Annotated in this window: 51 protein-coding genes (1 of these 51 running past the window's edge); 21 read left to right on the forward strand and 30 right to left on the reverse strand. The window is 73.0% G+C overall.

Annotated elements, in window-relative coordinates; genetic code table 11:
• The coding region (locus M8J74_RS21325) for a WD40/YVTN/BNR-like repeat-containing protein (protein ID WP_249837967.1) at positions 1-827 on the reverse strand (827 nt) is incomplete at its 3' end.
• Between the two features lie 267 nt (positions 828-1,094).
• On the opposite strand from M8J74_RS21325, the gene ssgD reads away from it, so the two are divergent.
• The gene (ssgD, locus tag M8J74_RS21330; protein WP_249837968.1) at positions 1,095-1,511 is read left to right on the forward strand and encodes a spore wall synthesis regulator SsgD; all 417 of its coding nucleotides are present in this window, start codon (positions 1,095-1,097) and stop codon (positions 1,509-1,511) included.
• Positions 1,512-1,586: 75 nt separating this feature from the next.
• Here the strand turns inward: ssgD and M8J74_RS21335 are convergent, their stop codons facing one another.
• Positions 1,587-2,420: an isocitrate lyase/PEP mutase family protein gene (locus M8J74_RS21335; protein ID WP_249837969.1), complete on the reverse strand. Its 834-nt coding sequence runs from the start codon at positions 2,418-2,420 to the stop codon at positions 1,587-1,589.
• A 52-nt stretch (positions 2,421-2,472) separates the two neighbouring features.
• Positions 2,473-3,099, reverse strand: coding sequence for a GOLPH3/VPS74 family protein (locus M8J74_RS21340; protein WP_249837970.1), 627 nt, complete (start codon positions 3,097-3,099; stop codon positions 2,473-2,475).
• A 307-nt stretch (positions 3,100-3,406) separates the two neighbouring features.
• Between M8J74_RS21340 and M8J74_RS21345 the strand changes: the two genes are divergently transcribed.
• From M8J74_RS21345 to M8J74_RS21355, 3 genes are all read left to right on the forward strand, one after another.
• Positions 3,407-5,020: an ABC-F family ATP-binding cassette domain-containing protein gene (locus M8J74_RS21345; protein ID WP_249837971.1), complete on the forward strand. Its 1,614-nt coding sequence runs from the start codon at positions 3,407-3,409 to the stop codon at positions 5,018-5,020.
• Between the two features lie 133 nt (positions 5,021-5,153).
• Positions 5,154-5,930, forward strand: coding sequence for a dimethylargininase (gene ddaH, locus M8J74_RS21350; RefSeq protein ID WP_249837972.1), 777 nt, complete (start codon positions 5,154-5,156; stop codon positions 5,928-5,930).
• A gap of 217 nt (positions 5,931-6,147) precedes the next feature.
• Complete coding sequence (locus M8J74_RS21355) at positions 6,148-7,122, forward strand: acyl-ACP desaturase (RefSeq protein WP_249837973.1); 975 nt, start codon at positions 6,148-6,150, stop codon at positions 7,120-7,122.
• 196 nt (positions 7,123-7,318) lie between these two features.
• Here M8J74_RS21355 and M8J74_RS21360 read toward each other — a convergent pair whose 3' ends face one another.
• On the reverse strand, positions 7,319-10,669 hold the full coding sequence (locus M8J74_RS21360; RefSeq protein WP_249837974.1) for a hypothetical protein: 3,351 nt from the start codon (positions 10,667-10,669) through the stop codon (positions 7,319-7,321).
• Positions 10,670-10,715: 46 nt separating this feature from the next.
• A complete protein-coding gene (locus M8J74_RS21365; protein ID WP_058921881.1) occupies positions 10,716-10,961 on the reverse strand; it encodes a WhiB family transcriptional regulator in 246 nt (81 codons plus the stop codon).
• Between the two features lie 213 nt (positions 10,962-11,174).
• Between M8J74_RS21365 and M8J74_RS21370 the strand changes: the two genes are divergently transcribed.
• Entirely contained in the window at positions 11,175-11,960 is a 786-nt protein-coding gene (locus M8J74_RS21370; protein WP_249837975.1) for a VOC family protein, read from the forward strand.
• Positions 11,961-11,975: 15 nt separating this feature from the next.
• Here M8J74_RS21370 and M8J74_RS21375 read toward each other — a convergent pair whose 3' ends face one another.
• The 3 genes from M8J74_RS21375 to ligD form a co-directional block, all read right to left on the reverse strand.
• On the reverse strand, positions 11,976-13,010 hold the full coding sequence (locus M8J74_RS21375) for a LacI family DNA-binding transcriptional regulator (protein WP_249837976.1): 1,035 nt from the start codon (positions 13,008-13,010) through the stop codon (positions 11,976-11,978).
• A gap of 130 nt (positions 13,011-13,140) precedes the next feature.
• Positions 13,141-14,115: an ornithine cyclodeaminase family protein gene (locus tag M8J74_RS21380; protein WP_249837977.1), complete on the reverse strand. Its 975-nt coding sequence runs from the start codon at positions 14,113-14,115 to the stop codon at positions 13,141-13,143.
• A gap of 52 nt (positions 14,116-14,167) precedes the next feature.
• A complete protein-coding gene (ligD, locus tag M8J74_RS21385; protein WP_249837978.1) occupies positions 14,168-15,184 on the reverse strand; it encodes a non-homologous end-joining DNA ligase in 1,017 nt (338 codons plus the stop codon).
• A gap of 73 nt (positions 15,185-15,257) precedes the next feature.
• On the opposite strand from ligD, the gene M8J74_RS21390 reads away from it, so the two are divergent.
• Positions 15,258-16,319: an ATP-dependent DNA ligase gene (locus M8J74_RS21390; RefSeq protein ID WP_249837979.1), complete on the forward strand. Its 1,062-nt coding sequence runs from the start codon at positions 15,258-15,260 to the stop codon at positions 16,317-16,319.
• A gap of 143 nt (positions 16,320-16,462) precedes the next feature.
• On the opposite strand, the gene M8J74_RS21395 is transcribed toward M8J74_RS21390, so the two are convergent.
• Positions 16,463-17,653 carry a zinc-dependent alcohol dehydrogenase gene (locus tag M8J74_RS21395; RefSeq protein WP_249837980.1) on the reverse strand — a complete coding sequence of 397 codons (1,191 nt, stop codon included), beginning with the start codon at positions 17,651-17,653 and terminating at the stop codon, positions 16,463-16,465.
• Positions 17,654-17,866: 213 nt separating this feature from the next.
• Here M8J74_RS21395 and M8J74_RS21400 point away from each other — a divergent pair, with 213 nt between their 5' ends.
• A complete protein-coding gene (locus tag M8J74_RS21400) occupies positions 17,867-18,844 on the forward strand; it encodes a DUF3048 domain-containing protein (RefSeq protein ID WP_249838043.1) in 978 nt (325 codons plus the stop codon).
• Between the two features lie 13 nt (positions 18,845-18,857).
• Here M8J74_RS21400 and M8J74_RS21405 read toward each other — a convergent pair whose 3' ends face one another.
• Positions 18,858-19,322, reverse strand: a complete 465-nt coding sequence (locus M8J74_RS21405) for a MarR family winged helix-turn-helix transcriptional regulator (RefSeq protein ID WP_249837981.1) — start codon at positions 19,320-19,322, stop codon at positions 18,858-18,860.
• Positions 19,323-19,550: 228 nt separating this feature from the next.
• On the opposite strand from M8J74_RS21405, the gene M8J74_RS21410 reads away from it, so the two are divergent.
• From M8J74_RS21410 to M8J74_RS21445, 8 genes are all read left to right on the forward strand, one after another.
• Positions 19,551-20,306: a CoA transferase subunit A gene (locus M8J74_RS21410; RefSeq protein WP_249837982.1), complete on the forward strand. Its 756-nt coding sequence runs from the start codon at positions 19,551-19,553 to the stop codon at positions 20,304-20,306.
• A complete protein-coding gene (locus tag M8J74_RS21415; RefSeq protein WP_249837983.1) occupies positions 20,306-20,950 on the forward strand; it encodes a CoA transferase subunit B in 645 nt (214 codons plus the stop codon). Before M8J74_RS21410 ends, M8J74_RS21415 begins: the two co-directional genes overlap by 1 nt.
• On the forward strand, positions 20,947-22,152 hold the full coding sequence (locus M8J74_RS21420) for a thiolase family protein (protein ID WP_249837984.1): 1,206 nt from the start codon (positions 20,947-20,949) through the stop codon (positions 22,150-22,152). The genes M8J74_RS21415 and M8J74_RS21420 overlap by 4 nt, the downstream gene beginning before the upstream one ends.
• A 15-nt stretch (positions 22,153-22,167) precedes the next feature.
• The gene (gene pcaH, locus M8J74_RS21425) at positions 22,168-22,941 is read left to right on the forward strand and encodes a protocatechuate 3,4-dioxygenase subunit beta (protein ID WP_249837985.1); all 774 of its coding nucleotides are present in this window, start codon (positions 22,168-22,170) and stop codon (positions 22,939-22,941) included.
• A gap of 6 nt (positions 22,942-22,947) precedes the next feature.
• Complete coding sequence (gene pcaG, locus M8J74_RS21430; RefSeq protein WP_249837986.1) at positions 22,948-23,553, forward strand: protocatechuate 3,4-dioxygenase subunit alpha; 606 nt, start codon at positions 22,948-22,950, stop codon at positions 23,551-23,553.
• Positions 23,550-24,884 carry a 3-carboxy-cis,cis-muconate cycloisomerase gene (gene pcaB, locus M8J74_RS21435; protein ID WP_249837987.1) on the forward strand — a complete coding sequence of 445 codons (1,335 nt, stop codon included), beginning with the start codon at positions 23,550-23,552 and terminating at the stop codon, positions 24,882-24,884. The genes pcaG and pcaB overlap by 4 nt, the downstream gene beginning before the upstream one ends.
• The gene (gene pcaDC / locus M8J74_RS21440) at positions 24,881-26,008 is read left to right on the forward strand and encodes a bifunctional 3-oxoadipate enol-lactonase/4-carboxymuconolactone decarboxylase PcaDC (protein WP_249837988.1); all 1,128 of its coding nucleotides are present in this window, start codon (positions 24,881-24,883) and stop codon (positions 26,006-26,008) included. The genes pcaB and pcaDC overlap by 4 nt, the downstream gene beginning before the upstream one ends.
• A 64-nt stretch (positions 26,009-26,072) precedes the next feature.
• Entirely contained in the window at positions 26,073-26,864 is a 792-nt protein-coding gene (locus M8J74_RS21445) for an SDR family NAD(P)-dependent oxidoreductase (RefSeq protein WP_058921897.1), read from the forward strand.
• Positions 26,865-26,869: 5 nt separating this feature from the next.
• On the opposite strand, the gene M8J74_RS21450 is transcribed toward M8J74_RS21445, so the two are convergent.
• Complete coding sequence (locus M8J74_RS21450) at positions 26,870-29,551, reverse strand: ATP-binding protein (protein WP_249837989.1); 2,682 nt, start codon at positions 29,549-29,551, stop codon at positions 26,870-26,872.
• A gap of 764 nt (positions 29,552-30,315) precedes the next feature.
• Here M8J74_RS21450 and M8J74_RS21455 point away from each other — a divergent pair.
• Complete coding sequence (locus M8J74_RS21455) at positions 30,316-31,320, forward strand: DUF2510 domain-containing protein (protein WP_249837990.1); 1,005 nt, start codon at positions 30,316-30,318, stop codon at positions 31,318-31,320.
• Between the two features lie 147 nt (positions 31,321-31,467).
• On the opposite strand, the gene M8J74_RS21460 is transcribed toward M8J74_RS21455, so the two are convergent.
• Positions 31,468-32,079, reverse strand: coding sequence for a TetR/AcrR family transcriptional regulator (locus M8J74_RS21460; protein WP_058921901.1), 612 nt, complete (start codon positions 32,077-32,079; stop codon positions 31,468-31,470).
• Positions 32,080-32,320: 241 nt separating this feature from the next.
• Between M8J74_RS21460 and M8J74_RS21465 the strand changes: the two genes are divergently transcribed.
• Together M8J74_RS21465 and M8J74_RS21470 are read left to right on the forward strand one after the other, a co-directional pair.
• Positions 32,321-33,124 (forward strand): phosphatase PAP2 family protein, encoded by an 804-nt coding sequence (locus M8J74_RS21465; protein WP_249837991.1) that lies wholly within the window; start codon positions 32,321-32,323, stop codon positions 33,122-33,124.
• The gene (locus M8J74_RS21470; protein WP_249837992.1) at positions 33,121-34,065 is read left to right on the forward strand and encodes a DMT family protein; all 945 of its coding nucleotides are present in this window, start codon (positions 33,121-33,123) and stop codon (positions 34,063-34,065) included. The genes M8J74_RS21465 and M8J74_RS21470 overlap by 4 nt, the downstream gene beginning before the upstream one ends.
• 34 nt (positions 34,066-34,099) lie before the next feature.
• On the opposite strand, the gene M8J74_RS21475 is transcribed toward M8J74_RS21470, so the two are convergent.
• Together M8J74_RS21475 and M8J74_RS21480 are read right to left on the reverse strand one after the other, a co-directional pair.
• Entirely contained in the window at positions 34,100-34,954 is an 855-nt protein-coding gene (locus tag M8J74_RS21475) for an LURP-one-related family protein (protein ID WP_249837993.1), read from the reverse strand.
• Positions 34,955-35,048: 94 nt separating this feature from the next.
• The gene (locus M8J74_RS21480; RefSeq protein ID WP_249837994.1) at positions 35,049-37,106 is read right to left on the reverse strand and encodes a phosphocholine-specific phospholipase C; all 2,058 of its coding nucleotides are present in this window, start codon (positions 37,104-37,106) and stop codon (positions 35,049-35,051) included.
• 252 nt (positions 37,107-37,358) lie between these two features.
• Between M8J74_RS21480 and M8J74_RS21485 the strand changes: the two genes are divergently transcribed.
• Genes M8J74_RS21485 through M8J74_RS21495 form a run of 3 tightly spaced genes read left to right on the forward strand, consistent with a single transcriptional unit; the run spans position 37,359 to position 39,537 of the window.
• On the forward strand, positions 37,359-38,432 hold the full coding sequence (locus M8J74_RS21485) for a Rieske 2Fe-2S domain-containing protein (protein WP_249837995.1): 1,074 nt from the start codon (positions 37,359-37,361) through the stop codon (positions 38,430-38,432).
• The gene (locus tag M8J74_RS21490; RefSeq protein ID WP_203237643.1) at positions 38,429-38,605 is read left to right on the forward strand and encodes a hypothetical protein; all 177 of its coding nucleotides are present in this window, start codon (positions 38,429-38,431) and stop codon (positions 38,603-38,605) included. The genes M8J74_RS21485 and M8J74_RS21490 overlap by 4 nt, the downstream gene beginning before the upstream one ends.
• Positions 38,602-39,537, forward strand: coding sequence for a PDR/VanB family oxidoreductase (locus M8J74_RS21495; protein ID WP_249837996.1), 936 nt, complete (start codon positions 38,602-38,604; stop codon positions 39,535-39,537). The genes M8J74_RS21490 and M8J74_RS21495 overlap by 4 nt, the downstream gene beginning before the upstream one ends.
• Positions 39,538-39,586: 49 nt before the next feature.
• Here M8J74_RS21495 and M8J74_RS21500 read toward each other — a convergent pair whose 3' ends face one another.
• The 16 genes from M8J74_RS21500 to M8J74_RS21575 form a co-directional block, all read right to left on the reverse strand.
• Positions 39,587-39,982, reverse strand: coding sequence for a group I truncated hemoglobin (locus M8J74_RS21500; RefSeq protein WP_249837997.1), 396 nt, complete (start codon positions 39,980-39,982; stop codon positions 39,587-39,589).
• A gap of 143 nt (positions 39,983-40,125) precedes the next feature.
• Complete coding sequence (locus M8J74_RS21505; RefSeq protein WP_249837998.1) at positions 40,126-42,267, reverse strand: discoidin domain-containing protein; 2,142 nt, start codon at positions 42,265-42,267, stop codon at positions 40,126-40,128.
• Between the two features lie 70 nt (positions 42,268-42,337).
• A complete protein-coding gene (locus M8J74_RS21510) occupies positions 42,338-43,936 on the reverse strand; it encodes a glycoside hydrolase family 13 protein (RefSeq protein WP_249837999.1) in 1,599 nt (532 codons plus the stop codon).
• Between the two features lie 30 nt (positions 43,937-43,966).
• Positions 43,967-44,827, reverse strand: a complete 861-nt coding sequence (locus M8J74_RS21515) for a carbohydrate ABC transporter permease (protein ID WP_249838000.1) — start codon at positions 44,825-44,827, stop codon at positions 43,967-43,969.
• On the reverse strand, positions 44,824-45,780 hold the full coding sequence (locus tag M8J74_RS21520) for a carbohydrate ABC transporter permease (RefSeq protein WP_249838001.1): 957 nt from the start codon (positions 45,778-45,780) through the stop codon (positions 44,824-44,826). The genes M8J74_RS21515 and M8J74_RS21520 overlap by 4 nt, the downstream gene beginning before the upstream one ends.
• Positions 45,781-45,785: 5 nt before the next feature.
• Positions 45,786-47,135, reverse strand: coding sequence for an ABC transporter substrate-binding protein (locus M8J74_RS21525; protein WP_249838002.1), 1,350 nt, complete (start codon positions 47,133-47,135; stop codon positions 45,786-45,788).
• Between the two features lie 149 nt (positions 47,136-47,284).
• On the reverse strand, positions 47,285-48,280 hold the full coding sequence (locus tag M8J74_RS21530) for a LacI family DNA-binding transcriptional regulator (protein WP_249838003.1): 996 nt from the start codon (positions 48,278-48,280) through the stop codon (positions 47,285-47,287).
• 57 nt (positions 48,281-48,337) lie between these two features.
• Complete coding sequence (locus M8J74_RS21535; RefSeq protein WP_249838004.1) at positions 48,338-49,039, reverse strand: GntR family transcriptional regulator; 702 nt, start codon at positions 49,037-49,039, stop codon at positions 48,338-48,340.
• A 99-nt stretch (positions 49,040-49,138) separates the two neighbouring features.
• Positions 49,139-50,140: a proline racemase family protein gene (locus tag M8J74_RS21540; protein ID WP_249838005.1), complete on the reverse strand. Its 1,002-nt coding sequence runs from the start codon at positions 50,138-50,140 to the stop codon at positions 49,139-49,141.
• A gap of 15 nt (positions 50,141-50,155) precedes the next feature.
• Positions 50,156-51,046, reverse strand: coding sequence for a dihydrodipicolinate synthase family protein (locus tag M8J74_RS21545; protein ID WP_249838006.1), 891 nt, complete (start codon positions 51,044-51,046; stop codon positions 50,156-50,158).
• Positions 51,043-52,452 carry an NAD(P)/FAD-dependent oxidoreductase gene (locus M8J74_RS21550; RefSeq protein WP_249838007.1) on the reverse strand — a complete coding sequence of 470 codons (1,410 nt, stop codon included), beginning with the start codon at positions 52,450-52,452 and terminating at the stop codon, positions 51,043-51,045. Before M8J74_RS21550 ends, M8J74_RS21545 begins: the two co-directional genes overlap by 4 nt.
• Positions 52,445-52,747, reverse strand: coding sequence for a (2Fe-2S)-binding protein (locus M8J74_RS21555; protein ID WP_249838008.1), 303 nt, complete (start codon positions 52,745-52,747; stop codon positions 52,445-52,447). The genes M8J74_RS21550 and M8J74_RS21555 overlap by 8 nt, the downstream gene beginning before the upstream one ends.
• Complete coding sequence (locus M8J74_RS21560; protein WP_249838009.1) at positions 52,744-53,895, reverse strand: NAD(P)/FAD-dependent oxidoreductase; 1,152 nt, start codon at positions 53,893-53,895, stop codon at positions 52,744-52,746. Before M8J74_RS21560 ends, M8J74_RS21555 begins: the two co-directional genes overlap by 4 nt.
• A gap of 79 nt (positions 53,896-53,974) precedes the next feature.
• Positions 53,975-54,790, reverse strand: coding sequence for an ABC transporter permease (locus M8J74_RS21565; RefSeq protein ID WP_249838010.1), 816 nt, complete (start codon positions 54,788-54,790; stop codon positions 53,975-53,977).
• 21 nt (positions 54,791-54,811) lie between these two features.
• The gene (locus tag M8J74_RS21570; protein WP_249838011.1) at positions 54,812-55,675 is read right to left on the reverse strand and encodes an ABC transporter permease; all 864 of its coding nucleotides are present in this window, start codon (positions 55,673-55,675) and stop codon (positions 54,812-54,814) included.
• 3 nt (positions 55,676-55,678) lie between these two features.
• Positions 55,679-56,549 carry the 3' portion of an ABC transporter substrate-binding protein gene (locus M8J74_RS21575; RefSeq protein ID WP_249838012.1) on the reverse strand. 323 nt of this gene lie beyond the right edge of the window, so the window shows 871 of its 1,194 coding nt (coding positions 324-1,194); the start codon falls outside the window, past its right edge — the gene reads right to left on this strand; it ends in the stop codon at positions 55,679-55,681.

Consider the following 56,549-nt stretch of genomic DNA (forward strand, 5'->3'; position numbering starts at 1 on the left):
CTGACCGCGGCGGCCTGGGGGGAGGCCTGGTCGGGGCGGTAGTCGCCGCCGACGGCGAGGCCGTGGGCGCGGTCGCGGAAGGCGAGGGCGAAGACGCCCTTGGCCGGGTCGCCCGCCGGGATCGGCGTGTCGGCGGCCGTCCAGGTCAGCCCGCGGTCCGCGGAGTGCAGCACGCGTGCGCGTGCGCCGCCCCCGGTGGCCAGCCAGACGTCCGCCGGGCCCGAGGCGACCAGGCACTGTCCGCTCGCCGCGAAGCCCGCCTCCCCGTCCAGGGCGGCCGGCATGCCCGCGCTGGGCAGCACCTTCCAGGAGCGGCCGCCGTCACCGGTCGACAGGATGCGGAACCTGCCGTCCACCGGGTCGCTCATCGCGAGGCCGTGGCGGTGGTCGAAGAAGGTCATGCAGTCGTAGAAGGCCTTCGCGTCGGTGTTGCGGAAGGACTCCGTCCAGGTCGCTCCGCCGTCGTCGGTGCGGTACACGCGCGATGCCTCGCCCTCGCCGATCGCCAGCACCACCGCCCGGCGCGCGTCGAAGGCCTCGATGTCGCGGAACTGCAGGTCCGACGCGCCGGGCGGCGAGACGTTCCGCCAGCTCGCCCCGCCGTCGGTGGTCCGCAGCACCGTGCCCCGGGTGCCCGCCACCCACGCGGTGTCCCGGCCGACGGCCGACAGACCGCGGAAGCGCACCTCGGGCGCCTGAGTGTCCTTCAGCGCCCAGTGCGGTGCCGGCCACCCCCGCTCCCCCGCCTGGGCCGGTACGGCGGTCAGGGCGGCCAGCGCCACCGAACACACCGCCCCCGCGGCCACCGTGCGGAACGTGCGTCTCATCCGTCGCGTGATCACCGATCGCCTCATGGCGGGCGAAGCTAGTCCACGGCACCGGCGCCGTCCAGATGCCCACCGCGCCCCGGCGGCCCGGCGGTTCACGCCCGATGGAGCACGTCACTTCTGTGAATGAACGCGGTGACGGAGGTCACTCGAAACTCGTGTGCACGGATTCACCGATTCCGGCGTCTCTAGCAGTGCCCGGCTCAGTAGCCCGCAAGCTCGTCCAGCTCGTCTCCAGCTCGTCCAGCCGTCACAAGGGAGCAGGCGTTGTCCACCGTCATCGAGCAGCCCGTCGAGGCCCGCCTCGTCGCCGCCGCGCCGCGTATGCCGAGCATCCCGGCGACTCTTCACTACGACCGCACCGATCCGTTCGCGGTGCGCATGACCTTCCCCGCTCCCGCCACGCTGGAGGGCGTGGAGGTCTGCTGGACCTTCTCGCGGGAACTGCTCACGGCCGGCCTGGAGGGGCCGGAGGGACACGGGGACGTGCGGGTGCGGCCGTACGGGTACGAGCGGACCGTCCTGGAGTTCCACGCGCCCGAGGGGACGGCCGTGGTGCACGTGCGGTCGGAGGAGGTGCGGGCGTTCCTCGACGCGACGGGGGAGCTGGTGCCGGCCGGGCTGGAGCATCTGCACCTCGATCTGGACCACGACCTGGCCGCGTTGATGCGGGACGCCTGCTGAAGACGCGGTGCGTCGTCGGTCGGCTGCGGCTGAGTGGTGGCTTGTCGCGCGGTTCCCCGCGCCCCCTGGGGTGGGTCAGGACGTCGCCGACTCGTTGAGGGCCGTGTAGTCCAGGCCGCCCGCCAGGGAGTCGTACGTTCCCTTCTCCAGCAGTTCCCTCGCCGCCGCTCGGGCCACGGCGTACGCCGCCTGCGCCACCTCGGAACCGACGCTCACCCGCGCGACGCCCAGGGACGCCAGTTCGGTGACCGGCAGGGCTCCGGGACCCGCGAGGACGTTCAGCGGGGCGTCGATCCCCGTGGCGAGGAGTCCGATCGTGTCCGGGTCGACGGCCCCGGGGACGAAGACTCCGTCGGCGCCCGCGGCGAGGAAGGCGGCGGCCCGCTCCAGCGTGCGGTCCACTCCCCCGCCGTCCCGCAGGAACGTGTCGATCCGGGCGTTGACGAACAGCGGCACGCCTTCCGCGTCGGCGGCCTCCCGGGCGGCGGCGATCCGCTCGGCCTGCTCGGCGACCGGCCGCAGGGGGCCGGCCGCGGGCTCGTACAGCGCGTCCTCGATGTTGACGCCCACCGCGCCGGCCCCGATCACCGCGCGGATGGTGTCGGCGACCCCCGCCGCGTCCTTCGCGTAACCGCTCTCGATGTCGGCGCTGACGGGCACGCCGACCGCGGCGGCCACGCGCGCGACGGCGGCGAGCGCGGCGTCCCGGTCCAGCCGGTCGCCGTCGGCCGCGCCGAGCGCCCAGGCGAGTCCCGCGCTCGTGGTCGCGACGGCCGCGGCGCCCGCGTCGGCGACGACGCGCGCGCTCATGGCGTCCCAGGCGTTCGCCAGGACGAGCGGGTCGCCGGGGACGTGCAGGGCTCGGAAGGCGAGGGCCCGGTCGCGCCGGGGGTGCGGGTTCGTCGTCATGCCCCTCACCCAACCAGCCGCCGCGCGGCGGCGGCCGGCAGGAATCCGACCTCTACGTGAGCGCCCGGCCCGGCGTCGACAGCGCGGCGCACAGCTCGCTGAGCACGCCCCGCACCCCGCTGAGCGTGATCAGCTCCTCGACGCGGGCGTCGTGGTGGGCGCGGTCGCCGTCCGGGAACAGCGCGGGCGGGTTCGCGGCGGCCGCGAGGGCGGCGAACGCGGCCTGCCGGCCGGAGACCTCGGGCAGCCGCTCCCGCAGGATCCGCCGCGCCTCCTCCCGAAGGGCCTCCACGCGGGCCGTGTCGTGCAGTACGTGCTCCACGCTCGGGAAGACGCCGAGGACCCGCTTCTTCTCCGCCCGCAGACACCCCTCGGCGGTCAGCTGCTCGCGGGCCGCTTCGAACGTCACGCGCGCGTGCAGCGTCACCCAGTTCCGCCAGCGGTGCGGCCGGGACTCGCGGACCAGTTCCAGAAGGCCGTCGAGCACGGCGTCCGCGGCGAGGGAGTCCATGTCCACGGGCGTGGCGATGCCGTCGTCGTCGGTGAGCAGGCCGCGCAGGACCAGTTCGGTGAGGGCGCCGGCCCGCACCACGTGCGCGGCGGCCATGGCCTCGCCGCCTGGGGTGTCCCAGGCCAGCAGGCAGAGCTTGGCCGGGAGGGGGAGCGAACCGTGGGGCACGAGGTCTCCTTGGTGCGGCGAGGTCGGGGCTCACGTTAATTCGTTGACAGCCCCGCACCCCGCTCGTACGGTGTATGGCGGTTCTGTTGTCGTCGATCGGAGAAGGACGTTGCTCCTCTGAGGTCCTGAGACACCGCGTCACACCCGAGAGGTGTGTGCGCAGCGTGCGACCTCGGTGTTCGAGCCGTCCCGACGGAGCAGGGCCTTCTTCGTGCCCTCCTTCTCTCCTCGGGTCCCGCCTCCCGGGTCGCCGGTGTCTCGATACGCGTTTGCCCCTGACCGCACCACGCAATCGCGGAGGCCCCGTATGTCCACTTCCCTCACCTGTACCTCCCTGTCCTTCTCCTGGCCGGACGGCACGTCCGTCTTCGAGGGGCTCGACGTCGCGTTCGGCCCGGGCAGGACCGGGCTCGTCGGCGTGAACGGGTCGGGCAAGTCGACCCTGTTGAAACTGATCGCCGGCGAACTCGCCCCGGCCGACGGCGCCGTACGCGTCGCGGGCGAGGTCGGGCACCTCCCGCAGAACGTCACGCTCGACACGCGGCTGCGCGTCGACGAGGCGCTCGGCATCGCCGGGCGGCGGGCCGCGCTGCACGCCATCGAGGCGGGCGACGTGGCCGAGGAGCACTTCGAGACGGTCGGCGACGACTGGGACGTGGAGGAGCGCGCCCTCGCCACCCTCGGCGAGCTCGGGCTCGGCCACATCGGCCTGGACCGCACCATCGGCGAGGTGTCCGGCGGCGAGTCGGTGCTGCTGCGGCTGGCCGCGCTGCTGTTGCGCCGCCCGGACGTGCTGCTCCTGGACGAGCCGACGAACAACCTCGACCTGTACGCGCGCAGACGGCTGTACGCGGCCGTGGAGTCCTGGCCGGGTGTCATGGTCGTGGTCTCCCACGACCGTGAACTGCTCGAACTGGTCGACCAGATCGCGGATCTGCGCGCCGGGGAGGTCACCTGGTTCGGCGGCAACTTCTCCGCGTACGAGGAGGCGCTCGCCGTCGAACAGGAGGCGGCCGAGCGGATGGTGCGCGTCGCCGAGGCCGATCTGCGCAAGCAGAAACGCGAACTGGTCGACGCCCAGGTCAAGTTGGCCCGTCGCAAGCGGTACGGCCAGAAGATGTGGGACCAGAAGCGCGAGCCGAAGATCGTCATGGGGGCGCGCAAGCGCGCGGCCCAGGTGTCCGCGGGCAAGCACCGGCTCCTGCACGAGGAGCGGCTCACCGAGGCGAGGGAACGGCTCGACGACGCGGTGGAGGCCGTGCGGGACGACGACGAGATCCGCGTCGACCTGCCGTACACCGCCGTACCGCCGGGCCGGAGCGTGCTCACCCTGCGGGAGCTGGAGCTCGCCTACGGCGCGCGCGTGGCCGGCGGGCTCGACCTGCACGGTCCCGAGCGGGTGGCGCTCGTCGGGCGCAACGGCGCGGGCAAGACGACGCTGCTGCGGACGATCGCCGGGGAGCTGGCGCCGGTGTCGGGCGAGGCGCTGGCGCACGTGCCGCTGCGGTTCCTGCCGCAGCGCCTCGACGTCCTCGACGACGAGCTCTCCGTCGCCGAGAACGTGGCCCGGTTCGCGCCGGGCGCCACGAACAACGGGATCCGGGCGCGGCTGGCCCGCTTCCTGTTCCGCGGTGCCCGCGCCGACCAGAAGGCGGCGACCCTGTCCGGCGGCGAGCGCTTCCGGGCCGCGCTGGCCGCGCTGATGCTGGCCGAGCCGGCGCCGCAGCTGCTCATGCTCGACGAGCCGACGAACAACCTCGACATGGCGAGCGTGCGACAGCTCACGAGCGCCCTGGAGTCGTACGAAGGGGCGCTGATCGTGGCCAGTCACGACCTGCCGTTCCTGGAGTCGATCGGCATAACGAGGTGGCTGCTGCTCGACGGCGAGCTGCGGGAGACGACGCCGGAGGAGGTGGGGTAGCGCGTTGCGAGAGGGGCACAGCCCGGCAACGAGGGTTTTGTCCTCGCCCGTCCGGGCTGCATGATGGCGGACCGGGCCCCCGCACACCCACGGGTGCCCGGCTCCCCCGCCCCTCCGATGCGAAAGGCCCCTCGTGCCCAGCAAGAAGGCCCTCGTCCGCCGCCCCAGCCCGCGCCTCGCCGAAGGTCTGGTGACGCACATCGAGCGGGAGAAGGTCGACGCCGATCTCGCGGGCGAGCAGTGGGAGGGCTACGTCGAGGCCCTGCGGGCGCACGGCTGGGAGACGATCGAGGTCGACCCGGCCGACGACTGCCCGGACTCGGTGTTCGTCGAGGACACCGTCGTCATGTACAAGAACGTCGCGCTGATCGCGCGCTCCGGCGCCGAGTCGCGCCGGGAGGAGACGGCCGGCGTCGAGGAGGCCGTCGCCCGGCTGGGCTGCTCGGTGAACTGGATCTGGGATCCGGGCACGCTGGACGGCGGCGACGTGCTGAAGGTCGACGACACGATCTACGTCGGCCGGGGCGGGCGCACCAACGCGGCGGGCGTGCAGCAGCTGCGGGCCGCCTTCGAGCCGCTCGGGGCGCGGGTCGTGGCGGTGCCGGTGAGCCGTGTGCTGCACCTGAAGTCGGCGGTCACCGCGCTGCCCGACGGGACCGTCGTCGGGCACATCCCGAAGGTCGACCGGCCCGCGCTGTTCCCGCGCTTCCTGTCGGTGCCGGAGGAGTCCGGCGCGCACGTGGTGCTGCTCGGCGGGGACAAGCTGCTGATGGCGGCGAGCGCGCCGAAGACGGCGGAGCTGCTCGCCGACCTCGGTTTCGAGCCCGTCGTGGTCGACATCAGCGAGTTCGAGAAGCTCGAGGGATGTGTGACGTGCCTCTCGGTCCGGATGCGCGACCTGTACGCCTGACGGGTGAGCCGTTCACCGTTTCGGCCCCGGGACCTGCGGGTCCTGGGGCTTTTTGACATGGCCCCGGACGCCCGCGACAGGGCGCCTGATCAGCGATCTTTACAGCGCCCTTAACCTACGGCTTCGTAACCTACGGATTCGTAGCCTACGATCCCGTAGGTTCCGGCACCGCTCGCCGGTCAGTTCCGCTTCTGTCATGCGTCCCCCTGGAGTTCCCGTGACGATCACTTCCCCTTCCCTCGGCAGCCCCGCCGTCTGGACCGACGCCCGGCTGCTGTACGCCCTGGAGGAAGTGGTCGAGAAGGAACTCAACCGGCACCTGCAGGTCGCCAAGGACTGGATGCCGCACGAGTACGTGCCGTGGTCGGACGCCCGTAACTTCCCCGGCCTCTTCGAGGACGGCGAGGCCTGGGACAAGGAGCAGTCGAACGTCACCGAGATCGGCCGCATCGCGCTCGTGGTCAACCTCCTCACCGAGGACAACCTGCCCAGCTACCACCACGAGATCGCCTCGCTCTTCGGCCGCGACGGCGCCTGGGGCACCTGGGTGCACCGCTGGACCGCCGAGGAGGGCCGGCACGGCATCGTGATGCGCGACTACCTGCTCGCCTCACGCGCGGTGGACCCGGACCAGCTGGAGCGGTTCCGGATGGCCCACATGAGCGAGGGCTTCGAGTCGGACAACCGCCACTCCATGCTGCACTCGGTGGCCTACGTCGCCTTCCAGGAGCTCGCGACCCGCATCTCGCACCGCAACACCGGCCACCAGTCCGGCGACCCGGTCTGCGACCGCATGCTGGCCCGCATCGCGACCGACGAGAACCTGCACATGATCTTCTACCGCAACCTGCTGAAGGCCGCCTTCGAGCTCGCCCCCGACCTGACGATGCAGGCCGTGCGGGACGTCGTCGTCAACTTCCGCATGCCAGGCCACAGCATCCCCGGCTTCGAGCGGGCGGCGGCGCAGATGGCGATCGGCGAGGTCTACAACCTGCGCATCCACCACGACGACGTCATCCAGCCGGTCCTGCGCTTCCTGAAGGTCATGGAGATCGACGGTCTCGGCCCCGAGGGCCGCGCGGCCCAGGAGGAGCTCGGCCTGTTCATGGGCGGGCTGGACGCGGAGGCCCTGAAGTTCGACGAGAAGCTCGCGGCCCGCAAGGCCCGGATGGCGGCGCGCGCGGCCGGCTGAGGCCACCCGCGGCGCCATCCGAGGGCCAACCGGGCACAGAGCGGACGGCCCACACAGGCCGTCGACGCAGGGACGGCGACGCGGCACCCGCAGCCGCACGCGCCGCAGGGCCCGCCCGTCCGGGCGGATGCCCAGCACCCCGACGACGGCCAGGGCGAGCAGGAACCCGGCTGAGGCCACCCGCCGGGCCGGGCGCTCACTCGTGCGCCGTCGTCTCCTCCAGCGCCTCGTCCCGTACGTCGGCGCAGGGGTGGCGGCGCAGCGCCCGCAGCCGCTCGCGCCAGGGCGCGGGCCAGTCGGTGCGGCCGCCGAGCGCCTGGACGACGGCGAGGGCGAGCAGGCCCTCGGTGTGACCGCCGTGTCCGGTCAGCCGTACCGCCTCCGCCAGGAGCGCCTCGGCGTCGACCTGCTTCTCGTGGTGCTGCAGGCGCAGGCGCAGCGTGTGGGCGATCCGCCCGGCGAGCACGGGCCGCCCGGCGCCCACGACGGCGCACAGCCGGTCCAGGCCGGGCGGCACGGCGGTCAGGTCCAGGTGGGCGACGGCGAGCGCGGCGGCCTGCGGGACGTGGGCGTCGTACTCCCCCAGCACCTCGCTCGCGTCGAGCGCGGCGGGGCGCAGGGCCGCCGGCGCGGTCCGGGCGCCGTCGCCGAGGCATGCGGCGAGGTACGCGACGCGTCGGCGGGCGGGCCGGTCGCGGCCCTCCTCGGCGTCGGGTTCGGCGTCGGCCGGGGTCTCGGCCAGGGTCCGCAGCGCCTCGAGGAGCCGGAGGGCGCCCTCGGGGCTCGCCGACGCGGCCGTGACCAGTCCCCGGGCGGCGGCGTGCCAGGTCGTGCGCTCCGACAGGTCCGTCACGGCGCGGGCCAGTACCCCGGGCGCCTCGGGGGACCAGGCGGTCCAGCGGGCCAGGGCCGCGAAGGCGAGGTCCGCGGTCTCCGGGTCGCCGGTGCCGCTGACCTCGCGCACCAGGGCGGCGTACCGCTCCCGCCGGGGCGCGGGCAGGTCGAACGGCGTGACCCGCAGCACGGCGGCGCGCAGCACCGGTTCGGCGTCGGCGGCGTCACGCAGCAGCGCCCAGATCTCCTCGTGGGCCAGCAGCCCCGCGGTGCAGGCGACACAGGCCGCGCGCACGTCGGGGTGGGTGCCGGGGCGCGCGTAGGTCTCGGCGACCAGGCGCGCGGCCTGGGGCACCGGCAGTCGGGCGGCGGCGAGCCGCACGGCCTCCTTGCGGCTGGTCACCTTGGCGTCCGGCGTGGTGAGCACGTCCGTGAGCCGCGCGGCCAGGCGGGACGGCCGCGCGTACCGGCTCGCGCGCGTGGCCGCGTAGACGGCGACCCGGGCCCGGTCCGTGCCGGCGAGGGCCAGCAGTTCGGGCAGTGCGTCTGCGGGGCGGTCGGTGCGGGACAGCGCGGCCAGCGCCGCCTCCGCCAGGACCACGTCGGACGAGCCGGTCCAGCGGCGGACGAGCCCGGCACCGCCGTCCGGGACGTGCGCCGCCCGGGCCACGGCCTGCGCCCGCTCGTACGCGGGCAGCCCGGCGTCCCCGGCCAGGGCGGCCAACTGCCGCAGCAGGGCGGCCTGCTGGCGCGGCACCCAGCGTCGTACGTCCGCGGTCACGGGTACGGACCACGGGGTGCCCTTGGTCAGGAAGCGCCCGTGCGGCGGGGTCTCGGCGAGCAGCCCGTCCAGCAGGTCGGTGCGGCGCCGGACGAGGACGCGCAGCACGGCGGGCAGTACGGCCGCCGACGGCTCGTGGGTGAGGACGCGCGCCACCCGTTCGTCGCGTGCGGCGGGCGGCTCCAGCCACAGGTCGACGGCCGTGCGCACGGTGGAGTCGTCGCCGTACCGGACGGCCTGCCACAGCAGTTCCTGCAGCTCGGTCATGCCCGCCGCGCGGCGGCCCACGGCGCGGGCGAGGGCGAAGGCGAGGCCGTAGTCGGCCTTCTCCGCGCCGGCCTCGATCCACGGCCGCAGTGCCTCGAACACCTGGTGCTCCTGGCCGCGCCGCAGGCTGCGGTCGAGGAGGCCGAGGTCCGCGCCGCCGGTGTGGCCGGAGATCCGCACCAGGGTGCGCAGCGCCCAGTTCACCAGTTCCCTGGAGCCGCCGGCCGCGTGCTCGCGCAGCACGGCCACGGCGAGCGCGCTCAGCCGCCGCCGGGTCTCGGGCGAGGAGTCGCGGGCCTCGACGGCGTCGGCGGCGATCCGGTCCAGGTGGGGCGCGGCGTCCTCGGTGAACAGGGCCGCCCGGGTGTCGGCGAGGGCGCGCAGCGCGGCCGAGCGGACCGGGTCCTGTTCGTTGCGCAGGCGTTCCATGTCCCGCAGGACGGCGGTGACGGCGGCCGGGTCGCCCCAGCGCGCGGCGTTGCGGATCAGCAGCGGCCAGGCCTCGGCCCGGTCCTCGGCGGCCGGACGCCGGGTGGCCGCGAGCAGCCGCTCGCGCACCTCGGCGACGGGCAGGAAGGACTCGGCGAGCAGCACCGCGGTCCACCGGGCCCCGCGCTCACGGGCCCGGCCCGCCGACTCCCTTGCCACGTCGGCCGCGTGACGGCGGGTCAGGACGCCGAGGACGGTGACGTCGACGGTGTCGGAGCCCCCGCGTCCTTCGTCGACGGCGTTGTACAGCGCCTCCCTCCGGCCGGGCGGGAGCGCCTCCAGCAAGGCCGGCAGTCCGCCGTACTGCACCAACGAGCGCCCGTAGTCGACGAGTTCGGGCCGTCCGGAGCGGGCGAGACGGCGCAGGACGGCCGGGCCCAGCGTACGGAGGCCGACGTCGGCCCACGCGGGCGTGAGCAGCAGGCGCAGCACCCGGCCGGGATCGGCGGCCGCGAACCTCCCTGCCTGGCAGCGCAGTTCGTACGGCACACGGGTGGGTCCCAGCCGCTCCAGCAGCCCCAGGACCCGCGCCGGCGCGGTGGGCGTGACCGCGGCCACCGCGTGGCCGTAGCGCGTCCACCAGGTCCCGCGCAGCGCCGGCGGCAGACCGGCGAGCTGTTCCTCCAGCACGCCGAGCAGGATCTCCGGGTGCCGTTTCGCCAGTGCCGTCCACGCGCCGACGGCGTGCAGGAGCCCGGGCAGCAGCCGCTCGACGGTGCCGGCCGTGCAGCCGGGCAGCAGGCGGGCCGCCTCGGTGTCGCCCCACTCCTCGCGCAGGGTGTCGACGAGCCGGTCGGCGAGCGCGGTGCGCCCCGAGGCGACCACCGCGCGCAGCAGGTCCCGGCGCACGGTCTCGCCGGCGTCCGCGAGTCCCGTCTCGAAGGCGCTGTCCGGGACGCCCAGGCTGTCGGCCACCCGCAGTGCGTGGCCGCGTACGAAGGAGTCGGGGTCGGCGATGCGCGCGGCGACGAAACCGGCGTCGCGCCCGACGGACGCGGCGACGACGGCGAGCTGCCGGCCGTAGGTGCCCCGCGTCTCGAGCTCCTCCAGCAGCGGTCGCAGGGGTGTGGTCTCCCGGACGCGCGCGGCGAGTTCCCGCATGCGGTGCGGGTGGGGCAGCGGGTCGAGGGCGTGGAGCAGGCTCTCGGTCTGCTGCTGCGGGGTGAGGCTGACCATGCGGGGATTGTGCCCGCCCACGCGCGCGTGGCGGGCGGATTTTCGCTCAGCGCGAGGTGCGCCTGATCTCCAGCCGCTCCTTCTCCGACAGCCCGCCCCAGACGCCGAAGCGCTCGTCGTTGCGCAGCGCGTACTCCAGACAGGCGGGCCGCATCTCGCACAGGGCGCAGATGCGCTTGGCCTCGCGGACCGAACTGCCGGGCTCGGGGAAGAAGAAGTCGGCCCCGGTCTGCGCGCACAGGGCCTCGGCCTGCCAGGCGAGGTCGCCCGGGATGATGGTGTCGATGTGCATGGCGTGATCGTGCCGGGCGGCGAAAAACGTTCGCTCAACGCCCGATCAACGCCGTCGTTCACGGCCTCCGGCTCCCTTGATGGTGGCCCGCGCGCCCGCCTCGGCGCACGGCGGCGCGCGGGGACGCGGCGTGATCCGTTCCGGCGGCGATTGTCGGTGGGCGGTGCAAGACTCGGCAGTGCGGAGAACGGGACCCCTGCGAGGAGGGCGACAATGCTCACCACCGATTTCGTCAACGGCGCTCCGAACTGGATCGACGTCGGCACGTCCGACATCGACGGAGCCATCTCCTTCTACGGCGGGCTCTTCGGCTGGCAGTTCCGATCGGCGGGCCCGGACGCCGGCGGCTACGGCTTCTTCCAGCTGGACGGCAGGACGGTGGCCGGCGCCATGCAGACCGGGCCCGAGCAGGGCCCGCCGTCGTGGACCGTCTACTTCCGCTCCGCCGACGCCGATGCCACCGCCAAGGCCGCCGAGCAGTCCCACGGCAGCGTGTTCCTGCGGCCCATGGACGTGATGGGCGAGGGCCGCATGGCGGTCCTCGGGGACAAGGCGGGCGTGCCGTTCGGCATCTGGCAGCCCGGCCGGACCAAGGGCGTCGACCTGGCGAACGAGGTGGGCGCCCTGTCGTGGGTGGAGCTGTACACCCCGGACATGGCCGCGGCGGCCTGGTTCTACCACGAGACGCTCGGCCTGGAGACCTCCGCGGTGCCCTTCCCCGGCGGTACGTACACGTGCCTGAACCCCTCCGGCGGCGGCGAGGACTCCATGTTCGGCGGCATCGTCTCGCTCGCCGACGACCCGTCCGAGGACAGCCCCTACTGGCTTCCCTACTTCGAGGTCGCCGACGCCGAGGCCACGGTGGAGCGGGCGCGGGAGCTGGGCGCGACGGTGCGGATGCCGGCCACGGAGATCGAGGGCGTCGGCAGTGTGGCGCGGCTCGCGGACCCGTACGGCGCCCGCTTCGCGGTCATCAGGAGCGCGCCGCCGCAGGGCTGAGGGCGGCGGCCGGCGTCACGCCGAGGCCCGTCGCACCAGGGTGGTGGGCAGCACCACGCCGGCCGACGTGCCCTCGGCGTCCCGGTCGGTCCGGTGCCCGAGCCGGCCCAGCAGCAGCCGTGCCATCAACCGCCCCATGCCCTCGATGTCCTGACGGACCGTCGTGAGCGGCGGGTCGGCCTGCTCGGCGACGGGCAGCATGTCGTCGAAGCCGATCACGGCCACGTCCTCGGGCACCCGCCGCCCGTGCTCGCGCAGCACCCGCAGGGCCCCCACGGCGGTGAGGTCGTTCGCGGCGAAGACCGCGTCCACGTCGGGGCGCCGGTCCAGCAGCGCGCGCATCGCCCGCTCGCCGCCGGCCGGCGTGAAGTCGCTCTCCTCGACCAGCCGCGGGTCCGCGTCGGGCATGACGTCCCGGAAGCCGTCGAGCCGGTCGGCGGCGGACGTCTGGTCCAGCGGGCCGGTGATGTGCGCGACGCGGGAGCGGCCGAGGCCGACGAGGTGCCGTACGGCCTCGCGGGCGCCGCCCCGGTTGTCGCTGTCGACGTACACCGCGTCGCCGTCGCTCTCGCTCCAGCCGGGCCGTCCGCCGAACACGGTCGGCACGCCGGCGTGCTGGATCAGCCCGGGCAGCGGGTCGTCGAGGTGCAGCGAGAAGACGAGCGCGCCGTCGACGTGGCCGCCGGCGAGGTAGCGGCCGACCCGGGCGTGGTCGTCGCGGCCCTCGGTGAGCAGCAGCACGAGCTGGTTGTCGTGGGCCGTCAGCTCCTTGCTGATGCCGCGCAGCTGGAGGGCGAAGAAGGGGTCGGCGAAGACCCGGGTCTCCGGTTCGGCGATGACCACGGCGACGGCGTCGTGGCGCCGGGTGACCAGGCTGCGGGCGGCCTGGTTCGGCACGTACCCGAGTTCCTCCACGGCTCGCCGCACCCGGGTGACGAGCGCTTCGCGCACGCCGTCCCCGCCGTTGACCACACGCGAGACGGTGGCCCGCGACACGCCCGCCAGGGCGGCCACGGCCTCCAGCGTGGGGCGCGGTGCGGTCTCGGTCACTCGTGGCTCCTCGGGGGCGGGTGCCGATCAGGATAGCCCGGGCGACCGTCGAGGTGAGAGCGCTCTCGCTCCCGGCCACCGGCTGACGGCGCCGCACGGCCGCCCCGGCCTTCACGCCGGCAGTCACCCTTCACGGAGTGGACGTTCGTCGATCCCGGTCGACCGGTCCTTCGGCCAGCAGATCCACGCGCTGCCCCACGCCGTCACGGTCGGCCCGCCGGTAGGCGAGCCAGGCCAGGGCCAGGTCCTGCCAGGGGAGCCCCACCGGGGCGTAGACGGTGCGCTCGTCGGCGCTCCGTCGTCCCGGGTGTTCCCCCCGCAGCACCTCGCCCAGCTCCACGTCGGCGGCGGCCGCCGGAAGGCCCGCGGCTGCCAACGCGCCCATGTCCGCGGCGAGTTCGCGGTCGTCGACGACGAGCGTCGCGGCCTTGAGCAGATCGGCGGCCAGTTCCTGCTTGCCCGGCTCGTCCGCGCCGAGGCTGGTGACGTGCTGTCCGGGCCTGGTGTCCGCCCGCCGCAGCAGGGGCCGGCGCGACCACGTGGCCAGCAGCACCGCGTCGGCCGCCGCGGCGACCTCCGGCGCCGACCCCACGACCCGGCCGCCGTGCCGCGCGGCGAACCGTGCCGCCCGTTCGCCGTCGGTGTCGTGGACGACCGGCGCGCCGGTCCCCCGCAGTGCCGCCAGGCCCCGTACCACCAACTCGGCCTGCGCGCCCGCCCCGACCACGCCCAGCGTCCCGCCGGGCCCGGCGAGCGCGTGGGTGCCCAGGGCCGCGGCGAGGCCGGTCCGCCAGGCCGTGACCGTGGCCGAGTCCAGCAGCGCGAGCAACTCGCCGTCCCTGCCGCTGTGCAGGCAGATCACTCCGCGCAACGCGGGCCTCGCGCCGGGGAACTTGGCGTTGACCTTGACCGTGTAGGCCTCGACGCCCGGCAGCAGCCCGGGCATCAGGGCCGTGGCCGTCCCGGGAAACGGCAGGTCCGTGCGGGCCCGCTGCCCCGCGACCGGCACGTGCCGCTCCGTGCGGAACCCCTCCCGGAGGGCGTCGAGGCAGTCCTCGACGGTCAGCACGGTCACCAGGTCGGCTCGCGTCAGTACAAGTGTCACCCGCCCATGATCGGCTGGGGGGCGCGTCCGGGGCGAGGGCCCGCGGGCACCCTCAGGAGGGGTCCTTCCGCGCCCGGCTGGGCTGCACCCGTCTGGGCTCCCCCGGCATCTTGGGGTACTCGGGCGGATACGGGAGATCGCCGAGCCCGTGATCGTGCTCGTCCCGGCGCGCGAGGTCCAGCAGGGCGTCGAGGGAGTAGCGGTGGTCGTCCATGTCGGCGTGCACGTCGCCGAGTTCGGCGAAGCGCGCGGGCATGGTGGCGATGTCGAAGTCCCGCGGATGCGCGACGCCGACCTCGTCCCAGCGCAGGGGCGCCGAGACGGGGGCGTGCGGGCGGGGCCGTACGGAGTAGGCGGAGGCGATGGTGCGGTCGCGCGCCGTCTGGTTGTAGTCGAGGAAGATGCGCTCGCCGCGCTCCTCCTTCCACCACTTGATGGTCACGCGGTCCGGCATCCTGCGCTCCATCTCGCGGCCCACGGCGATGGCGGCGCGGCGCACCTGGGTGAAGGTCCAGCGGGGTTCGATCGGCACGAAGACATGCAGGCCGCGTCCGCCGGAGGTCTTCGGGAAGCCCTTGAGGCCGCCGAACTCGTCGAGGACGGCGCGCAGTTCGTGGGCGGCGCGCACGGCGTCGCCGTAGTCGGTGCCGGGCTGCGGGTCGAGGTCGATGCGCAGTTCGTCGGGGCGGTCGACGTCGTCGCGGCGCACCGGCCACGGGTGGAAGGTGAGCGTGCCGAACTGGGCCGCCCACAGGACGGCGGCCTCCTCCGTGGGGCACATCTCGTCGGCGCTGCGGCCGCTGGGGAAGGTGATGTGGGCGGTCGGGATCCAGTCGGGCATGTTCTTGGGCGCCCGCTTCTGGAAGAAGGACTCGCCGGTGACGCCGTCCGGGTAGCGCTCCAGGGTGGTGGGCCGGTCGCGCAGGGCGCGCAGGATGCCGGGGCCCACGGCGATGTAGTACCGGGCGAGGTCCAGCTTGGTGAATCCGCGCTCCGGGAAGAAGACCTTGTCCGGGCTGGACAGCCGGACCGTACGGCCGCCCGCTTCCAGTTCCACCGCTTCGCCCATACCGACACGGTAGGCATACCCCGTACACCTCGCATACCGGGCACAAAGCGACGTATGCGAGCAGAATCGGGGCATGGATCTCCCGGTGATGCCGCCCGTGAAGCCGATGCTCGCCAAGTCGGTGGCGAAGATCCCGCCGGGCATGCAGTACGAGGCGAAGTGGGACGGCTTCCGGGCCATCGTGTTCCGTGACGGGGCCGAGGTCGAGCTCGGCAGCCGTACGGGCAAGCCGCTCACCAGGTACTTCCCCGAGCTGGTGAGCGCGCTCGGGGAGCGGCTGCCCGAGCGGTGCGTCCTCGACGGGGAGATCGTGATCGCCCGCGACGGGCACCTCGACTTCGACGCGCTCACCGAGCGCATCCACCCGGCGGACTCACGGGTGCGGACGCTCGCCGAGCGGACCCCGTCCTCCTTCGTGGCCTTCGACCTGCTGGCCCTGGCGGACGAGTCGCTGCTGGACGTCCCGCTCACCGACCGCCGGGCGCTGCTGGAACGGGCGCTGTCCGGGGTCACCGCGCCGGTGCACCTGGCGCCGGCGACGACCGACCTGGAGGTGGCGCAGGGCTGGTTCGAGCAGTACGAGGGGGCGGGCCTGGACGGTGTCATCGCCAAGCCGCTCACGGTGCGCTACCTCCAGGACGAACGCGCCATGTTCAAGATCAAGCACGAGCGGACGGCGGACGTCGTCGTCGCGGGCTACCGCCTGCACAAGAGCGGACCCGTCGTGGGCTCGCTGCTGCTCGGCCTCTACGACGACCAGGGCCGGCTGCAGCACGTCGGTGTGTCCGCCGCCTTCCCGATGAAGCGGCGCGCGGAGCTGATCGAGGAGCTGGAGCCGCTCAGGATGGCGGACGTCGCGGGGCACCCCTGGGCGGCCTGGTCCGACGAGGCGGCGCACGAGACGGCACGGCTGCCCGGTGCGCCGAGCCGCTGGTCGGGCAAGAAGGACCTGTCCTGGGTGCCGCTCAGCCCGGAGCGGGTGGCCGAGGTGGCGTACGACCACATGGAGAACGGGGCGCGCTTCCGGCACACGGCCCGCTTCCGCCGCTGGCGCCCGGACCGGACCCCCGACAGCTGCACGTACGCGCAACTGGAGGAGCCGGTCCGCTACGACCTGGGCGAGATCCTCGGCTAGCGCCTGCCGTTTGGATCAGGTCGGCTGCAGAGGACGGTGCGTCATGGCCGCCCCGAGCGGGGTCTGGTGCGTGCAACCCGCAGAGGTGCGTGCCGGACCCAGCGACGCCGAGCCGATCCACAGGCCCTGGCGCCGCTGCCGCGTCAGGGCTGCATCAGCACCTTCACCATGCCGTCGCGCTTCTTCTGGAACGTCTCGTAGGCGTGCGGCGCCTCGCTGAGCGGCAGCCGGTGGGTGGCGAAGTCGTCGACGCCGAGCGGGTCCTCGTCCGTCAGGTACGGGATGATCTCGTCGCTCCAGCGGCGCACGTTGGCCTGCCCCATGCGCAGCTGGATCTGCTTGTCGAACATGGTGAGCATGGGCAGCGGGTCGGCCATCCCGCCGTAGACGCCGCTCAGCGAGATCGTGCCGCCCCGGCGCACCAGCTCGATCGCGGTGTAGAGGGCCGCCAGGCGGTCGACGCTGAACCGCTCGGCGAAGGGGCCGCTGATCTTGCGCGGCAGCATGGCCGCGGCCTGCTGGGCCAGCTTGGCCGCCGCGCTGCCGTGCGCCTCGGTGCCGACGGCGTCGATCACGGCGTCGGGGCCCCGCCCGGCTGTCTCGTCGCGGATCGCCTCGACGAGTTCCTTCTCGTTGTCGAAGTTGCGGAGGTTGTACGTCTCGACGCCACGCGCCCGCGCCCTGCGCAGCCGCTCGCCGACCAGGTCGACGCCGAACACCCGCCCGGCGCCGCGCGCCATGGCGATCCGGCAGGCCATGTCGCCGATCGGGCCGAGCCCGAGCACGGCGACGCTGCCGCCCTTGGGGACGCCCGCGTACCCGACCGCCTGCCAGGCGGTGGGCAGCACGTCCGAGAGGTAGACGAAGCGGTCGTCGGGCGGGCCCTCGGGGACCTTGATCGGCCCGAACTGGGCCTGCGGGACCCGCAGGTACTCGGCCTGCGCGCCCGGGACGGCGCCGTAGAGCCGGGTGTAGCCGAACAGGGCGGCGCCCATGCCCTCGCTGGTGACCTGGGTGGTCTCGCACTGCGTGGGCAGCCCGGTCAGGCACATCCAGCAGTTGCCACAGGCGATCTGGAACGGCACCACCACGCGGTCGCCGACCGCGAGGTCGGGGACGCCCGCCCCGACCTCCTCGACGATCCCCATGGGTTCGTGTCCGAGGATGTCGCCGGGTGTCATGAACGGGGTCAGTACCTCGTACAGGTGCAGGTCGGAGCCGCACAGGCCGGTGGACGTGATGCGGATGATCGCGTCGGTCGGCTCCTGGATCTTCGGATCGGGCACGGTGTCCACTCGTACGTCCCGCTTGCCCTGCCAGGTCACAGCCTTCATCGCGTGGCACTCCCTCCATCGCGTCGGTGAGTCCGGTGCCGCGAGCCGCCCGAGTACCCGGGCGCCTGCCGACGAAGCGCGCACGAGAGCGTTGCCGTTTGTTCGGGGCCATTCGGCCCATTCGAGGCGCGCAATCAGATTCGATCGGGTATGGCCATCGATGAACTTATAAGCGCACAATCCTTGACAAGAGATAGGTGGCCAACGGTGGACATGGGACGAATGGTGCGCAAGAGACGCGCCTCGCTGGCCGTGGCGGTGCTGGCCGCGGGAACGGCGGTGCTGGCCGCGGGATGCACGAGCGGCCACGGCCCGGCGGACGACGGTCGCGGGCGGCCGAAGTCGCCGACGGCTTCCGCGTCCCCGTCCACGCACCCCGGTTCCGTGCTCGCCGTGAAGATCGACAACGCCGGCCCCGCCCGGCCCCACACGGGCCTGCGCGACGCGGACGTCGTGTACGTCGAGCAGGTCGAGGGCGGACTGAGCCGGCTGATGGCGATCTACGCGAGCAAGCTGCCCAAGGCCGTCGGCCCGGTGCGCAGCGCCCGCGAGTCGGACCTGGAACTGCTCGGCCAGTACCACGATCCGACGCTCGCCTTCTCCGGCGCCCAGCACAAGCTGCTCCCGCTGATCGACAAGGCCCATCTGAAGGCGGAGCCGCCCGAGAAGGCCACCGACGCCTACTTCCGCGGCGGCGACCGGCCCGCACCGCACAACCTCTACCTGCGCCCCGCCCGCCTGATGCGCTCCGCCCCGGGCGCGGACGCCCTCACCAACGGCTTCCGCTTCGGCGCCGCACCGCCCGGAGGCCGGCCCGACACCTCCACCACGGTCGCCTACCCCTCCGCCCGGTTCGCCTTCCGCTGGTCGGCCGACCGCCACCGCTGGCTGGTCTCGATGGACGGGACGCCCACGGTGACGACCGACGGGCAGCCGGTGACACCGGCGACCGTCGTCGTGCAGCACGTGCGGATCCGCAAGTCCGGCTTCCGCGACTTCCTCGGCAACAACACGCCCTACACCGAGACGGTGGGCTCAGGGAAGGCGGAGGTGCTGCGGGACGGGAAGGTCTACGAGGCCGGCTGGAAGCGCGCCAAGGCCGCCGACGGCACCGACTTCACGACCGCCGACGGCAGGCCGATGAACTTCGCGAGCGGCCAGGTGTGGGTCGTGTTCGTCAGGGCCTCGTGACCGCTTCCTTCGCTCACCCCTGCGCCAGGACGGGTTCCGCGGGGTTGCGGAGCCCCTCGGCCGCGTCCGCGACCCGCTGGATGAGGTCGAAGAACACCGCCTGCTCGGCGGCGGACAGCGGGGCCAGGAAGACCTGGTTCATCCGGGCGGTGCGCACGGTCAGCTTGCGGTGGGTGCGCTCGCCGTCGTCCGTCAGCCGCAGCAGGAAACGGCGGCCGTCCCGCGGATCGCGCACCTTGTCCACCAGCCCGCGCCTGCCGAGACGGCTGATCACCTCGGCGATCGTGGAGCGGTCGAGGCCCACCCGCTCCCCCACCGTGCGCTGGTCCAGGCCCGGCTCGTCGGCGAGCGCGTTCAGGACAGCGAACTGCGGCGAGGTGATCTCCTCCGAGACCATCGCGTTCCACAGCAGGTAGTGGGCCTGCTGCAGCCGCCGGGCCAGGTGCCCGGGGTGGGTGGTGAGGTCCACCGCGGCCATGTGCGCTCCCCGAGGTCGAATGAGTTGTGCACCAGAATTGGTTGGTGCACTGAACGATACGCGCCGCCGGGCCGCCTGTCTCGGGTCCGACACCCTCTCCCGACCTCGTAAAGCTCTCAGCTCTTGACGCTGAACTGTTCCGATGGCAGCGTGAAGGAAACTTCACCGAAATACTCAGTGCCCTGATCAATTCGTCACCGGGCGCTCGGACGGGATGGGGCTTCACGGATGGACAAGGTGGTCGCCACAGCCGCGGAGGCGGTGGCCGACGTGCCGGACGGCGCGTCGCTGGCGGTGGGCGGTTTCGGCCTGAGCGGGGTGCCGAACGTGCTCATCGGGGCGCTGTACAAGCGGGGCGTGTCCGGGCTGCGGGTGGTCTCCAACAACTGCGGGGCGATGGAGACGGGGCTCGCGGTGCTGCTGGCGGCCGGGCGGATCGCGCGGGTGACCGGGTCCTACATCGGCGCCAACAAGGAGTTCGCCCGGCAGTACCTGGCCGGGGAGCTGGAGGTGGAGCTGATCCCGCAGGGCACGCTCGCCGAGCGGCTGCGGGCCGGCGGCGCGGGCATCCCCGCCTTCTACACCCCGGCCGGAGTGGGCACCCAGGTCGCCGAGGGCGGCCTGCCCTGGCGCTACGACGGCACGGGCGGGGTCGCGCTGGCCTCGCCGCCGAAGGAGGTGCGGGAGTTCGACGGCACCGAGTACGTGCTGGAGCGGGGCATCCGCACCGACTTCGCGCTGGTGCGGGCGGCGAAGGGCGACCGGCACGGGAACCTGGTGTTCAACAAGTCGACCCGGAACTTCAACCCGCTGGCCGCCATGGCGGGCAAGGTCACGATCGCCGAGGTGGAAGAGCTGGTGGAGCCCGGGGAGATCGACCCGGACGCGGTGCATCTGCCGGGCATCTTCGTCCAGCGGGTGGTGGCGCTCACGCCGGAGCAGGCGGCGGACAAGAAGATCGAGCAGCGGACGGTGAGCAGCTGATGGCCTGGACGCGAGAGCAGATGGCGGCGCGGGCCGCGCGCGAACTGCGGGACGGACAGTACGTCAACCTCGGCATCGGCCTGCCGACACTGATCCCCAACCACCTGCCCGAGGGCGTGGAGGTGATCCTGGAGTCGGAGAACGGCATCCTGGGCACCGGCCCCTACCCCGCCGACGCGGACGTCGACCCGGACCTGATCAACGCGGGGAAGGAGACGGTGACGGTCCTGCCGGGCGCGTCCTTCTTCGACTCGGCGCTGTCCTTCTCGATGATCCGCGGCGGGCACATCGACGTGGCCGTGCTGGGCGCGATGCAGGTCTCCACCAAGGGCGACCTGGCGAACTGGGCCGTTCCCGGCAAGCTGATCACCGGGATCGGCGGGGCGATGGACCTGGTGCACGGCGCCCGCACGGTCATCGTCGTGATGACCCACAGCTCCAAGGACGGCTCGCCGAAGATCCTCGACGAGTGCACGCTGCCGCTCACGGGCAAGGCGTGTGTGAACCGTGTCATCACCGATCTCGGCGTGATCGACGTGACACCGGACGGCCTGGTGTTGACCGAGGTCGCCTCAGGGGTGAGCGTCGATGACGTCGTCGCCAAGACCGGCGCGAAGCTGACTGTTGCGGAGGACCTGCTGTGAACACGGTTTACCTCGTCGACGCCGTCCGCACCCCGATCGGCCGCTACAACGGCGGCCTGGCGGCGGTGCGCCCGGACGACCTGGCCGCCCACGCGATCCGCGAACTCCTCGCCCGCACCCCCGGCCTGGACCCGGCCCGCATCGAGGACGTCTACTTCGGCAACGCCAACGGCGCGGGCGAGGAGAACCGCAACGTCGGCCGCATGGCCGCCCTGCTGGCGGGCCTGCCGACCTCCGTGCCCGGCGTCACCGTCAACCGGCTGTGCGCCTCCGGCCTGGAGGCCGTCATCCAGGCCGCCCGCGCCATCGCCGCCGGCGACGCGCACATCGCCGTGGCCGGCGGTGTGGAATCCATGACCCGGGCGCCGTACGTGCTGCCCAAGTCGGACAAGCCGTTCCCCGCCGGGCACACCGAGCTGTACTCCACCACCCTCGGCTGGCGCATGGTCAACCCGAGGATGGAACCGCAGTGGACCATCCCGCTGGGTGAATCGGCCGAGCTCATCGCCGACAAGCACAAGATCAGCCGTGAGCAGCAGGACGAGTTCGCGCTCGCCTCGCACCAGAAGGCGGCCGCCGCACAGCGGCAGGGCCTGTTCGACGCCGAGCTCGCCCCCGTCTCCCTCCCGCAGCGCAAGGGCGAGCCGGTCCTCTTCGCCGCCGACGAGTGCGTCCGCCCCGACGCCTCCCTGACCGCGATGGCGAAGCTGAAGCCGTCCTTCCGCAAGGAGAACGGCACCGTCACCGCCGGCAACGCCTCACCGCTGAACGACGGCGCGGCCGCCCTGCTGCTGGTCGACGAGGAGGGCCTGAAGGCCGTCGGCCGCGAGCCGCTCGCCCGTATCTCCGCGACCGGCGTGAACGCCCTCGACCCGGACTACTTCGGCCTGGCCCCCGTCGAGGCCGTCAACCGGGCCCTCGCCAAGGCGGGCAGGACCTTCGACGACCTGTCCGTGCTGGAGCTGAACGAGGCCTTCGCCGCCCAGGTGCTCGGCTGCGTCGCCGAGTGGCCCGAGTTCGACCCGGCGATCCTCAACCCCCAGGGCGGCGCCATCGCGCTGGGCCACCCGCTCGGCGCCTCCGGCGCCCGGCTCGCCGGCACCGTCGCCCACCAGCTGGCCCGCCGCGGCTCCGGCGTCGGCGTCGCCACCCTCTGCATCGGCGTCGGCCAGGGCCTCGCCCTCGTCCTGGAACGCCAGTAACCCCGAGGAATCCCCATGACTCTCACCCAGCACGACATCGACCAGGAGATCGCCGCCGAGCACGCGGCCTACGAGAAGCGGGTCGCCGACGGCGCGCCGGTGGAGCACCACCCGCGCCGCGACTACGCCCCGTACCGCTCCTCGGTCCTGCGCCACCCCAAGCAGCCGCCGGTCGCCATCGACGTCCGCAAGGACCCGGAGCTGGTGGAGCTGCACTCCCCCGCCTTCGGCGAGCGGGACCTCGGCGCCATCGACAACGATCTCACCCGGCAGCACACGGGCGAGCCGGTCGGCGAGCGCATCACGGTCTCGGGCCGGCTGCTGGACCGGAACGGAAAGCCCGTACGCGGCCAGCTCGTCGAGATCTGGCAGGCCAACTCGGCCGGCCGCTACGCCCACCAGCGCGAGCAGCACGACGCCCCGCTGGACCCGAACTTCACCGGTGTCGGGCGGACGATCACCGATGCCGAGGGCCGCTACCACTTCACCACGATCCAGCCCGGCCCCTACCCCTGGCGCAACCACCTCAACGCCTGGCGGCCCGCCCACATCCACTTCTCGATGTTCGGCACCGCCTTCACCCAGCGGCTGGTGACGCAGATGTACTTCCCGGCCGACCCGCTCTTCCCGTACGACCCGATCATCCAGTCGGTGACGGACGACGCGGCGCGCCAGCGGCTCGTCGCCACCTACGACCACGACCTGTCCGTGCCGGAGTTCTCCCTGGGCTACCACTGGGACATCGTGCTGGACGGCCCGAACGCCACCTGGATCGAAGAGGGACGCTGACCTGCCATGACGAAGATCGACACCAGCCGGCCGGAGAGCGTGCTGCCCACCCCCTCGCACACCGTGGGCCCCTTCTACGGCTACGCGCTGCCCTTCCGCGGCGGCGAGGACATCGCCCCCCACGGGCACCCGGACACCCTCACCGTCCACGGCTACGTCCTCGACGGCGAGGGCGAGCCGCTGCCCGACGCGTTCGTGGAGCTGTGGGGACCCGACCCGGACGGCAACGTCTCCACCACCGACGGCTCCCTGCGGCGCGACCCGGCCTCCGGCGACCACCTGGGCCGCAACGGCGTGGAGTTCACCGGCTGGGGGCGCATCCAGACCGACGCGAACGGCCACTGGTACGCACGGACCCTGCGTCCGGGCGCCCGGGGCCGCAGCGCCCCGTGCCTGAGCGCGTGCGTCTTCGCGCGCGGGCTGCTGGTGCACCTGTTCACCCGGATCTACCTGCCGGGCGACGAGGCGGCGCACGCGGCCGACCCGCTGCTCGCGGGGCTGCCGGCGGAGCGCCGCGACACGCTGATCGCGAAGGACGAGGGCCACAGCACCTACCGTTTCGACATCCGCCTTCAGGGCGAAGGCGAGACGGTCTTCCTGGAGTTCCAGTGACTTCTGCCGGTCCCGACGACCCCGGCCTGCTCGCCCCCGGGTGGGCCGGCTCCCCCGCCGCCTCCGCGACCTCCGACACGGCCTTCCTGCAGGCCCTGCTCGACGCGGAGGCGGCCCTGACCCGCGCCCAGGCCGCCCGGGGCCTCGCCCCGGCCGAGGCGGCGAGCGCGGTCACCGAGGCGGCCGACGCCGCCCGGTTCGACGTGCGCTCCCTCGCCGCGCGCGCCCGCTCCGGCGGCAATCCGGTCATCCCCCTGGTCGCCGACCTGACCGAGGGCGTGGGCGAGGAGTACGGCCCCTACGTCCACCGGGGCGCCACCAGCCAGGACGTCATGGACACGGCGATGATGCTGGTCGCCGTGCGCGCCCTGGAGCCGGCCCTGGCCGACCTCGCCCGCACCGAGCGGGCGCTGGCCCGGCTCGCCGCCGAGCACCGCGGCACCCCGATGCCGGGCCGGACGCTCACCCAGCACGCCGTGCCGACGACGTTCGGGCTGAAGGCGGCCGGCTGGCGTTCCCTGGTGCTCGACGCCCGCGACCGCCTCACCCGGGTGCGGGACTCCCTGCCCGCCCAGCTCGGCGGCGCCGCCGGGACCCTGGCCGCCTTCACCGTGTACGGCGCCGCCGACACCGCGGACCTCACCGCTGCCTTCGCAGGTGAACTCGGCCTGCGCACACCGCTCCTGCCGTGGCACACCCTGCGCACCCCGGTCGCCGACCTCGCGGGCTGCCTCGCCTTCACGGCCGGCGCGCTGGGCAAGATCGCGGCGGACGTCCTGGTCCTCGGCCGCACCGAGATCGCCGAGGTCGCGGAGGGCAGCGGCGGCGGCTCCTCGGCGATGCCGCACAAGGCCAACCCCGTGCGCTCCACCCTGATCGCGGCCGCCGCCCGGCGCGCCCCGCAGCTCGCGGCCACGCTGTACGGCGCGCTGGCCGCCGAGGACGAACGGCCCGCCGGGGCCTGGCACGCCGAGTGGGAGCCGCTGCGGGACCTGCTGCGGCTGACCGGCGGCGCCGCCCGGGACGCGGCCGAACTGACCGAGGGACTGCGGGTGAACGCGGACGCGATGCGCGAACACCTCGGCCTCACCCACGGGTTGATCGTCTCCGAGCGGCTGTCCGCCGAACTGGCCGCGGTGCTCGGCCGGGCCCGCGCCAAGGAACTGCTGACCGAGCTCGCCCGGCGGACCTACGCCGAGGGCCGCCCGCTCGGCGAACTCCTCGCCGAGCAGCCGGAGCTGAAGGACACCGACCTCGGCGAGCTCACCGACCCCGCCCGCTACACCGGCTCCGCCGAAGCCCTCACCGACCGCGCTCTGGAGCGACGTTGACCGAGAAAATCCTCAACCACCGTGCCGAGGGGCCCGCTTCCGCGCCCGCGCTGCTGCTCGGGCCCTCGCTCGGTACGTCGTACGCACTGTGGGACGAGGTCGCGCCCGAGCTGTCCGCCGCCCACCGCGTGATCCGCTGGGACCTGCCGGGGCACGGCGGGTCCGCCCCCGGCCTGATCGGCCCCGGCGCCACCGTCGGCGACCTCGCCGGCCTGGTGCTCGCACTCGCCGACTCCCTCGGCATCGAGAGGTTCGCCTACGCGGGGGTGTCGCTGGGCGGCGCCGTGGGTCTGCACCTCGCCCTGCACCACCCCGAGCGCGTCTCCTCCCTCGCCGTGATCTGCGCCTCCGCGCACTTCAACGGCCCCGGGCCCTGGCAGGAGCGGGCCGAGCGGGTGCGCCGGGAAGGCCTGGGCTGGCTCGTGGAGAACGCCCCGGCACGCTGGTTCCCCGACGGGTTCACCATCCCGGAACTGGTACGGGACCAGGCCGCGGCCGACCCCGAGGCGTACGCCGCCTGCTGTGACGCTCTGGCCGCCTACGACCTGCGCGACCGGCTCCCCGACCTCTCCGTGCGCACCCTGCTGATCGCCGGCCGCGAGGACCGGGCGACCCCGCCGCCGCACCTGCGCGAGATCGCCGACGCCGTCCCCGGCTCCACCCTCGTCGAGCTGCCGGGGGCCGGCCATCTCGCCCCCGCGCAGTGCCCCCAGGCGGTGCTCACGGCCCTGCGGGCGCACCTCGACGGCGGCGCGGAGCCCGGCATGCGGGTGCGGCGCGAGGTGCTCGGCGACGCGCACGTGGACCGCGCCCAGGCCCGCCAGACGCCGTTCACCGCCCGCTTCCAGGACTTCATCTCCCGCTACGCCTGGGGCGAGATCTGGACCGACCCGACGCTCTCCCGCCGCGAGCGCAGCATGATCACCCTGACCGCGCTGGTCGCGCACGGCCACTACGACGAACTGGCCATGCACGTGCGCGCGGCCCGCCGCAACGGGCTGACCCCCGAGGAGATCGGCGCGGTGCTGCTGCAGACGGCCGTGTACTGCGGGGTCCCGGCGGCCAACTCGGCGTTCGCCACGGCGCAGCGCGTCCTCGCCGAGGAGGCCGGGACGCAAGGGTGACCCTGCTGGTCGTAGCCTCAGCAGCAGCTCGCACACACCGTCGCCGCGTGCCTACGGTGGCAGCATGTCCACCATCCTCATCACCGGCGCCACCTCGGGGCTCGGCCGCCACGTCGCCTTCGAGCTGGTCCGCTCCGGACACGTCGTCCTCGCCCACGGCCGTGACGCCGGGCGCACGGAGCGGCTCGTCGAGGAGCTGCGCACCGAGGGCGACGCCGAGGGGTTCGTCGCCGACCTGGCCTCGCTGGCGCGGGTGCGCGAGCTGGCCGCCCATGTCGCCGACGCGCATCCCGACCTGGACGTACTGATCAACAACGCCGGTGTGGGGGCGGGCAGCCCCGGCGCGGGGCGCGAGTTGAGCGCCGACGGCCACGAACTGCGCCTGGCCGTGAACTACTTGGCGCCGGTGGTGCTGACCCGCGCGCTGCTGCCGGTGCTGCGCGCGAACACACCGGCCCGGATCGTCAACGTGGGGTCGGTGGGCCAGGAACCCCTCGACTTCGACGACGTCGAGTTCCGTCGCGGCTACGACGGCTTCGCGGCCTACCGCCGCGCCAAGTTCGCCCTGGCCGCCCACACCTTCGCCCTGGCCGAGGAACTGGCCGGCACCGGCGTCGCGGTGAACGTCCTGCACCCGGCGACCTTCATGGACACGGCCATGGTCCGGGAGGGCGGCGTCACGCCCTGGAACACGGTCGCGGACGGCGCACCGGGCGTCCTGGCCCTGGCCACCCAGGACATGGGCACGGGCGGCTACTTCGACGGCACGAGCCGGTCGAGGGCGCACGAGCTGACGTACGACCGCCAGGTGCTCAGGCGTCTGTCGGCGGTGACGGACCAGCTGCTGGCGCTGTAGCGCCCTCAGCGCAGGCCCCGTCCCGTGTCCAGCACCTCCCGGGCCGTCGCCACCAGACCGTCCGCGCCGCACGAACGCGCCAGCGCCAGGCCGCGGTTGATCTCGGCCACCGACCGGGCGGCGATCCCGTACTCCACGCGGGCCGCCGCGTGCTCGTACTGGCAGGGCGACGCCTCCAGATAGGCGACCGCCTGGGCCGCCAGCCGGACCGCCCGCTGCCCGGTCTCCAGCGCCGCGGCGCACCGCAGCGCCTCGCCGATGGCGGTGTCCGTCCCGAACCGTTCGGCCTGCCGGCGGGCGTCGGTGGCCAGCCGGGCGGCCCGGGCCGGGTCCTCCGTGGCGAGGGCGCGCGCCAGGTCGAGGGCCCAGGGGACGACGACGGGGTTGTGGTGACCGCGGGCGGCGGCGGACTTCTCGGCCTCCTCCAGTTCGTTGATGCCGTCCTTCGTACGGCCGACGGCGAGCAGCAGCCTGCCGCGGACCGAGCGGACGTCGGGCATCACGATGGTGGAGGGGTAGGGCGGGGCGAAGCCGTACTCCTCGGCGATCTCCCAGGCCTCCACGACATGGCCGCGGGCCAGCAGGGTGTCGACGAGGTTGCAGGTCACGGTCCAGTACAGCGGCAGTCCGCGGCCGACCCGCTCGGCGAGGCGCAGCGACTCGCGCAGCGAGGTCTCCGCCTCCCGCAGCCGGCCGCGCCTGCGGTGCGCGAGGCCGACGTAGGCGTGCGCCAGGACGAGGTGGCCGCCGCTCCAGCCGGCGGTCTCGTAGGCGCGCAGGGCCTCGGTGCACAGGCTCTCGGCGCGGTCGAGGCGGTCGGTGTGCGCGTAGGAGCTGGCCAGCATCAGCAGCAGTTCGATGCCCCACTCGGTGTCGGTCCAGCCGAGCCCGGGGGCGAGGCGGCCGTTGACCAGGGAGCGGTCGCAGTACTCGACGACCTCTTCGGCGTTCTCGCCGTGGATCAGGGCGTCGAAGCCGCGCAGCATCAGCAGGGCGCGCTCGGAGTTGTCGCGGCCGGTGCAGGTCGCGGCGAGTGCGGCGAGGCGCTCGGAGCGGTCCGGGGAGACGGCCTCGCCGGCGATGCCCTCCCACATGAACCTGACCGCCTGCAGCCGCAGCTTGGCGGGGCCGTCCTCGTGCCGGGCGGCCTCCGCCTCGACCGTGCGGACGGCCTCCTCCAGCTGGTCGTTGTGCAGGAGGGCCTGGGAGAGGCGGAAGACGGCGTCCACGCGCTCGTCGCCGGCCAGGCCGGGCATGCCGAGCGCGGACTGGAGGTGGTCGATGGTGACGGCGGGCGCGGTCAGCAGGGTGGCGCAGCCCAGTTCGTAGAGCACGCGCGCGTGGACGTCCGGGGTCGGCGGTTCCAGCAGGGCGCGTTCCAGGCAGCGGCGGGCCGCGTCCGGGGCGCCGACGGCGACGTGTTCGCGGGCGGCCTCGCGCAGCTGCTCGACGAGTTCCTCGTCGTCGTCCGGGTGCACCTGCAGCAGGTGCCGGGAGGCCATGGCGGCGCCGAGCCCGGAGTCGGTGATGACCTGGGCGGCGATGCCGTGCATGGCGGTGCGCAGGGCGTCGGGGATGGAGTGGTAGACGGCGGTGGCGATCAGCGGGTGGACGAACTCCAGCTCGCCGTCGCCCGCCCCGGCGTCCGAGGGGTCGGGTTCGGCGAGGATGCGGGCGCCCTTGAGCAGCTCGGCGCAGCGTGCCGCCGCGGCCGGGTCCATGGTGGCGAGCTTGGCGACGAGGCGGACGGTGATGCCGGTGCCGAGGATGGCGGCGGCCCAGGCGAACCGGGTGGCGTCGATGCCGAGTTCCTCCAGGCGGGCGACGAGTCCGCCGCCGCGGGCCGAGCGGTTGAGGGCGCGCAGCTCGGCGGCGGAGCCCTCGGTCGGCTCCAGCTCGCTGTCCTGGACCTTGGCGAGGAGTTCGACGGTCTCGTACGGGTTGCCGCCGGTGACGGCCCAGACCTCGCGGCAGAACGGGGCGTCGGCGTGCGCGCCGAGAGTGGCGCGGGTGAGTCCGGCGGTGGCGTCCGGGGTGAGGGCGCTCAGCAGGGTCCGGGGGCGGCCCGCGGTGGCGGCGACCGCGTCGAGGAGGCGGGCGCTCTCGCCGCTGACCTCGCCGGGGCGGCGCGCCACGACGACCAGGACGGAGAGGTCGTCGAGACGCTCGGCGAACGCGGCGAGCCAGAGCAGGGTCTCCTGGTCGGCCCAGTGCGCGTCGTCGATGAGCAGCACCAGGGGCCAGTCGCGCCGGGCGAGCCTGCGCACGGCGGCGACGAGGCCGTCGCGCACGCCCTGCGGGTCGGCCTGGCGCTCGCCGGGCTCGGTGATGCCGAGGGCGGGGCCCGCGACCTCGTACCAGTCGCCGAGGTATTCGCGCGCCTCCTCCGGCATCAGGGACACCAGGGCGGGCTGCAGCAGCTGGCGGATCACGTTGAAGGGCACGGACCTGAGGGTCTCGCCGCCGCGGGCCGACCAGACCGTGCAGCCGCGCTCCTCCGCGATGCGGCGGGTCTCGGCGAGCAGGGCGGTCTTGCCCAGGCCCGCCTCGCCCTGGACCATCAGCAGGCTGCCCGAGGACGAGCGGTCGGCGCGCAGGTCGTCGACCGCCTGTGCGACGGCGGCGAGTTCCTCGTCCCGCTCCCACAGGGAGGCCGAGGCGGCCTCCATGGGCCGTACCTCCGTCATCCCGCTACCTCCCCAAGTCGCCCGAACGACGTACAGATCTCGAGCGTAGCGGGCCGGTCGTACGAGTGGAGGCCGGTCGGGGCAGCTGTTGCCGTGATGGGTGACAGCGGGTGCGGCCGGGCGACGCGCCGACGGCCTGACCTGCGGCCGAGCTGCCGACGGTCCGTCAAAAGCCCTTCAAATGCCGCTGATTTTTCGCCAACGCGGGGACAGGCGGGGTTGGTGAGCGCTATGGGGGCGCCGGGTGACGGGGCCGAGCGGCGCGAGGGGGCGGGGCCCGCGGGCGGCGGCGTGGCGGCGGGTGTCGGCATGCGGCACACGCGCGTGCCGGGGCATCACGCCCGGACCGGACGGGGTGCGAGCGAGGGCGCCGCGCCGCGACGGGGGCGGGGCCACGCCGGGACGGGTGCGGGGCCGGGACGGGGTGGGTGCGGGGCGACACCGGGACTAGTGCGGGGCGACACCGGAACGTGCGCGGGGCAGCACCGGGACAGGGCGGGGCGACACCGGGACGGGCGCGGGGCGACACCGGAACGGGTGCAGGGCGACACCGGGACAGGGGCGGGGCGACACCGGAACGGGCGCGGGGCGACACCGGGACAGGTGCGGGGCGACACCGGGTCGGGGCGACACCGGGACAGGTGCGGCGCCGGGACGGGGCGGGGCGGCGCCGGGTCGGGGGAAGCAGCCGACGTAGCGGCCGGTCACGCGCGAAGTCCGGATCCTCTCATCCCGCTTTCACCGACGCCTCATACGGTGGGGTCATGACGCAGGTGACTCCTCCCGGGTGGTATCCCGATCCGGGGCAGACGAATGAGGGTCCCGCCACCGAGCGCTGGTGGGACGGCAAGGCATGGACGGACCAGATCCGCCCCGCGGGCTCGGCCGCCGTATGGGGTCCCCCGGCGCAGTCGCCGACGGCCGGGGCGGATCCGGCGTACGCGGCGTATCCCACCTATCCGGCGTTCCCCGCCCAGCCGCCGCCGCGCGCTCCGCGGCGCGGGCTGCACACGGGGATAGCCGTCGCCGTGGCGGCGGCGGTCCTGGTGAGCATCGGCGTGGGCGTGTGGGCGCTGACCGGCGACGGCGGCTCGGGCGGCGGCACCGCGAACTCGCGGCCGGGCCCGGGCGGGCAGGGCGCGCCGTTCGGAGGCGAGGGCGGGCAGGGCGGCCCGGGCGGCTCCGGCGGCCCGGACGGCGGGCAGTCCCCCGCCCCGGGCCAGTCCGAGGCACCGAAGATCAGGAGCGGTTCGGTGACCGACCCGATCAGCGGCATCAGCCTGCCCATACCGGCCAACTGGTACGGACAGCAGCTCCAGGTGGGCGCCTCGGTCACGTCGAACGACTCCTACAAGTGCCCCGGCGACACCTCCAAGAGCTGCACCAAGGGTGGCGCCTACTCGGCTCCGGCCCAGGTCCTGAAGGCCTCGGGCAGCACGGCCGAGGAGGTGGCGAAGGCCGACATCCAGGCGAACGCCACGGAGTCGTACGGCGGCAAGACCTACGGTGCGATCACCTCGCACCAGGTGCTCGACTCCAAGGCGGTCACGGTGGCCGGGCAGAAGGGCTACATGGTCCGCTGGAAGGCGGTCACCAGCAAGGGCTCCGACGGCTACGTCGAGTCGCTCGCGTTCCCCTCCCCCGCCAACCCCTCGAACATCGTCGTGGTGCGCTTCGGCGTCGACGTCGGCGAGAAGCAGTCGGTCATCGACGAGATCACCAAGGGCATCAAGGTCGCGGCCGGCGGCGGTGACGGCAGCAACGTCTGACGCCGGTCCCGGCACAGGTCGGCCGGGTGGGGTGCCCCTCCGCTCAAGGGGCACCCCACCCGGCCGGGGAGTGCGCGCCGCCCCCGTCCCCACGGTGCGGCGCGACCGGGCCGCCGTCCAGTCATCCCGTGGACGGCGGCCCGGGTCTCAGGTGAGTCCGAGCGCGGGCAGCACGGCTGCCTCGACGAAGCGGACCAGGTAGTCGGGGTCGGCGTACGCGCCGTCCACGACGGGTCGGGCGCGGGCGACCCCGAACATCTGCGCCGGGATGTACTCCAGCGCCGGATGGTCGGCGGGGATCTCGCCGCGCTCCACCCCGCGCCGCAGGAGTTCCTTCAGCGCGGCGATCTCCGGGTAGACGATGGCCTCGCGCAGCGCCTGGGCGAGGTCGGCGTCCTGGGTGACGGCGTGGCCGAGGGCCTGGAGCAGTTTGGTGTCGTTGGTCGACCAGCGGCCCACGGCGCGCGCGGCCTCGCGCAGGTCGCCGGCGAGGGAGCCGGTGTCGATGCCGTCGAAACGGGACCTGCGGCGCGAGCGCAGCGCGGCGACCACGAACTGGGGCTTGGTCTTCCACTGCCGGTAGAGCGTGGACTTGCTGCACCGCGTGCTGGCGGCGACGCCCTCCATGGTGACGGCGTCGTAGCCGCACTCGCGGATCTGCTCGAGCACCGCGTCGAAGAACTCCTGCTCACGCTCGGGCGTGAGCTTGGAGCGGCGCGAGGCGACCGTGTCCGGTCCGTCCGCTGCCTGCGACGTCATGTGCTCGTCTCCCTCCGTGCTTCGAGCCGGGGCCGGGTGAGGCTCCACCTCGACTCTATTCCCCTGAGCCACTGTGTCTTTCCTCAATCGATACGCCAGTGTACCGGAACGCCGACGTATCGGTACACTGCCGTATCGGTACGCTTCCGTTTCGGGACGTTGGCGTACCGATGAGTTCCGGCCGCGACAGGGGTCTCGACTCGCACCACCACACGCACCTCGTCAGCGAAGGGGCCGGGGGATGACAGCCCGCACCGAGCCTGCAGAAGGAGAGACCCGCGCGACCGCGCGGCCTCCGCTCGTCCGTGAGCTCCTGCTCGTCGCAGGGCTCTTCCTCGTCTACAAGCTCGGCCGGCAGCTGGCCACGGGCCACACCGGCGAGGCGATCCACAACGCGCACCGCGTGTGGGACCTGGAACGAGCGGTCCGTCTGCCCGGCGAGGGCTCGGTGCAGTCCGCCCTGCTGCACGGCGACACGCTCGTGCACGTGGCGAACACCTACTACGCCACCGTCCACTTCCCCGCCACCGTGGCCTTCCTGGTCTGGCTGTACCTGCGGCGGCCCGCGCACTACGTCTGGGCCCGCCGGGTCCTCGCCACGGTCACCTCGGCGGCCCTGGTGCTGCCGTTCGTCTTCCCGCTCGCGCCGCCGCGGATGCTGGCCGGCACGGGCCTGATCGACACCGCCAGGGTCTACGGCCCCTCGGTCTACGGACCGCCGTCCTCGGACCATCTGTCGAACCAGTTCGCGGCGATGCCCTCGCTGCACTTCGGCTGGGCCCTGATGGTGGCCGTCGGCCTGATCGCGGCCACCCGGTCCCGGTGGCGCCGGCTGTGGCTGCTGCACCCGGCGGTCACCCTGCTGGTCATCGTCGGGACGGCCAACCACTACTGGCTCGACGCGATCGTGGCCACGGCGATGCTCGGTACGGCACTCGCCCTGATCCACCGGCCGCGGCACACGGTCTCCACGGCGGGCCGGGGCGGCGCCACGCCCGCCTCCGCCGTCGACGACGACAAGATCCTGGTGGGAGCGGCCCGATGAGCGCCACCCTCGTCGCCGTCGCCCTGTCCCTGGTCTCCGCCGTCGCCTACGCGGCCGCGGCCGTGGCCCAGGAGCGGCTCGCCGCCCGCAGCTCCGGAACCGGCCCACTGCGCCTGCTGGCCGCCGGCGCCTGGTGGGCCTCCGTCGGCCTGAACGCGGGGGCGGCCCTGCTGCACGTCGTCGCCCTCAAGTACGGCCCGCTCACCGTCGTGCAGCCGCTCGGCGCGCTGACCCTGGTCGCCGCGGTGCCGATGGGGGCGCGCGCGGCCGGGCGGAAGGTGACGTCCGCCGAGTGGCGGGGCACCGCGCTGACGCTGGCCGGGCTGGGCGCGATCCTCGTCTCCGCTTCGGGGCAGGCGCCGGAGGCGGTGCTGAGCGTGCCCGAGGCGCTGGCGGTCGCCGGGGGGACGGCCGCGCTGATCGGCGCGCTCGCCCGGCCGGGCGCCAAGCCGGGGCTGCGGCACGCCACGGCGTCCGGCTTCGCCTCGGGGGTCGCCTCGGCGCTCACCCAGACGGTGACCGTGGCGGCGACGGACCGTTCCGGTTCGCTGCTGAGCTGGCAGGTGATCGGCGTGGCCCTGCTGGTCGCCGCCTTCGCGGCGGGCGGACTGCTGCTGTCGCAGACGGCCTACCAGGGCGGGCTGGGCGCGCCCCTCGCCATGGTGACGCTGGCGAACCCCCTGGCCGCGGCGGCGATCGGGCTCTCGCTGCTCGGGGAACGGCTGCAGGGCGGGGTGGCGGGCGTCCTGCTCGCCGTCGCGGGAGCGGGCCTGGCCTCCTGGGGCGTGGTCCTGCTGACCCGCACCGGCCCCGGCTTCGCGCCGGCGGACGAGGAGCACCCGGTGGCGGCCGTCCTGGCCCTGAAGCCCGAATCGGCGCTGCGGGAGAACCCGTCGGTGCCCCGGCAGCAGGCCGATCCGGGCCGTCTGACGCCCCTCTGACCCCCGCTCGGGCCGCGGTCGGCCGCCCGGCGGGCTATCCCAGTCCGCGCGAGTCCTGCTTCAGCGCCGTGTCGACCGTCAGGGCGGTGGCCACCACCAGGCTCAGCAGCGGTTCGGGCAGCTGGTAGTGGATCTGCAGCACGTAGTTGTCCGCGGTGGTGAACATCGTCTTGGCGAGGCCCTCCCACGTCTTCGTGATCCGGGCGACCTCGTTGCCCGCGTGGTCGACGATCGCGAAGTTCCAGGCCCGCCAGTTCTCCGCCTTGATCGCCCCGACCTGCAGGCCGTCGACGACCATCGCGAAGTTGATCTTCCCGATCATGTTCTGCTGGACGATCTCACCGACCGGCGAGCCGTCCGGACGGGACACGACCACCCGGGACTTGAGCAGCTTCGCGGGCCGGGTCAGCACCAGCTGCGGCTGCCCGTGGGCGTCCCGGATCTCCAGCCGGTGCGTCATGAACTGGTCCAGGCTGGAGACGAACCGCAGCGCCTTCTTCAGCGCGCTCTGCCCGACCTCGGTCACCGAGCCGAGCTGGTTGCCGTTCTGATCCATGACCGTGTACTCGTTGGTCAGCTCGATCAGCTTGGCCTTCTGGTTGACCACCAGGACCGGCTCGGTGAACAGGCTGCCGCCACCGGGGCCGCTGGGCGCGACCCCGGCCTGCTGCTGCACCTGGCGCTGCACCCGGGGGTCCGGGCCGGCGGGCTGCTGCGTCGCCTGCTGCGGTAGGTGCTGCGGCGGTATGTACTGAGCGGCGGCCTGCGGCTGCTGCTGGTCCGCCTGGGTGTGCTGGGTCCACTGGGCGCCGTCCCAGTAGCGGAGGGTCTGCGGCGCTCCGTGCGGATCCGGATACCAGCCAGCAGATATGTTCGATTGTGTGGTCACCGGGGCACACTACCCCGGCACCACCCACGCCCCGCCAGTCCCGGCAACACCACCTTCATCAGCTTTTACCCGGGCCGCGATCAGCCTCGGTCGCCTAGACCGTGATGAGCCCCGGGTCGCTCACCCCGGGCCGCCCGTTCTCCACGTGCCCGGCGAACCGCCGCAGGAACGCCGGGTCGGACTCGGAGGTGACGGTGAGGTCGTACCAGCGGCGGCTCGCCGCCAGATCGACGGTGTGCTTGACCGTGGCACCGGGCCGGACGGTCAGGTACGTCGTCCGGCAGCCGTAGCCGCCGCTCAGCTTCAGCCGGACCGTGCCGGGGCCCTTGTTGGTGAGGGTCAGCTCGATGTCGTCGCCCTTGTGGCGGGCGGTGACCTCGGGGCCGGCGGTCTTGTTCACGCCCTTGAAGGAGCGCAGGAAGCCGTTGGGGCCGTGCACGGTCAGGTCGTACGAGCCGTTCGAGTACGCCGAGTTCCAGGTGTCCGCGACCGTCTTGCCGGCCTCGGTGGTGTAACTCCACGGCCCGTCGGTGCGGTTGGCGGAGGTCACCAGGAAGGCCGCGCCCGCCTTCGCCCCGGAGGCGAAGGTCAGGGTGAACTTCCCGGCGGCCGTGTCCGCCGAACCGTCCACGGAGGGCGCGTACTTGAGCGGGCGGGCGGGACGCGAGCCGCGTTCCTGCTTGGGCAGCGATCCGCTCGCCGGCGGGGTCGGCACGTAGTCGGGGTGACGGTTGTGGTCCGGCGGCAGGTAGCCGTCCGTGCCCGGCAGGGCGACCGGCCGGACGTCGTGGTGGGAGAAGTCGAACGCCGAGGTCAGGTCGCCGCAGATGGCGCGCCGCCAGGGCGAGATGTTCGGCTCGTGCACACCGAAGCGGCGCTCCATGAACCGGATGATGGAGGTGTGGTCCATGGTCTCGGAGCAGACGTAACCGCCCTTGCTCCAGGGGGAGACCACGAGCATCGGCACCCGCTGGCCGAGGCCGTAGGGGCCGGCCGGGTGGCCGGCGTCGCCCTTGAACAGGTCGGGGCCGACGTCGACGGTCGACTTGCCCTGCGCGGCCGAGCCGGGGGCGAACGGCGGGATCTGGTGGTCGAAGAAGCCGTCGTTCTCGTCGTAGGTGATGAACAGGGCCGTCTTCGCCCACACCTTCGGGTCGGAGGTCAGCGCGTCCAGCACCTGGGCGACGTACCAGGCGCCGTAGTTGGCGGGCCAGTTGGGGTGCTCGGTGAAGGCCTCCGGGGCCACGATCCAGGAGATCTGCGGCAGCTTGCCGCCCTTGACGTCCGCCTTCAACCGGTCGAAGAAGCCCTCGCCCTTGGTCGCGTCGGTGCCGGTGCGGGCCTTGTCGTACAGGGGGTCGCCGGGCTGGGCGTTCTGGTACTGCTTGAAGTACAGCAGCGAGTTGTCGCCGTAGTTGCCGCGGTAGGCGTCCTGGATCCAGCCCCAGCCGCCGGCCGCGTCGAGGCCGTCGCCGACGTCCTGGTAGATCTTCCAGGACACGCCGGCCTTCTCCAGGCGCTCGGGGTAGGTCGTCCAGCTGTAGCCCGCCTCGTCGTTGCCGAGGACCGGGCCGCCGCCCTGGCCGTCGTTGCCCGTGTACCCGGTCCACATGTAGTAGCGGTTGGGGTCGGTCGAGCCGATGAACGAGCAGTGGTAGGCGTCGCAGACGGTGAAGGAGTCGGCGAGCGCGTAGTGGAACGGGATGTCCTCGCGGGTCAGGTAGGCCATCGTCGTGGAGCCCTTGGAGGGGACCCACTTGTCGTACTTGCCGCCGTCGAAGGCGGCATGCCCGTCGTTCCAGCCGTGCGGCAGGTCCTGGAGGAAGGCCAGGCCCAGGTCGTCGGCGTCCGGGTGGAAGGGCAGGATGTCCTTGCCGCCGGCGTCGGCCTGGTACCAGACCGGCTTGCCGTCCTGCCGGGTCACGGCCGGGCGCGGGTCGCCGAAGCCGCGAACGCCTCTGAGGGTGCCGAAGTAGTGGTCGAAAGAACGGTTCTCCTGCATCAGGACGACGATGTGCTCGACATCCTCGATCGACCCCGTGCGGTGGTTCGCGGGCAGCGCGGCGGCGCGCTGGATGCTGCTGGACAGGGCGGTGAAGGCGCTCGTGGCGCCAGCGAGTTGGAGGAATCGGCGCCGATTGACTTCGGGCATGGGTGAGTGCCTCTCATCCTGGGTGCGGATGGCCGGAACATGACGGATTGCGCGCGGTGCGAGTGTTCCAAGAGCGACGAACGTCAGGGAAGGGTGCGGTGGCGTCCGTGTGAAAGTCACCGGTACGCACGGTGGGCCGGCCAGCTTCCGTCAGACGGAAGCGCCCTTGCCCGCCTGTGCCACCCGTCACGAATCTGAGTCCAACCACGGCACGCGGGGCGAGGACGCCCCGCTCTCAGGGACGGGAACGCCATGCCTCACATCACCGCCTTCGCCAGGAACCAGTGGTACGTCGCCGCCTACAGCCACGAGGTGGGGCGCGAGGAGTTGCTCGGGCGGACGATCCTCGGTGAGCCCCTCGTGTTCTACCGGACCGAGGAGGAGGGCACGCCGGTCGCGCTGGCCGACCGCTGTGTGCACCGCCGCTTCCCGCTGCACGAGAAGCCGAGCCGGCTCGACGGCGACCGGCTCGTGTGCGGCTACCACGGCTTCACCTACGACACGACGGGCACCTGCGTGTACGTCCCCGGCCAGAAGCGCGTACCACGCACCGCCCGGGTCGCCTCCTACCCCGTGGTCGAGCAGGACTCCCTGGTGTGGGTGTGGATCGGCGACCCCGCGCTGGCCGACCCGCAGACCATCCCGCGGGCGCGGCACCTGGACTCCCCCGGCTGGGTCACCGTCCGCGGCATGGAGCCCATCGACGCGGACTACGGACTACTGGTCGACAACCTCCTCGACCTGTCCCACGAGACGTATCTGCACGGCGGTTACATCGGGACGCCCGAGGTCGCCGAGACGCCGATCACCACGGAGGTCGACGAGGGCGCGGGCATCGTGCGGGTGAGCCGGCACATGGACGACGCCGCGTGCCCGCCGTTCTACGCCCGCTCCACCGGCATCGAGGGCCGGATCACGCGCTGGCAGGACATCGAGTACCACGCGCCCTGCCTGTACCTGCTGCACAGCCGGATCGCCCCGGTGGGAGTGGTGCCGGAGGCGGACGGCAGCGACCCGAACGCCTTCCACACCGAGATCACGTACGCGATCACCCCGTCCTGCGACGGGCACGTCTACGACTTCTGGATGGTCTCCCGCGACTGGGCGACCGAGGACGCGGAGGTCACCGAGTTCCTGCGGGGCAACAACCACACCGTGGTGATGCAGGACGTGGACGCGCTCAACCTGCTGCAGCGGACGCTGGGTTCGGAGCGGACGGGGTACCAGGAGCTGAGCATCAACATCGACACCGGCGGCCTGGCCGCCCGCCGCATCCTCGCCCGGCTGGTCGAGGAGGGCGACAAGCCCGTGGAGAAGGTTCTGTGAGCAACGGCCCCACCGGCGAGATCTACCGCATCGACTGGCTGCCGGGCACCGACGTCCTGCACGGCACCTGCCACTGCGGAGCCGAGCACACCGCCCAGGACCCGGTCGAGATGTGGGAGTGGATGCTCGGCCACCCCGAAGGACACCGGCCCTCGGAAGGCAGCACCTCATGACCGTGTACGAAGCCGAACTCGTCGTCGGCAGCCGGGAGTTCGCGGCCGACGGCGTGCTCGCCCTCACCCTGCGCCATCCTCTCGGCGAGGATCTGCCGGCCTGGGAGCCGGGCGCCCATGTCGACGTCGTGCTCGGGCCGGAGCTGGAGCGGCAGTACTCGCTGTGCGGGGACCCCGCGGACCGCTCGGCGTGGCGGATCGCTGTGCTGCGCGAGCCGGCCGGGCGGGGCGGATCGGCGCATGTGCACGAGCAGTTGGGGGTCGGCGACAAGGTGCGGGTGCGCGGGCCGCGCAACCACTTCCGGCTGGAGGACGCGCCCCGGTACCGGTTCGTCGCCGGCGGCATCGGCATCACCCCGATCCTGCCGATGCTGGCCGCGGCCGAGGCGGCGGGCGCCGAGTGGACCCTGCTGTACGGCGGCCGGACGCGTCACTCCCTGGCCTTCACCGGGGAGTTGGCGCGCTACGGCGACCGGGTGACCGTCGCCCCGCAGGACGAGACGGGTCTGCTGGACCTCGGCTCCGTCCTCGGCGACCTGCCCGCGGACACGCTCGTCTACTGCTGCGGTCCGGGCCCGCTGCTCGACGCGGTCGAGGAACGCTGCCCGGCCGGGCGGCTGCGCGTCGAGCGGTTCACTCCGAAGGCCCAGGAGGCCGGCGAGAACGGCGCGTTCGAGGTGGAGCTGGCGCAGAGCGGGCGTACGGTGACCGTCGCACCGGACGTCTCGGTGCTGGACGCCGTCCGGGCCGCGGGCGTGGAGGTGCTGTTCTCCTGCACCGAGGGCACCTGCGGCACCTGCGAGACCGACGTGCTGGAGGGCACCCCGGACCACCGGGACTCGGTGCTCACGGACGCCGAGCGCGAGAGCGGGGAGACGATGATGATCTGCGTCTCCCGCTGCCGCGGCAGGAGGCTCGTGCTGGATCTCTGAACCGGCGGCGAAGCGCGGACCGACGGCGCCGGCCGACCGGGGATGAGCGTCAGGCGGTGACGATGTCCGTCTTCAGCGGCAGCAGGGCCTCGGCGATCGTGCCGATGGTCGCCTCGTCCACCCCGGCCTCGGTGAGCGCGCCGGCCAGGTGGCCCACGACCTTGCCGAAGGCGTCGTCCGTGACGGCCAGGTGCTCGTGGGCCTTGCGCATGGAGCGGCCGGAGTAGGGGCGGGTGGCCCCGAGGGCCTGGCCGATGAAGCGCCGCTGGTGCTGCTTGAGGCGGTCCAGGTCCACCCCCGTGAAATACGGCCGGAGGTCGCGGTCGCCGAGGACCCTGTCGTAGAAGAGGTCGACGACGGCCCCGACGGCGTCTTCCCCTCCGAGCTGCTCGAAGAGGGTGAGGGACGGGGTCGGGGCCGGCGTGCCGGAGGTGGTGTCGGTCATGGGGTCAGCGTCGCGACGCCGTCTTGCCGGGGCGTGAGGAAAGGGTTTCCGGGCTGTCAGAAGGCCCTCCGACGGGAACGGGACCGCGGTGAACTCTTCGCAACCGGCTCCTCACGCGCCGAGCGGACGCCCGAAACAGGGGGTCAGCTGGTCAGGTACGCCTCCACCTCGCTGAACTGACCAGCCGGCCAGCCGGTGTTGGCGCTCACGGACAGCCGCAGGTACCGCAGGTTCGTGCTCGCGGGCAGCGCGACGGTGGCCGTGTTGCCGCTCGCCGGGTCGAAGCGGTAGCCGGTGGAGCCGACCACGGTCGCGTAGGAGGAGCCGTCGGTGCTGCCCAGCACGGTGATGGTCTGGGTCCGCGCGCCCCACGCGGAGGACGGCGGCAGCTTCAGCACCAGACGGCGGACCGCGTAGGACGAGCCGAGGTCGACCGTCCAGGACTGCGGGAAGGCGTTGTTCGTCGACTCCCAGTAGCTGTTGGCGTCGCCGTCGACGGCCTTGCCGGGCGTGTAGACGTCCTGCGAGCCGGTCGCGGTGGCGGGGCGGCCCTTGGCCAGGTTGCGGCCCGGGTCCGGGTCGGGGTTGCCCTGACCGGGCTGCGGCCAGGTCGAGCAGTCCGACCAGGTGCTGCTCCAGCCGGAGTTGCCGCCGCCGTCGGTGAGGGTGAAGGTACCCGAGCTCGCCGGGTAGGGGCAGTTGTAGACGCCGGCGACGCCGACGGCGGTGGCGCTCACGTTGCGGAAGGTGGCGGCGCCCTGCGCCTCGGCCTGGACCACGACCGTGCCGGTGTTCTTCACGGTGGCGCCGTCCACGGTGACGTTGCGGACGGGGTAGCCCTGTCCCCCGCCCGAGACGAACTCGAAGGCGCTGTAGGGGCTGTCGGTGACCGTCGTGTTGGTGATGTTGACGGTGGCGTTGATCGCGCTGTCGTAGGAGTCGACGCGCAACGCGCCCATCGGGTGGTTCCAGTTGGGGTTCATCGCGCCCGCGCGGACGAGGGTGTTGCCGTCGACCGTGATCGTGCCGGCGAGCGGGGAGAACGGGTCGAGGAACTTCTGGTTGGAGATCGCGATGCCGCTGCCGAGGGCGTTGGTGTCGGAGACCAGGTTGTTCTTCACGGCGATGTCGGTGCCGCCGTAGATCGCGATGCCGTTGGCGAGGTTGGGCTGGGAGATGGTGTTGTTCTCGAAGCTGCTGTTGCTGTCCGCCCCGTTCAGCGACCACATGGCGAGCGAGTCGTCGCCCTGGTTGCGCAGGAAGTTGCCCCGCACCCGGACGCCGTGCGCGTTGCCGTTGAGGTTGAGGCCGTCGGCGGTGGTGTCGAGGATGCGGCTGTTCTCGACGACCAGGTTGTCGTTGTTGCCCATCAGCCACAGACCGACCTTCATGTGCTGGATCCACATGCCGGAGACCGAACTGTTAGGGCCCAGAGCCCCGTTGACGAAGTTGTCGGGGTTGGAGTCGACGCGTTCGGTGACCTCGCCCATGACCGCGAAGTCCTTGATGTGGACGCCTCCGGAGGAGCTGGACTGGTCGATGAAGCGGGAGGTGTGCACGACCGAGTACCAGCTGCCGGCGCCCTGGAGGGTGACGTTCTGGACGCCGCCGAGGGAGGAGGTCAGCTTGTAGTCGCCCGGCGGGATCCACACCACTCCGCCCTGGGCGGCGGCGATGGCGTCCCGGAATGCCTGGGTGGAGTCGCCGTTGCCGCTGGGGTCGGCGCCCTTGGAGGTGACCGAGACCGACCCGGCCGGCTGGCTCGCGGCCTGGCCGACCTGCTCGAAGTCGGCGACATCGACGGTGACTTGGGTGCCGGTGGCCTGGAAGGCGACCTTGTCGCCCAGCTGGACGTCCTGCCCCAGGAGCAGCCGGGCGTCGTCGAAGAAGTGGTGTGTCTTGGCGCCGGGGATCCAGCTGGTGTCGATGTAGGAGTACTTGGAGGTCACCGGCAGGGTCCTGGCGATCTTGGTGCCGTTGACGTACACGTCGAGGGAGCCCGACTGGCCGTCCGGGACGCTGTAGGAGAGGTTCACGGCGTTGGCCGCGCGCGGCGCGGTGAACTCGACGCGCTGCCCGGCGGAGAGGCGTACGGCCTGCCGTCCCGACGCCTCGGAGGCGAGGGTGCCCTGGGTGTGGTCGGGGCCGATCTTGGTGCCGGTGGTGGTGGCCGACTCGGCCTCGACCGAGGTGAAGGGCAGGGTGGCGCCGGCGGCCGCGTGGGCGGTGGGCGCGGTGGTGGTGAGCAGGCCGGCGGAGAGGGCGACCACCATGGCGGCTGGCATGCCCCTGACAGTTCTGCGCATGTGCTGATCCCTTCGGGAGGTGGGGGTGAGGGGATGGCGGGACGCGGTCTCAGGCGCGCAGCCAGACCGCGGTGTCCTTCGGCAGCCGTCCCTCCTCGTCCAGGGGGCCGCTGCCGAGCAGGAGTCGAGAGTGGTCGGGCAGAGGTGCGGGCGGGTCGGCGAGGTTCACCACGCACAGGGTGTCGGCACGGGCGAAGGCGAGGACGCCGTCGGGCGCGGGCAGCCAGGTGAGCGGGCCGTCGCCGAAGGCCGGGCGGAGCCGGATCGCGGCCCGGTACAGGGCGAGCATCGAGCCGGGGTCGGCGGCCTGGAGGTCGGCGGCGTACGCGGACCAGCCGGCGGGCTGCGGAAGCCACGGCTCCTGCCGCGCGCCGAAGCCCGCGTGGGGTGCGTCGGCCGTCCAGGGCAGCGGCACCCGGCAGCCGTCGCGGCCGGGGTCGGCGCCCTGGGAGCGGAAGTACATCGGGTCCTGGATGCGCTCGCGCGGGATGTCGGCCTCGGGCAGCCCGAGTTCCTCGCCCTGGTAGACGTAGACGGCACCGGGCAGGGCGAGCGAGAGCAGGGCGGCCGCGCGGGCGCGCCGGGTGCCGAGCGCGAGGTCGGTGGGGGTGCCGAACGCCTTGGCCGCGAAGTCGAAGCCGGTCTCCGCGCGGCCGTAGCGGGTGGCGGTCCGGGTGACGTCGTGGTTGCACAGCACCCAGGTGGCGGGGGCGCCGACCGGGGCGTGCTCGGCGAGCGTGGTGTCGACGGACGCGCGCAGGCGGTCCGCCTCCCAGGGGCAGGACAGGAACGAGAAGTTGAAGGCGGTGTGCAGTTCGTCGGGGCGCAGGTAGCGGGCGAAGCGCTCGGCGTCGGGCAGCCACACCTCGCCGACGAACACGCCGTCGTAGTCGTCGGCGACGGCCCGCCAGGAGCGGTAGATGTCGTGGAGTTCGTCGCGGTCGACGAACGGGTTGGGGTCGCGGCCCGCGACGAAGTCCGGCAGGTCGGGGTCCTTGGCGAGCAGTGCCGCCGAGTCGATGCGGACGCCCGCCACTCCCCGTTCGAACCAGAACCGCAGGATGTCCTCGTGCTCCTGGCGGACGGCCGGGTGGGCCCAGTTGAGGTCCGGCTGCTCGGGGGTGAACAGGTGCAGGTACCAGTCCCCGTCGGGCAGCCGGGTCCACACGGGGTCGGTGGAGCCGACGAACTGGGACGGCCAGTCGTTGGGCGGGAGATGGCCGCCCGGGCCGCGGCCGGGCCGGAAGTGGAACAGCTCGCGCTCGGCGCTGCCGGGGCCCGCGGCGAGCGCGGCCCGGAACCAGGGGTGCTGGTCGGAGACGTGGTTGGGCACGATGTCGACGATGGTGCGGATGCCGAGCTCCCGTGCCTCGGCGATCAGCTTCTCGGCCTCCGCGAGGGTGCCGAACGCCGGGTCGACGACGCGGTAGTCGGCGACGTCGTAGCCGCCGTCCTTCATCGGCGAGAGGTACCAGGGGTTGAACCACAGCGCGTCGACGCCGAGTTCGGCGAGGTACGGCAGCTTGGAGCGGACGCCGGCGAGGTCTCCGGTGCCGTCGCCGTCGCCGTCGGCGAAGCTGCGGACGTAGACCTGGTAGATGACGGCGGAGCGCCACCAGTCCTTCCGGGCAGGGGTGGGCTGTCCCACGGTGCGTGCCTTTCTGTCGGAGGGAGGGCGTCAGCCCTTGGTGCTGCCCGCGCTGATCCCGGCGATGATGTGCCGCTGGAAGACGAGGAACAGGGCGACCATCGGGATGCTGGCGATGACCATCGCGGCGATGAGCACGGTCAGTTGGATGTTCTGCGACAGCTGGACCAGGGCCACGCTGATGGGCTGCTTGTCGGTGTCGGAGAAGACCATCAGCGGCCAGAGGAAGTCCTGCCACACGGCCACCAGCGCGAAGATCGACACCACGCCGAGGACGGGCCGCGACATGGGCAGCACGATCGACCACAGCGTGCGCAGCTTCCCGGCGCCGTCGATCTCCGCGGCCTCCAGCACGTCGCGCGGGAGCTGGTCGAAGAACCGCTTGAGCAGATAGAGGTTGAAGGCGTTGGCGACGGCCGGCAGCCAGATCGCGACGGGATCGTTGAGCAGGCCCAGGTCGGCGACGGTGAGGTACTTCGGTACGACGAGGGCCTGGGCCGGGACCATCAGTGTGGCCAGGATGCCGCCGAGGATCAGCTTGCCGAAGGCGGGCCGGAGCTTGGACAGGGCATAGGCCGCGGCGGTGCAGAACACCAGCTGGCAGGCCCAGGCGCCGGCCGCCTGGACGAGGGTGTTCCACAGGTGCTGCGGCAGCTGCATCAGGTCCCAGGCGTCCGTGTAGCCGCCGAGGTGCCAGCGCTCGGGGACGAGGGTCGGCGGGGTCCGGGCGATCTCGTCCGGCGACTTCATCGCGCCGGTCACCATCCAGTAGACCGGGAAGAGGAAGGCGAGGGCGAAGAGCAGGACGACGGCCGTGAAGACGCTCCAGTACAGCGCCCTGCCGCGGGGGCGGGCGAGGACCGCCGGGGAGACAAGGGTCCGGGTGCTCACGCGTCCTCCTCTCCGGAGCGGGTCAGTCGCAGGTAGACCGCGGAGAAGGCGCCGAGCAGCACCAGCAGCATGACGCTCAGCGCGCAGGCGCCGCCGAAGTCGTTGTAGAGGAAGGCGTACTTGTAGATCAGGTACAGGACGGTGACGGTGGCGTTCTCCGGGCCGCCGCCCGTGATCACGAACGGCTCGGTGAACACCTGCATCGTCGCGATGATCTGAAGGAGCATCAGCATCAGGATGACGAAGCGCGTCTGGGGGACGGTGACGTGCCGGACGCGCTGCAGCAGGCTCGCGCCGTCGAGTTCGGCGGCCTCGTACAGCTCGCCGGGGATGGACTGCAGGGCGGCGAGGTAGATCAGGACGGTGCCGCCCATGTTGGCCCAGGTCGCCACGAGGACGAGGGAGACGAGCGCGGTGTCGGCGCCGTTGGACCAGTTCGAGGTGGGCAGGTGCAGGAAGCGCAGCGCCTCGTTGGCGAGGCCGGCCCCCGGGTCGTAGAACCACTTCCACAGCAGGGCGCTGACCACCGGCGGGATCATCACCGGCAGGTAGACCACGACTCTGAAGAACGCCTTGGCGTGCCGGAGTTCGTTGAGGACGAGGGCCATCACGAACGGGATCGCGAACCCGATCAGCAGGGCGAGCAGGGTGAAGGTGAGCGTGTTGCGCCAGGCGGCGGTGAACTCGGGGTCGTGCCAGACGCGGGTGAAGTTGGCGGTGCCGACCCACTCGGGCGAGGAGCCCGGCGTGTACTTCTGGAAGGCGATCACGACGGCGCGGATCGCCGGGTACCAGGAGAACAGGGCGAAGCAGACGAGGCCGCCGAGGAGGAAGGCGTAGGCCCGGGCCTGCTCGGCGAGGCGGCGCCGCCCCCGGCCCCCTACCGGGGGCGGCGCCGGTTCGGTGGCGGCGACGGCCCGGGTCACCGGTCGCCGTTCGGCCGTCTTGGTCATGGCGGTCAGCTCCGCGCCAGGATGCCGTCGATCTTGCCGGAGGCGTCCTTGAGGAGCTGGTCGATGTCGGCGTCCTTCTTGGTGAGGACGGCGGAGACGGCGCCGTCGAGGACGGAGTAGATCTGCTGGGCGTCCGGCGGCTCGATCTTCATCTGCAGGCTCTGGTTGCCGTCGAGGAACGCCTGGTAGTTCTCCACCGGGACGTTGGCGTTGGCCTTCTTGACCTGCTGGTCGGTGGCGTCGGCGGCGCCGGTGAACAGGCGCGGCTCGGGCAGGCCGACGGGCGCGTTCGCCTTCTTGGCGCGGGCGTAGTCGCCGAGGAAGCCCTTGCCGGGGGTGAGGAACATGTGGTCGAGCCACTTCAGGCCGGCGCGGATCTGGGCGGGCGTGTCGTGCTTGTTGAACATGTAGCCGTCGCCGCCGATGAGCGTGCCCTTGCCGCCGGGCATGGGGGCGAGCGCGAGGTCCTTGTAGTCGCCGCCCTTCTCCTTGACCAGGATCGGGATGTTGTCGGGGGCGGAGAGGTACATGCCGAGCTTGCCCGAACCCATCATCTGCTGCACGTCGTTGATGACGAGGAGCTGCTTGCTGCCCATCGAGTCGTCGGTCCACCGCATGTCGTGCAGGTTCTGCAGGACGGCGCGGCCCTCGGGGGTGTCGATGGTGGCCTTCCTGCCGTCGGCGCTCACCACGTCCCCGCCCTGGGAGTACAGCTCGGCGGTGAAGTGCCAACCGCCCTGGTTCTGGGCGCTGTAGTCGGCGTATCCGACGGTGCCGCCGCCGAGGGCGGCGATCTTCTTGGCGTCGGCGCGGACCTCCTCCCAGGTGGTGGGCGGCCTGTCCGGGTCGAGGCCGGCCTTCTGGAAGAGCTTGCGGTTGTAGATCAGGCCCATCGAGTAACCGGTGCGCGGGATGCCGTAGATCTTGCCGTCGACGGTGTAGATGTCGCGCAACTGCTTCTGGATGGTGGCGTAGCTCTTCAACTCCTTGACGTACGGGGTGAGATCGGCCGCCTGATGGATGTCGACGACGTGTCCGGCGTCGGTGAAGTACGTGTAGAAGACGTCCTCCATCTGGCCGCCGGCGAGCTTGGCGTCGAAGGTCTTGGGGTCCTGGCAGGGGAAGGCGTCGTGGGCGACGACGTCGATGTCCGGGTGCTTCTTCTCGAAGGCGGCGACGTCCTGCTCGAAGAACCCGCGGTCGACCTTGGCGCTCTTGGGCGGTTCGCAGTTGACGGTGATGCGCGTCTTGCCGCCGGACGAGCCGTCGTCGCCCGACCCGCAGGCGGAGGCGGCGAGCGCGAGCGAGCAGACGCTGAGCGCGGCGAACGTACGGCGGAACCCGGTGCTTGTCATCGGTGGACCCCTCGTGGCAGGAGCGTGGAAAGCCCACGGCGGCCTGCGAGCGCACACCACCGTGTCCGGCGCCGCACACTCAAGCACCGCCGACATCCGTCCGCAAGATGTCGCGCATCATCTGTAATTATTTGACAGCCGGGTGGATCTCAGGGACGAGGGGCTTGCGCGGTGGATCCGCGGACCACCAGCTCGGGCTCGAACAGCAGCTCCTCGGGGGCCACCGAACCGCCGCCGATCTGCGCGTTCAGCAGTTCCACGGCGGCCCGGCCCATGGCCTCGATGGGCTGGCGGACGGTGGTCAGCGGGGGCTCGGTGCAGTTCATGAAGGCCGAGTCGTCGTAGCCCACGACCGACACCTGGTCGGGCACGCCGAGACCCTTGCGGCGGGCGGCCCGGATCGCGCCGAGTGCCAGCGGGTCACTGGCGCAGATGATGCCCGTGACGCCCCGGTCGATCAGCCGGGAGGCTGCCGCGTGCCCGCCCTCGAGGGAGAACATCGCGCGTGCTACGTACTCGTCGGGAAGCTCGCCCATGGTCCGCGCCGCGGCCAGTTTGCGCGCCGACGGCATGTGGTCGTCGGGCCCGAGGACCAGGCCGATCCGCTCGTGCCCGAGGGAGGCCAGGTGCCGCCAGGCCTGCTCCACGGCCACCGCGTCGTCGCAGGAGACGCCCGGGAAGCCGAGGTCGTCGATGGAGGCGTTGACCAGCACGACCGGGATGTTGCGCTCGGCGAGCCGGCGGTAGTGCTCGTGCGGGGCGTCGGCCTGGGCGTACAGACCGCCGGCGAAGACCACGCCGGAGACCTGCTGTTGCAGCAGCAGGTCCACGTAGTCGGCCTCGGAGACGCCGCCCTTGGTCTGGGTGCACAGCACGGGGGTCAGACCGAGCTGGGCCAGCGCCCCGCCGATCACCTCGGCGAACGCCGGGAAGATGGGGTTCTGCAGCTCGGGCAGGACCAGACCGACCAGCCGGGCGCGCTCGCCGCGCAGCTGCGTGGGCCGCTCGTAGCCGAGGACATCCAGGGCGCTGAGCACCGACTGCCGGGTGGCCTCGGAGACCCCCGGCTTGCCGTTGAGCACCCGGCTGACCGTGGCCTCGCTGACCCCTACCTTCTTCGCCACCTCGGCAAGTCGTCGCGTCATGAACGCAAGAATAGCGCAAGAAACGCAAACGGCTTGCGTAATGCTGCGTGTCGAAGGTCAGCCTTCCTCGCGGGCGGCCCACAGGCCGCGGACATGGCCGAGGTGACGGTCCATGACCGTGCGCACGGCCTCCTCGTCCCGGGCCAGCAGGGCGTCGAGGAGTTCGAGGTGCTCCTGGGCGGAGGCCTCCAGCCGGCCCGCCTCCGACAGCGCCGTCAGCCCGTACAGCCGCGCCCGGCGCCGCAGGTCCCCCACGACCTGGACGAGGTGGTCGTTGCCCGCCAGCGCCAGCAGCCCGAGGTGGAACCGCAGGTCGGCCTCGACGTAGGCGATGAGGTCGCCCTTCGCGGCCGAGGTGACGATCTCCAGGGCGTCCGGCCGCAGCGCCTCCAGGTCGGCGGGGTCGGCGGTCGCCGCGAGGCCGACGGTCGTCGGGATCTCGATCAGGGACCGGACGTGGGCGTACTCGTCGAGCTGCTTCTCGGACAGGGCGGTGACCCGGAAGCCCTTGTTCGGGACGATGTCGACCAGGCCCTCCTTCGCCAGCTCCAGCATCGCCTCGCGGACCGGGGTGGCGGAGACGCCGAGGCGGGGGGCGAGGGCCGGCGCCGAGTACACCTGGCCCGGGCGCAGCTCGCCGGTGATCAGCGCGGCCCGCAGCACGTCCACGACCCGCTCCCGGAAGTTGGGCTTCCGGCCGCCGAGCGCGGGCAGGGCGGGGGCGGGAAGGGCCGGGGCGGCGGGGCGGCGGGCGGGCATGGGCGTCTTCTCCCTGGGCGGTGCGAGGTCATCCGGTACGTCATTGTCCCCGCCGCCGCCTGCCCGGGACCCGCGCGGCCGGGAGGCGGCGGCCGGCCCCTACAGGACGAATCCCGCGGGGAACGGGTCGGTCGGGTCGAGCAGGTACTGGGCGGTGCCGGTGATCCAGGCGCGGCCGGTGAAGCTGGGCAGCACGGCGGGGCGGCCGGCGACCTCGGTGGTGCCGAGGAGGCGGCCGGTGAACCGGGTGCCGATGAAGGACTCGTTGACGAACTCGGTGTGCAGGGGGAGTTCGCCGCGTGCGTGCAGCTGGGCCATGCGGGCGCTGGTGCCGGTGCCGCAGGGCGAGCGATCGAACCAGCCGGGGTGGATCGCCATGGCGTGCCGGGAGTGCCGGGCGGTGGAGCCCGGCGCGAGCAGGTGGACGTGGTGGCAGCCGCGGATGGACGCGTCCTCGGGGTGGACGGGTTCGTCCTCGGCGTTGATCGCGTCCATCAGGGACAGGCCCGCGGCGAGGATGTCGTCCTTGCGGGCCCGGTCGAAGGGCAGGCCGAACTCCTCCAGCGGCAGGATGGCGTAGAAGTTGCCGCCGTACGCCATGTCGTACGTGACGGTCCGGCCGTCGGCGAGGGTGGCCTTGCGGTCGAGGGCGACGGAGAACGACGGCACGTTCTTCAGCGTGACGTTCCTCGCCGCTCCGTCCTCCACCGCGACCTCGGCGACGACCAGGCCGGCCGGGGTGTCGAGCCGGATGGTGGTCACGGGCTCGGTGACCTCGACCATCCCGGTCTCCACCAGCACGGTCGCCACCCCGATGGTGCCGTGCCCGCACATCGGGAGGTAGCCGGAGACCTCGATGTAGACGACGCCCCAGTCGCAGTCGGGGCGGGTGGGCGGCTGGAGGACGGCGCCGCTCATCGCGGAGTGGCCGCGCGGCTCGTTCATCAGCAACTGCTTGATGTCGTCGCGGTGTTCGCGGAAGTACAGCCGCCGCTCGTTCATCGTGGCGCCGGGGATGGTGCCGATCCCGCCCGTGATGACCCGGGTGGGCATGCCCTCGGTGTGCGAGTCGACCGCGTGCAGGACGAGTCTGCTGCGCATGCGCCCTCCTCCCTCCTAGGCCAGGCCCGCCGCGACGGCCCGCTCGGTGGCCGTGCGGACCGCGGCCTCCTGTTCGGGCAGCAGCGGGACGCGCGGCGGCCGGACCGGGCCGCCGTGACGGCCGACGATGTCCATGGACAGCTTGATGGCCTGGACGAACTCGACCTGGGAGTCCCAGCGCAGCAGCGGGTGCAGTTGCTCGTACAGCTTCTTCGCGGTGGCCAGGTCGCCGTCGACGGCCGCGTGGTAGAGCGCGCTGCTCGCGGCGGGCAGCGCGTTCGGGTAGCCGGCCACCCAGCCCTTCGCGCCCGCGATGGCGAGCTCCAGCAGCACGTCGTCGGCGCCGATCAACAGGTCCAGTTCCGGGGCGAGTTCGGCGAGGCGGTAGGCGCGGCGGACGTCTCCGGAGAACTCCTTGACGGCGTGGATGTGCCCCTCGCCGTGCAACTTGGCGAGGAGTTCCGGTACCAGGTCGACCTTGGTGTCGATGGGGTTGTTGTACGCGACGACCGGCAGGCCCGCCTTCGCGACCTCGGCGTAGTGCGCGAGCACGGACCGTTCGTCGGCGCGGTAGGCGTTGGGCGGCAGCAGCATCACGCTGGCGCAGCCCGCGTCGCGGGCCTGCTCGGCCCAGCGCCGGGACTCCGCCGAGCCGTAGGCGGCGACACCGGGCATCACGCGCGCGCCGCCGATCGCGGCGACGGCGGTCTGAACGACCCGGGCGCGCTCCTCGGGGGTGAGCACCTGGTACTCGCCGAGGGAGCCGTTGGGGACGACACCGTCGCAGCCGTTGTCGACGAGCCACGCGCAGTGCTCGGCGTACTTGTCGTAGTCGACGGACAGGTCGTCGGTGAGCGGGAGCGCCGTGGCGACGAGGATGCCGCGCCAGGGGCGGTGGTCGGTCATGAGGGCCCTTCCTCGGTGGGGTGGTCGGATTCCCGGGCCAGGACGCCCAGCGGCACGGGTCGCGCGAACGGCCGTCTGGACGGGGTGGGCCGGCATCCGGCGAGCCCGGCGACCGCGGGTGCGCAGATCCGGCCCTGGCACCAGCCCATGCCGGCCCGGGTGAGCAGCTTCACGGTGCGCGGGTCGCCCGCGCCCAGGTCCTCGACGGCGGCCCGGACGGCGCCGGCGGTCACCTCCTCGCACCGGCAGACCACGGTCTCGTCGGTCACCTGCTCGCTCCAGTGCGCGGGCGGCCGGTAGACGCCGTCGAGGGCGGCGGCGAACTCCCGCAGCCGGGTACGGGACTTGAGGGCGGTCGCCCACTCCGCGCGGTCGGGTTCGGTCCCCGTCAGGCGCGCCGCGGCGGAGCGTCCCGCGATGCGGCCCTCGACGAGCGCGAGGGCGGAGCCGCCGATGCCGGTGGCCTCCCCCGCGGCCCAGACGCCGGGTACGTCGGTGCGCTGCTCGTCGTCGACGTGGACGACCTGTCCGTCGAGGCGGCAGCCGAGGCTCTCCGCGAGGTCGGTGTGGGCCAGCATGCCGTGGCTCACGGCGAGGGTGTCGCAGGCGATACGGCGCCCGGTGCCGGGCCGGACGCGTCCCTCGGCGTCGAGCGCGGCGACGGTGACGGCCTCCAGGCGCTCGGTGCCGTGCGCCTCGACCACCGCGTGCCGGAACAGCGGGCGGACCCGGTGCCGGGCCGACCGGGCCGCGTAGAGGGCCCCTTCGGCGAGCTTGCCCGGCTGGGAGACCAGCGGGCGCAGGTGCCGTACGAAGGCCCGGGGAGCGGCGGACTCGACGAGGGCGGCCACGTCCACGCCCGCGGCCGCCAGTGCCGTGGCCACCGGCAGCAGCAGCGGGCCGGTCCCGGCGACCACGGCGGCCCGGCCCGGGACGACGAGGCTTCCCTTCAGCATGGCCTGGGCGCCGCCCGCGGTGACGACACCCGGGAGGGTCCAGCCGGGGAAGGGCAGCACCTGTTCGTACCCTCCGGTGGCCAGGAGCACGGCGTCCGCGCGGACGGTCGCCGGGTCCTCCTGCTCGGGGCCGAGCAGCGCGTGCACGACGAAGTCCGCGGACCGCCGCTCGACGAACCAGACATGATGGTCCGTCAAGTGCCGTACGGTGCCTGCCCTCAGGTGCCCGCGCAGGTCGTCCCGCAGTCGCTCCCACACCCGCCACTGGTGGTGCAGGGCCTGCGGCCGGCGGGCGCGCAGCTCCGCCGCCGGCTGCCGGTAGAACTGGCCGCCCGCCTCCGCGGCGGAGTCGACGAGCGTGACGCGGAGCCCGCGCGCGGCCGCGGCGAGCGTCGCGGCCAGGCCCGCCGGGCCCGCGCCGATCACCGCGAGGTGCGGTCGGTCAGTCATCGTGGCCGGTCCCCTCCTGCGTACGGATCACGTCGCCCGGGGCCAGCGGCAGCAGGCAGGCGCGCCGGTTGGGGCGGTCGTTGACGGTCACCAGGCAGTCGAAGCAGACGCCGATGCCGCAGAAGACCCCGCGGGGGCGGCCCTCGCCCCGGGTGGTGCGCCACGAGGTGACGCCGGCCGCCCAGAGCGCGGCGGCGACGGTCTGGCCGGGCAGCGCCTCGATCTCCCGGCCGTCGAGGGTGACCGTGAAGGCGGGGCCGGGACGGGCGTCGGCCAGGTCCAGCGGGGAGCTCACGCGGCCTCCTCGGGGAAGCGGTCGGGGCGGAACGGCGCCAGGTCCAGGTCGGGTCGCTTGCCGGTCAGCGCCTGGGCGACGAGGTGCCCGGTGCCGGTGGACAGCCCGATGCCGGCGCCCTCGTGGCCGCAGGCGTGGTGCAGGCCGGGAACCCTGGGGTCGGGGCCGACGGCGGGGAGGTGGTCGGGCATGTACGGGCGGAAGCCGAGGTAGGCGCGGGTGGCGCGCACGTCGGCCAGGAAGGGGAACAGCCGGGTGGCTCCCGCGGCCAGCGCGCGCACGGCGGGCAGCGAGAAGGTCCGGTCGAAGCCGACCCGTTCGCGGCTCGCGCCGATCAGGACGGGTCCGGCGGCGGTGCCCTCGACGACCGGCGAGGTCTGCAGGGCGGCCGAGTCGCTGGCCACGTCGGCCACGTAGTCGGCGGCGTACACCTTGTGGCGGATGCGGCGCGGCAGGGGCTCGGTGACCAGGACGAAGCCGCGGCGCGGCAGAACGGGCAGGTGGACGCCGGCGAGGGCGGCGATCTCGCCGCCCCAGGTGCCGGCCGCGTTGACGACGGCCGGGGCGTGCAGGTCGCCCCGGTCGGTGCGCACCCCGCGGACCGCGCCGTCCGGGCCGCGCAGCACGTCCGTCACCCGGTGGCCGGTGAGCAGGCGGGCGCCCGAGGCGCGCAGCAGGTGGGCGGCTGCCAGGGCGGGCATGACCTGGCCGTCCTGGGGGTAGTGGACGCCGCCCGGCAGTCCGGGGGCGAGGTGCGGTTCGAGGGCGTAGAGGGTGTCGCCCGCGACCGGTTCGGCGCCGACCCCGGCGGCGCGCTGGGCGTCGGCGAAGCGCTCCAGGGCGGTCAGGCCGCCCGGGGAGGAGGCGACGACGACACCGCCCTTGGCCTCGTACTCGGCGGAGGCTCCCAGCTCGGCGGCGAGTTCGGTCCACAACCGCCAGGACAGCAGGGCGAGTTCGAGCTCGGGGCCCGGCTCCTTGTCGGAGACGAGGATGTTGCCCTCGCCGGCGCCGGTCGTGCCGCCGGCCACGCCTCCGCGGTCGACGACGAGGACGTCCAGGCCCGCGCGGGCCGCGTACAGGGCGCAGGCGGCGCCCACCATTCCGGCGCCGATGACCACGACATCGCAGGTCAGTGGCTTGCTCACGCCAGTACTATGTCACATATCGCACGCGCTGGGAACGCCTTCGCCTCCCCCGACGCCGCCGCCTCGCGCGCCCCGCCCCTCAGACCCGGCTCCCGGTCGCCGTGTCGGCCGACAGCCGCTGGGCGACGTAGATCGGCAGGACGGAGAGCAGTACCAGGACGGCCGCCACCACGTTCACCACGGGCGCCTGCTGGGGCCTGGTCATGTTGTCGAAGATCCAGATGGGGAGGGTCTCGATGCCGGGCCCGGCGGTGAACGTGGTCACCACGATCTCGTCGAAGGAGAGCGCGAAGGCGAGCAGTCCGCCCGCGAGGAGGGCCGAACGCACCAGCGGGAAGGTGACGTCGACGAAGGCGCGGAAGGTGTCGGCGCCCAGGTCCATCGCGGCCTCCTCGTAGGAGCCGGAGGTGCGCCGCAGCCGGGCGACGACGTTGTTGAAGACGACGACGATGCAGAACGTGGCGTGGCCGACGATCACGGTGAACAGGCCCAGGCCCACCCCCAGTGGCTTCAGGACCGTGCCGAAGGCCGAGTTGAGGGCGATGCCGGTGACGATGCCGGGCAGGGCGATCGGCAGGACGACCACGAAGGAGATCGTGCCGCGGCCGAAGAACCGGTGCCGGGCGACGGCGAACGCGATCAGCGTGCCGAGGACGAGGGCGATCGCGGTCGCCCCCAGCCCGGCCTTGACCGAGGTCCACAGCGCCTCGCGCGCACCGGAGTTGCGCCAGGCGACGGACCACCAGTGCAGGGTCAGACCGGGCGGCGGCCAGCTCGCGCTGCGGTCGGGGTTCAGGGAGTTGACGACGACGAGCAGCAGGGGCACGTAGATCACGGCGAAGCCGGCCCCGGCGGCGACGCGCAGGGCGATGCGCGCGGAACGCGAGAGTTGCACGGCGGGCTCCTTCTCCAGGCTCTACAGGCTGCTGAGCGCGCCCGTACGCCGCATGGCGAGCAGGTACAGGACGATGACGACGACCGGGACCGTGCCGAGCGCGGCGGCCATGGGCAGGTTGAGCTCGATGTTGGAGTACACGAGGTTGCCGATCAGCTGGGTCTTGCCGCCGACGATCTGCACGGTGATGTAGTCGCCGAGGCTGAGCGAGAACGTGAAGATCGACCCGGCGGCGACGGACGGCAGCACCATCGGCAGCACGACCGAGCGGAAGGTGCGCCAGGTCCTGGCCCCCAGGTCGGCGGAAGCGTCGAGCAGGTTGGCGGGCAACTGCTCCAGGGCCGTGTGGATCGGCAGGATCATGTACGGCAGCCAGAGGTAGGTCAGGGTCAGTACGGCGGCCGGCAGACCGAAGCCGGGGCCGCTGAGCCCGAACGGCCTGAGCATCCAGTCGGCGAGTCCGCCCTCGGACAGGATCAGCCGCCACGCGTACACCTTGACCAGGTAACTGGCCCACAGCGGGGTGAGGATGGCGACGACGAGCAGCGGGCGCCACCTGGGCCGGGCGACCCGGGCGGTGTAGAAGGCGACCGGGAAGGCGAGGACGGCGCACAGCACGGTCACCGCGGCGGCCACCCCCACGCTCCGCAGGATCACCTGCCGGTAGACGGGCGTCGTGAACAGCTCGTGGAAGTTGTCGGCCGACCAGACCTTCACGACCTCGGAGGTGAAGGAGTCCGTCGTCCAGAACGCGGAGACGAACAGCACCGTGAGCGAGCCGAGGTAGAGCACGGCCAGCCACAACAGCGGGGCGGTCAGCAGCAGGGCCAGACGGAGGCGGGGGCGGCGGTGCAGCGCCCCCGCGGTCCGGGTCAGCAGGGACACGCCTCAGCCCTTGATCTCGGTCCAGGCCTGCACCCACTTGGCGTAGGGCACGCACTTGACGTCGGTGCGGCCGTCGAGGCACTGCTCGATCGGGGTGTTCCAGAAGGCGATGTTCTTCCAGTAGCCCTCGTCGGCCGCGTGGTAGGAGGCGCAGAAGTTCTTGTCGCTGGTGAGGTCGCAGGCCTTGGAGTTGGCGGGCGCCTCGCCGAAGTACTCGGCGACCTGGGCGTTGACCTTCGGGGAGACGATCCAGTCCAGCCATTTGTAGGCGCAGTTGGGGTGCTTGGCCTTGGCGGCGACCATCCAGGTGTCGGACCAGCCGGTCGAACCCTCCTTGGGCACGAACGCCTTGACCTTGGCGCCCTCGTCCGCGGCGAGGTTGGCGATGACCTGCCAGGTCGTGCCGACGACGGAGTCACCGCTCTTGAAGGCGGAGATCTCCTTGAGGTAGTCGCTCCAGTACTCGCCGATGTCCGCGTTCTGCTTCTTCAGCAGGCTCACGGCCGCGTCGAACTGCTTCTGGTCCAGCGCGTAGGGGTCCTTGATCTTCAACTCGGGCTTCGTGGCCTTGAGATACAGGGCGGCGTCGGCGATGTAGATCGGGGAGTCGTAGGCGGTGACGTGGCCCTTGTGCTTCGGGGCGTCGCCGAAGACGGCGGACCAGGAGGTGGGCGCGGGGGTGACCTTCTGGGTGTTGTACATCAGCAGGTTGGCGCCGCGGCCGTGCGGGATGCCGTACATCTGCCCCTTGACGGAGTTCCAGGCGCCGTTCTTCAGGCCGCTGAAGATGTCCTTGTAGTTGGGGACGAGCTTGGTGTTGACGGGGGCGGCGTCGCCGGAGGCGATCAGGCGCAGGGAGGCGTCGCCGGAGGCG

The sequence above is a fragment of the Streptomyces panaciradicis genome (genome assembly GCF_023516615.1).
Lineage (GTDB): Bacteria > Actinomycetota > Actinomycetes > Streptomycetales > Streptomycetaceae > Streptomyces > Streptomyces panaciradicis.

What these genes read in the sequence shown, in the direction of transcription:
- M8J74_RS21415 (WP_249837983.1), top strand. Translation starts at nt 20,306, where the DNA reads ATGGCCTGGACGCGAGAGCAGATGGCGGCGCGGGCCGCGCGCGAACTG.
- M8J74_RS21450 (WP_249837989.1), bottom strand. Translation starts at nt 29,551, where the DNA reads ATGACGGAGGTACGGCCCATGGAGGCCGCCTCGGCCTCCCTGTGGGAG.
- M8J74_RS21405 (WP_249837981.1), bottom strand. Translation starts at nt 19,322, where the DNA reads ATGGCCGCGGTGGACCTCACCACCCACCCCGGGCACCTGGCCCGGCGG.
- M8J74_RS21390 (WP_249837979.1), top strand. Translation starts at nt 15,258, where the DNA reads ATGGATCTCCCGGTGATGCCGCCCGTGAAGCCGATGCTCGCCAAGTCG.
- pcaH (WP_249837985.1), top strand. Translation starts at nt 22,168, where the DNA reads ATGACTCTCACCCAGCACGACATCGACCAGGAGATCGCCGCCGAGCAC.
- M8J74_RS21540 (WP_249838005.1), bottom strand. Translation starts at nt 50,140, where the DNA reads ATGCGCAGCAGACTCGTCCTGCACGCGGTCGACTCGCACACCGAGGGC.
- M8J74_RS21345 (WP_249837971.1), top strand. Translation starts at nt 3,407, where the DNA reads ATGTCCACTTCCCTCACCTGTACCTCCCTGTCCTTCTCCTGGCCGGAC.
- M8J74_RS21460 (WP_058921901.1), bottom strand. Translation starts at nt 32,079, where the DNA reads ATGACGTCGCAGGCAGCGGACGGACCGGACACGGTCGCCTCGCGCCGC.
- ligD (WP_249837978.1), bottom strand. Translation starts at nt 15,184, where the DNA reads ATGGGCGAAGCGGTGGAACTGGAAGCGGGCGGCCGTACGGTCCGGCTG.
- M8J74_RS21525 (WP_249838002.1), bottom strand. Translation starts at nt 47,135, where the DNA reads ATGACAAGCACCGGGTTCCGCCGTACGTTCGCCGCGCTCAGCGTCTGC.
- M8J74_RS21335 (WP_249837969.1), bottom strand. Translation starts at nt 2,420, where the DNA reads ATGACGACGAACCCGCACCCCCGGCGCGACCGGGCCCTCGCCTTCCGA.
- M8J74_RS21495 (WP_249837996.1), top strand. Translation starts at nt 38,602, where the DNA reads ATGACCGTGTACGAAGCCGAACTCGTCGTCGGCAGCCGGGAGTTCGCG.
- M8J74_RS21410 (WP_249837982.1), top strand. Translation starts at nt 19,551, where the DNA reads ATGGACAAGGTGGTCGCCACAGCCGCGGAGGCGGTGGCCGACGTGCCG.
- M8J74_RS21480 (WP_249837994.1), bottom strand. Translation starts at nt 37,106, where the DNA reads ATGCCCGAAGTCAATCGGCGCCGATTCCTCCAACTCGCTGGCGCCACG.
- pcaG (WP_249837986.1), top strand. Translation starts at nt 22,948, where the DNA reads ATGACGAAGATCGACACCAGCCGGCCGGAGAGCGTGCTGCCCACCCCC.
- M8J74_RS21500 (WP_249837997.1), bottom strand. Translation starts at nt 39,982, where the DNA reads ATGACCGACACCACCTCCGGCACGCCGGCCCCGACCCCGTCCCTCACC.
- M8J74_RS21365 (WP_058921881.1), bottom strand. Translation starts at nt 10,961, where the DNA reads ATGCACATCGACACCATCATCCCGGGCGACCTCGCCTGGCAGGCCGAG.
- M8J74_RS21370 (WP_249837975.1), top strand. Translation starts at nt 11,175, where the DNA reads ATGCTCACCACCGATTTCGTCAACGGCGCTCCGAACTGGATCGACGTC.
- M8J74_RS21485 (WP_249837995.1), top strand. Translation starts at nt 37,359, where the DNA reads ATGCCTCACATCACCGCCTTCGCCAGGAACCAGTGGTACGTCGCCGCC.
- M8J74_RS21550 (WP_249838007.1), bottom strand. Translation starts at nt 52,452, where the DNA reads ATGACTGACCGACCGCACCTCGCGGTGATCGGCGCGGGCCCGGCGGGC.
- M8J74_RS21445 (WP_058921897.1), top strand. Translation starts at nt 26,073, where the DNA reads ATGTCCACCATCCTCATCACCGGCGCCACCTCGGGGCTCGGCCGCCAC.
- M8J74_RS21455 (WP_249837990.1), top strand. Translation starts at nt 30,316, where the DNA reads ATGACGCAGGTGACTCCTCCCGGGTGGTATCCCGATCCGGGGCAGACG.
- M8J74_RS21470 (WP_249837992.1), top strand. Translation starts at nt 33,121, where the DNA reads ATGAGCGCCACCCTCGTCGCCGTCGCCCTGTCCCTGGTCTCCGCCGTC.
- M8J74_RS21545 (WP_249838006.1), bottom strand. Translation starts at nt 51,046, where the DNA reads ATGACCGACCACCGCCCCTGGCGCGGCATCCTCGTCGCCACGGCGCTC.
- M8J74_RS21520 (WP_249838001.1), bottom strand. Translation starts at nt 45,780, where the DNA reads ATGACCAAGACGGCCGAACGGCGACCGGTGACCCGGGCCGTCGCCGCC.
- M8J74_RS21465 (WP_249837991.1), top strand. Translation starts at nt 32,321, where the DNA reads ATGACAGCCCGCACCGAGCCTGCAGAAGGAGAGACCCGCGCGACCGCG.
- M8J74_RS21400 (WP_249838043.1), top strand. Translation starts at nt 17,867, where the DNA reads ATGGGACGAATGGTGCGCAAGAGACGCGCCTCGCTGGCCGTGGCGGTG.
- M8J74_RS21530 (WP_249838003.1), bottom strand. Translation starts at nt 48,280, where the DNA reads ATGACGCGACGACTTGCCGAGGTGGCGAAGAAGGTAGGGGTCAGCGAG.
- M8J74_RS21395 (WP_249837980.1), bottom strand. Translation starts at nt 17,653, where the DNA reads ATGAAGGCTGTGACCTGGCAGGGCAAGCGGGACGTACGAGTGGACACC.
- M8J74_RS21360 (WP_249837974.1), bottom strand. Translation starts at nt 10,669, where the DNA reads ATGGTCAGCCTCACCCCGCAGCAGCAGACCGAGAGCCTGCTCCACGCC.
- M8J74_RS21505 (WP_249837998.1), bottom strand. Translation starts at nt 42,267, where the DNA reads ATGCCAGCCGCCATGGTGGTCGCCCTCTCCGCCGGCCTGCTCACCACC.
- M8J74_RS21535 (WP_249838004.1), bottom strand. Translation starts at nt 49,039, where the DNA reads ATGCCCGCCCGCCGCCCCGCCGCCCCGGCCCTTCCCGCCCCCGCCCTG.